This is a genomic window from Parabacteroides sp. AF19-14 (assembly GCF_003635485.1).
Classification (GTDB): Bacteria; Bacteroidota; Bacteroidia; order Bacteroidales; family Tannerellaceae; genus Parabacteroides; species Parabacteroides distasonis.
This window is the reverse complement of the sequence record NZ_QTMJ01000012.1, coordinates 57,672-113,496: the sequence shown is the minus strand read 5'-3', so window position 1 is coordinate 113,496 and position 55,825 is coordinate 57,672. Positions and strand designations below refer to the sequence as shown.

Annotated in this window: 65 protein-coding genes (1 of these 65 running past the window's edge); 39 read left to right on the top strand and 26 right to left on the bottom strand. The window is 45.2% G+C overall.

Annotated features, from left to right (window positions below; all coding sequences use genetic code 11):
- Positions 1–530 carry the end of a hypothetical protein gene (locus DWX33_RS13410; RefSeq protein WP_057316572.1) on the top strand. 775 nt of this gene lie to the left of the window's left edge, so only the last 530 of its 1,305 coding nucleotides appear in the window; its start codon lies off the left edge, out of view; the stop codon is at positions 528–530.
- A 220-nt stretch (positions 531–750) separates the two neighbouring features.
- Here DWX33_RS13410 and DWX33_RS13405 read toward each other — a convergent pair whose 3' ends face one another.
- Entirely contained in the window at positions 751–1,572 is an 822-nt protein-coding gene (locus DWX33_RS13405; protein ID WP_057316570.1) for a BRO family protein, read from the bottom strand.
- A gap of 184 nt (positions 1,573–1,756) precedes the next feature.
- Positions 1,757–1,993, bottom strand: a complete 237-nt coding sequence (locus tag DWX33_RS13400) for a hypothetical protein (RefSeq protein ID WP_122369135.1) — start codon at positions 1,991–1,993, stop codon at positions 1,757–1,759.
- 281 nt (positions 1,994–2,274) lie between these two features.
- On the opposite strand from DWX33_RS13400, the gene DWX33_RS13395 reads away from it, so the two are divergent.
- The 11 genes from DWX33_RS13395 (at position 2,275) to DWX33_RS13345 (ending at position 8,084) form a co-directional block, all read left to right on the top strand.
- Positions 2,275–2,466, top strand: coding sequence for a DUF6722 family protein (locus DWX33_RS13395; RefSeq protein ID WP_008780357.1), 192 nt, complete (start codon positions 2,275–2,277; stop codon positions 2,464–2,466).
- A gap of 225 nt (positions 2,467–2,691) precedes the next feature.
- Entirely contained in the window at positions 2,692–3,378 is a 687-nt protein-coding gene (locus DWX33_RS13390; protein WP_122369182.1) for a hypothetical protein, read from the top strand.
- A gap of 20 nt (positions 3,379–3,398) precedes the next feature.
- Positions 3,399–4,007, top strand: coding sequence for a hypothetical protein (locus tag DWX33_RS13385; protein ID WP_122369134.1), 609 nt, complete (start codon positions 3,399–3,401; stop codon positions 4,005–4,007).
- Positions 4,008–4,025: 18 nt separating this feature from the next.
- Positions 4,026–5,210 carry a major capsid protein gene (locus DWX33_RS13380; RefSeq protein WP_122145146.1) on the top strand — a complete coding sequence of 395 codons (1,185 nt, stop codon included), beginning with the start codon at positions 4,026–4,028 and terminating at the stop codon, positions 5,208–5,210.
- Positions 5,211–5,215: 5 nt separating this feature from the next.
- Positions 5,216–5,554, top strand: coding sequence for a hypothetical protein (locus tag DWX33_RS13375; protein WP_008780361.1), 339 nt, complete (start codon positions 5,216–5,218; stop codon positions 5,552–5,554).
- On the top strand, positions 5,548–5,847 hold the full coding sequence (locus DWX33_RS13370) for a hypothetical protein (protein WP_122369133.1): 300 nt from the start codon (positions 5,548–5,550) through the stop codon (positions 5,845–5,847). Before DWX33_RS13375 ends, DWX33_RS13370 begins: the two co-directional genes overlap by 7 nt.
- Positions 5,848–5,850: 3 nt before the next feature.
- The gene (locus DWX33_RS13365) at positions 5,851–6,330 is read left to right on the top strand and encodes an HK97 gp10 family phage protein (RefSeq protein WP_122369132.1); all 480 of its coding nucleotides are present in this window, start codon (positions 5,851–5,853) and stop codon (positions 6,328–6,330) included.
- A 2-nt stretch (positions 6,331–6,332) separates the two neighbouring features.
- Positions 6,333–6,719, top strand: coding sequence for a hypothetical protein (locus DWX33_RS13360; protein ID WP_057316560.1), 387 nt, complete (start codon positions 6,333–6,335; stop codon positions 6,717–6,719).
- Positions 6,720–6,723: 4 nt separating this feature from the next.
- Positions 6,724–7,251, top strand: coding sequence for a hypothetical protein (locus DWX33_RS13355; RefSeq protein WP_057316558.1), 528 nt, complete (start codon positions 6,724–6,726; stop codon positions 7,249–7,251).
- 66 nt (positions 7,252–7,317) lie between these two features.
- Positions 7,318–7,836, top strand: coding sequence for a hypothetical protein (locus DWX33_RS13350; RefSeq protein ID WP_057316556.1), 519 nt, complete (start codon positions 7,318–7,320; stop codon positions 7,834–7,836).
- Positions 7,815–8,084 carry a hypothetical protein gene (locus DWX33_RS13345; protein ID WP_121963011.1) on the top strand — a complete coding sequence of 90 codons (270 nt, stop codon included), beginning with the start codon at positions 7,815–7,817 and terminating at the stop codon, positions 8,082–8,084. The genes DWX33_RS13350 and DWX33_RS13345 overlap by 22 nt, the downstream gene beginning before the upstream one ends.
- 144 nt (positions 8,085–8,228) lie before the next feature.
- On the opposite strand, the gene DWX33_RS13340 is transcribed toward DWX33_RS13345, so the two are convergent.
- The 3 genes from DWX33_RS13340 to DWX33_RS13330 are packed head-to-tail and all read right to left on the bottom strand — an operon-like array spanning position 8,229 to position 9,101.
- The gene (locus DWX33_RS13340) at positions 8,229–8,471 is read right to left on the bottom strand and encodes a DUF2442 domain-containing protein (protein ID WP_121963012.1); all 243 of its coding nucleotides are present in this window, start codon (positions 8,469–8,471) and stop codon (positions 8,229–8,231) included.
- Between the two features lie 7 nt (positions 8,472–8,478).
- Entirely contained in the window at positions 8,479–8,775 is a 297-nt protein-coding gene (locus DWX33_RS13335) for a helix-turn-helix transcriptional regulator (RefSeq protein WP_057316554.1), read from the bottom strand.
- Between the two features lie 2 nt (positions 8,776–8,777).
- Positions 8,778–9,101, bottom strand: a complete 324-nt coding sequence (locus tag DWX33_RS13330) for a hypothetical protein (protein ID WP_057316552.1) — start codon at positions 9,099–9,101, stop codon at positions 8,778–8,780.
- Between the two features lie 307 nt (positions 9,102–9,408).
- Here DWX33_RS13330 and DWX33_RS13325 point away from each other — a divergent pair, with 307 nt between their 5' ends.
- The 14 genes from DWX33_RS13325 to DWX33_RS13265 all read left to right on the top strand — a co-directional run bounded on the left by DWX33_RS13325 (position 9,409) and on the right by DWX33_RS13265 (position 27,157).
- Complete coding sequence (locus DWX33_RS13325) at positions 9,409–13,884, top strand: phage tail tape measure protein (protein ID WP_158593842.1); 4,476 nt, start codon at positions 9,409–9,411, stop codon at positions 13,882–13,884.
- Entirely contained in the window at positions 13,884–14,306 is a 423-nt protein-coding gene (locus DWX33_RS13320; protein ID WP_011966226.1) for a hypothetical protein, read from the top strand. The genes DWX33_RS13325 and DWX33_RS13320 overlap by 1 nt, the downstream gene beginning before the upstream one ends.
- The gene (locus DWX33_RS13315; protein WP_122369130.1) at positions 14,303–15,229 is read left to right on the top strand and encodes a hypothetical protein; all 927 of its coding nucleotides are present in this window, start codon (positions 14,303–14,305) and stop codon (positions 15,227–15,229) included. The genes DWX33_RS13320 and DWX33_RS13315 overlap by 4 nt, the downstream gene beginning before the upstream one ends.
- Positions 15,222–15,959 carry a hypothetical protein gene (locus tag DWX33_RS13310; RefSeq protein ID WP_122369129.1) on the top strand — a complete coding sequence of 246 codons (738 nt, stop codon included), beginning with the start codon at positions 15,222–15,224 and terminating at the stop codon, positions 15,957–15,959. The genes DWX33_RS13315 and DWX33_RS13310 overlap by 8 nt, the downstream gene beginning before the upstream one ends.
- A 26-nt stretch (positions 15,960–15,985) precedes the next feature.
- On the top strand, positions 15,986–16,747 hold the full coding sequence (locus DWX33_RS13305) for a hypothetical protein (protein ID WP_022192586.1): 762 nt from the start codon (positions 15,986–15,988) through the stop codon (positions 16,745–16,747).
- A gap of 27 nt (positions 16,748–16,774) precedes the next feature.
- A complete protein-coding gene (locus DWX33_RS13300) occupies positions 16,775–18,247 on the top strand; it encodes a hypothetical protein (RefSeq protein WP_233570183.1) in 1,473 nt (490 codons plus the stop codon).
- Between the two features lie 187 nt (positions 18,248–18,434).
- On the top strand, positions 18,435–18,671 hold the full coding sequence (locus DWX33_RS22310) for a hypothetical protein (protein WP_128617008.1): 237 nt from the start codon (positions 18,435–18,437) through the stop codon (positions 18,669–18,671).
- Positions 18,672–18,737: 66 nt separating this feature from the next.
- Positions 18,738–20,252, top strand: a complete 1,515-nt coding sequence (locus DWX33_RS13295) for a hypothetical protein (RefSeq protein WP_122369127.1) — start codon at positions 18,738–18,740, stop codon at positions 20,250–20,252.
- Positions 20,253–20,309: 57 nt separating this feature from the next.
- Complete coding sequence (locus tag DWX33_RS13290; protein ID WP_121963019.1) at positions 20,310–20,723, top strand: hypothetical protein; 414 nt, start codon at positions 20,310–20,312, stop codon at positions 20,721–20,723.
- 12 nt (positions 20,724–20,735) lie between these two features.
- Positions 20,736–24,590: a tail fiber domain-containing protein gene (locus tag DWX33_RS13285; RefSeq protein WP_122380535.1), complete on the top strand. Its 3,855-nt coding sequence runs from the start codon at positions 20,736–20,738 to the stop codon at positions 24,588–24,590.
- Positions 24,591–24,658: 68 nt separating this feature from the next.
- Complete coding sequence (locus tag DWX33_RS13280; protein ID WP_122369125.1) at positions 24,659–25,006, top strand: hypothetical protein; 348 nt, start codon at positions 24,659–24,661, stop codon at positions 25,004–25,006.
- Between the two features lie 16 nt (positions 25,007–25,022).
- Positions 25,023–25,430 (top strand): structural protein P5, encoded by a 408-nt coding sequence (locus DWX33_RS13275; protein WP_122369124.1) that lies wholly within the window; start codon positions 25,023–25,025, stop codon positions 25,428–25,430.
- Between the two features lie 97 nt (positions 25,431–25,527).
- Complete coding sequence (gene rhuM, locus DWX33_RS13270; protein ID WP_022192591.1) at positions 25,528–26,556, top strand: RhuM family protein; 1,029 nt, start codon at positions 25,528–25,530, stop codon at positions 26,554–26,556.
- Positions 26,557–26,671: 115 nt separating this feature from the next.
- Positions 26,672–27,157 (top strand): hypothetical protein, encoded by a 486-nt coding sequence (locus tag DWX33_RS13265; protein ID WP_122369123.1) that lies wholly within the window; start codon positions 26,672–26,674, stop codon positions 27,155–27,157.
- A gap of 33 nt (positions 27,158–27,190) precedes the next feature.
- Here DWX33_RS13265 and DWX33_RS13260 read toward each other — a convergent pair whose 3' ends face one another.
- From DWX33_RS13260 to DWX33_RS13190, 16 genes are all read right to left on the bottom strand, one after another.
- Entirely contained in the window at positions 27,191–28,390 is a 1,200-nt protein-coding gene (locus DWX33_RS13260) for a pentapeptide repeat-containing protein (protein ID WP_122369122.1), read from the bottom strand.
- A 144-nt stretch (positions 28,391–28,534) separates the two neighbouring features.
- The gene (locus tag DWX33_RS22590; protein WP_172718864.1) at positions 28,535–29,098 is read right to left on the bottom strand and encodes a hypothetical protein; all 564 of its coding nucleotides are present in this window, start codon (positions 29,096–29,098) and stop codon (positions 28,535–28,537) included.
- A 115-nt stretch (positions 29,099–29,213) separates the two neighbouring features.
- Positions 29,214–29,459: a hypothetical protein gene (locus DWX33_RS13250; RefSeq protein ID WP_229040517.1), complete on the bottom strand. Its 246-nt coding sequence runs from the start codon at positions 29,457–29,459 to the stop codon at positions 29,214–29,216.
- A gap of 22 nt (positions 29,460–29,481) precedes the next feature.
- Complete coding sequence (locus DWX33_RS13245) at positions 29,482–29,706, bottom strand: hypothetical protein (RefSeq protein ID WP_057316523.1); 225 nt, start codon at positions 29,704–29,706, stop codon at positions 29,482–29,484.
- A gap of 2 nt (positions 29,707–29,708) precedes the next feature.
- The gene (locus DWX33_RS22585) at positions 29,709–31,406 is read right to left on the bottom strand and encodes an SNF2-related protein (RefSeq protein ID WP_334311982.1); all 1,698 of its coding nucleotides are present in this window, start codon (positions 31,404–31,406) and stop codon (positions 29,709–29,711) included.
- Positions 31,407–32,471: 1,065 nt separating this feature from the next.
- Positions 32,472–33,119: a hypothetical protein gene (locus tag DWX33_RS13230; RefSeq protein WP_008780389.1), complete on the bottom strand. Its 648-nt coding sequence runs from the start codon at positions 33,117–33,119 to the stop codon at positions 32,472–32,474.
- A 6-nt stretch (positions 33,120–33,125) separates the two neighbouring features.
- Positions 33,126–33,545: a hypothetical protein gene (locus DWX33_RS13225; RefSeq protein ID WP_122369180.1), complete on the bottom strand. Its 420-nt coding sequence runs from the start codon at positions 33,543–33,545 to the stop codon at positions 33,126–33,128.
- Between the two features lie 5 nt (positions 33,546–33,550).
- Positions 33,551–33,718 carry a hypothetical protein gene (locus tag DWX33_RS22395; protein WP_154395621.1) on the bottom strand — a complete coding sequence of 56 codons (168 nt, stop codon included), beginning with the start codon at positions 33,716–33,718 and terminating at the stop codon, positions 33,551–33,553.
- A 4-nt stretch (positions 33,719–33,722) separates the two neighbouring features.
- On the bottom strand, positions 33,723–34,373 hold the full coding sequence (locus DWX33_RS13220) for a PD-(D/E)XK nuclease-like domain-containing protein (protein WP_122369121.1): 651 nt from the start codon (positions 34,371–34,373) through the stop codon (positions 33,723–33,725).
- Entirely contained in the window at positions 34,345–34,554 is a 210-nt protein-coding gene (locus tag DWX33_RS13215) for a hypothetical protein (protein ID WP_057328718.1), read from the bottom strand. The genes DWX33_RS13220 and DWX33_RS13215 overlap by 29 nt, the downstream gene beginning before the upstream one ends.
- 1 nt (position 34,555) lies before the next feature.
- Positions 34,556–35,773, bottom strand: coding sequence for a hypothetical protein (locus DWX33_RS13210; protein ID WP_057316520.1), 1,218 nt, complete (start codon positions 35,771–35,773; stop codon positions 34,556–34,558).
- A 33-nt stretch (positions 35,774–35,806) separates the two neighbouring features.
- The gene (locus DWX33_RS13205) at positions 35,807–36,808 is read right to left on the bottom strand and encodes a recombinase RecT (RefSeq protein WP_057328716.1); all 1,002 of its coding nucleotides are present in this window, start codon (positions 36,806–36,808) and stop codon (positions 35,807–35,809) included.
- A 23-nt stretch (positions 36,809–36,831) separates the two neighbouring features.
- Entirely contained in the window at positions 36,832–37,002 is a 171-nt protein-coding gene (locus tag DWX33_RS22390; RefSeq protein ID WP_008780394.1) for a hypothetical protein, read from the bottom strand.
- A 117-nt stretch (positions 37,003–37,119) separates the two neighbouring features.
- A complete protein-coding gene (locus tag DWX33_RS13200) occupies positions 37,120–37,377 on the bottom strand; it encodes a hypothetical protein (RefSeq protein ID WP_057316518.1) in 258 nt (85 codons plus the stop codon).
- Positions 37,378–37,379: 2 nt separating this feature from the next.
- A complete protein-coding gene (locus DWX33_RS13195) occupies positions 37,380–37,937 on the bottom strand; it encodes a helix-turn-helix transcriptional regulator (protein WP_057316516.1) in 558 nt (185 codons plus the stop codon).
- Positions 37,925–38,185, bottom strand: coding sequence for a hypothetical protein (locus tag DWX33_RS13190; RefSeq protein ID WP_008780397.1), 261 nt, complete (start codon positions 38,183–38,185; stop codon positions 37,925–37,927). Before DWX33_RS13190 ends, DWX33_RS13195 begins: the two co-directional genes overlap by 13 nt.
- Positions 38,186–38,377: 192 nt before the next feature.
- Between DWX33_RS13190 and DWX33_RS13185 the strand changes: the two genes are divergently transcribed.
- The 6 genes from DWX33_RS13185 (at position 38,378) to DWX33_RS13160 (ending at position 41,668) form a co-directional block, all read left to right on the top strand.
- Entirely contained in the window at positions 38,378–38,725 is a 348-nt protein-coding gene (locus tag DWX33_RS13185) for a helix-turn-helix transcriptional regulator (RefSeq protein ID WP_122369120.1), read from the top strand.
- Positions 38,726–38,735: 10 nt separating this feature from the next.
- A complete protein-coding gene (locus DWX33_RS13180) occupies positions 38,736–39,437 on the top strand; it encodes a hypothetical protein (protein WP_122369119.1) in 702 nt (233 codons plus the stop codon).
- Between the two features lie 61 nt (positions 39,438–39,498).
- Positions 39,499–39,891 carry a hypothetical protein gene (locus DWX33_RS13175; RefSeq protein WP_122369118.1) on the top strand — a complete coding sequence of 131 codons (393 nt, stop codon included), beginning with the start codon at positions 39,499–39,501 and terminating at the stop codon, positions 39,889–39,891.
- Positions 39,892–40,182: 291 nt separating this feature from the next.
- Positions 40,183–40,683 (top strand): hypothetical protein, encoded by a 501-nt coding sequence (locus DWX33_RS13170; protein ID WP_122369117.1) that lies wholly within the window; start codon positions 40,183–40,185, stop codon positions 40,681–40,683.
- Between the two features lie 128 nt (positions 40,684–40,811).
- Entirely contained in the window at positions 40,812–41,093 is a 282-nt protein-coding gene (locus DWX33_RS13165) for a hypothetical protein (protein ID WP_122369116.1), read from the top strand.
- 299 nt (positions 41,094–41,392) lie between these two features.
- Positions 41,393–41,668: a hypothetical protein gene (locus DWX33_RS13160; RefSeq protein ID WP_122369115.1), complete on the top strand. Its 276-nt coding sequence runs from the start codon at positions 41,393–41,395 to the stop codon at positions 41,666–41,668.
- 131 nt (positions 41,669–41,799) lie between these two features.
- Here the strand turns inward: DWX33_RS13160 and DWX33_RS13155 are convergent, their stop codons facing one another.
- Together DWX33_RS13155 and DWX33_RS13150 are read right to left on the bottom strand one after the other, a co-directional pair.
- Positions 41,800–42,321 (bottom strand): GNAT family N-acetyltransferase, encoded by a 522-nt coding sequence (locus DWX33_RS13155; RefSeq protein ID WP_122380534.1) that lies wholly within the window; start codon positions 42,319–42,321, stop codon positions 41,800–41,802.
- A gap of 41 nt (positions 42,322–42,362) precedes the next feature.
- Positions 42,363–44,561 carry a tetratricopeptide repeat protein gene (locus tag DWX33_RS13150; protein ID WP_122267973.1) on the bottom strand — a complete coding sequence of 733 codons (2,199 nt, stop codon included), beginning with the start codon at positions 44,559–44,561 and terminating at the stop codon, positions 42,363–42,365.
- Between the two features lie 86 nt (positions 44,562–44,647).
- Between DWX33_RS13150 and lepA the strand changes: the two genes are divergently transcribed.
- Positions 44,648–46,435 (top strand): translation elongation factor 4, encoded by a 1,788-nt coding sequence (gene lepA / locus DWX33_RS13145; RefSeq protein WP_122380533.1) that lies wholly within the window; start codon positions 44,648–44,650, stop codon positions 46,433–46,435.
- Between the two features lie 96 nt (positions 46,436–46,531).
- On the opposite strand, the gene DWX33_RS13140 is transcribed toward lepA, so the two are convergent.
- A complete protein-coding gene (locus DWX33_RS13140) occupies positions 46,532–47,371 on the bottom strand; it encodes a S1 RNA-binding domain-containing protein (protein ID WP_005856099.1) in 840 nt (279 codons plus the stop codon).
- A gap of 196 nt (positions 47,372–47,567) precedes the next feature.
- On the opposite strand from DWX33_RS13140, the gene DWX33_RS13135 reads away from it, so the two are divergent.
- From DWX33_RS13135 to DWX33_RS13110, 6 genes are all read left to right on the top strand, one after another.
- Positions 47,568–48,371: a polysaccharide biosynthesis/export family protein gene (locus DWX33_RS13135; RefSeq protein ID WP_122369094.1), complete on the top strand. Its 804-nt coding sequence runs from the start codon at positions 47,568–47,570 to the stop codon at positions 48,369–48,371.
- Between the two features lie 7 nt (positions 48,372–48,378).
- Entirely contained in the window at positions 48,379–49,980 is a 1,602-nt protein-coding gene (locus tag DWX33_RS13130; RefSeq protein WP_122369093.1) for a GNVR domain-containing protein, read from the top strand.
- Positions 49,981–50,078: 98 nt separating this feature from the next.
- Entirely contained in the window at positions 50,079–50,588 is a 510-nt protein-coding gene (locus tag DWX33_RS13125) for a DapH/DapD/GlmU-related protein (protein ID WP_158593840.1), read from the top strand.
- Positions 50,585–51,637 (top strand): glycosyltransferase family 4 protein, encoded by a 1,053-nt coding sequence (locus DWX33_RS13120; protein ID WP_122369091.1) that lies wholly within the window; start codon positions 50,585–50,587, stop codon positions 51,635–51,637. Before DWX33_RS13125 ends, DWX33_RS13120 begins: the two co-directional genes overlap by 4 nt.
- Positions 51,638–52,885, top strand: coding sequence for a glycosyltransferase family 4 protein (locus tag DWX33_RS13115; protein WP_122369090.1), 1,248 nt, complete (start codon positions 51,638–51,640; stop codon positions 52,883–52,885). It abuts the gene before it with no gap.
- A complete protein-coding gene (locus DWX33_RS13110) occupies positions 52,875–53,615 on the top strand; it encodes a WecB/TagA/CpsF family glycosyltransferase (RefSeq protein ID WP_122369089.1) in 741 nt (246 codons plus the stop codon). Before DWX33_RS13115 ends, DWX33_RS13110 begins: the two co-directional genes overlap by 11 nt.
- On the opposite strand, the gene DWX33_RS13105 is transcribed toward DWX33_RS13110, so the two are convergent.
- Positions 53,610–54,488 (bottom strand): phosphorylcholine transferase LicD, encoded by an 879-nt coding sequence (locus DWX33_RS13105; protein WP_230328091.1) that lies wholly within the window; start codon positions 54,486–54,488, stop codon positions 53,610–53,612. The two genes, DWX33_RS13110 and DWX33_RS13105, sit on opposite strands and share 6 nt — an antisense overlap.
- A 5-nt stretch (positions 54,489–54,493) precedes the next feature.
- A complete protein-coding gene (locus tag DWX33_RS13100) occupies positions 54,494–55,483 on the bottom strand; it encodes an O-antigen ligase (protein ID WP_230328090.1) in 990 nt (329 codons plus the stop codon).
- Positions 55,484–55,825: the final 342 nt, after the last annotated feature.

Sequence of the window (55,825 nt, the reverse complement as noted above, 5' to 3'; positions counted from 1 at the left end):
AGGCTGGCCAATACCCGAAGGATTTCAAGTTTACAGGATGGCACCCGTTTTGTATTTGCATATCTACGCCGATTATGATGGATCATGAGGAGTTCGCTGAATGGTTACTGGGTGATGGAAAGCCAAAGGATTCGATTAATGTAGCGTCCGATAAAGTGAGATTTAAGGAGATCAAGGAAAAGGCTTCTTTATTAAAACAAACTGTTATTCGGAATAAAGATTTTCGGAAAGATATACAGATTACCGGTCGTGGTATAAAAGAGTGGTTGAACCAGCCACATAAATATTACGAGAAAAAGAATGAAATGCTTTTGGATATAGCTTCTGTGATAAAGGATGCGGAATATATTGGTTGCGGAAATGATAAGCATGGATATAATGCTATTGTTCATTTGTTTGAGACAAAAGTGGAAAACGAAAAGTCTTGGATTCTTGTGAAAGAGCAGGCGGATGGTAGCACATCGTTATATAGTATCTCTGATAGCATAAATATATTGAGATTATTGGAAAAGAAGAAAGGCGATTCATAAGTAGCCCCGTGGAACTACAATCCACGACTTGCTTATAAACCGCCTTCTTTTTGCAAAAATATAAATAATCTCCTAATTGTTTAGCGATTTAGGAATTTTAATCGTAAAATCAACTGTTGGCGCCAGCATAATAGTTGAACAACTGCGGTGCTGAACACCGTGGTTGAACTGGGGTGCTGATGACCCCAGTTGTTACGCTCGGCATAATGGTTGGAATTAATCAAATTACTTCTGCTTCCTCCTTAGGTTGCTCTACCACCTTAAAGAGGTTGGCGAGAAATTCCAGCCCTTTCTGAGTAACGAGCACTTTTAAGACCATGAATCCATCGTGATTGTTCCGGTCAATCCATTTCTCTTTTAGGACGAAATAACCACGCTTCACATATTCCTGCTTCGGTTCGTTCTTGTTCTTGAAGAATACACCCATATCACGAAGTTTTTGGAACAAGGTATTTCTGCCGAATGGGAGATTCAGGATTTTTGCGGACTGGCCGATGTCGATACGTTCGTCCGCATCCATTATTTTATCCATAAAGTCTGCCTTGGGACGTAGTTTGTTGTTTTCTTTTACTACGGTTTCAACTTTTTTCTCCAGCTGCCGGATTCGTTCTTCTTTGCGCTTCATGGTGTCTTTGGCAACCAATAAGGCACGAGCCATGATCTCCTCCGGTGTCTCGTCTTCTTTGGCAATCATGTAACCGCCGGTTTTGCGGATGGCGGGGAGGATCTCTTCGCATACCCAGTCTTGGAACTTTTCTGCCTCGGGTAATTTGGAGCGCATAACTAAGCGGTAAACATCGGATTCTGGGATGAAAGAGATTTCTACTTTCTGTTCTGTACTTTTACCATATTGGTTTGTTGTGATTGAGACCCCCTCGTGTTTCACGACCCCCTTACAATGTCTATTGATAGCATCATATCGATTACTATACCCTAACATCGCTGCCACATCATTGGCCACAAACATTGGTTTATCATCTATAACCGTAACTCTGATTTGTCCGAATACCGGACTTTGGAAATATTGTATCTTCGCTTCCATAATGAGTCGTATTTAAAAGTGAAAGGGCAAAGACCGGAATTGCCTATTGTGGCTGTTTGCAATTCCAATCAATGCCCTTTATTAATATCTTTCTCTGGAGAACAGCCACGAGCTCCGGATTAGAACGTTCTGAAGTAATATATAAGTCAGATTTTCTTTTTCCGGAGGCAGATGGCGATACCTTCTATACTTTCGCTTTTTGTTCCTGTAGTTTCGAATTTAACTTCTCAGCCTCCTTTTGCATATTTTCGGAAGCATGTTTGATGTAGCATAGCATTCCCTCGGTTCTTCCGATTTCTCGACCGGTATTGAATGCGGCTTGCAGTTCTGGAGTGGAGTATTTACCCATTTCGGAGGGTTGGGCCGTTGGTTGTTGGGTACTATTATTTACCGACAAACAATTTTTTTCAGTGTACGACATTTACTGATATATTTGTTTGTTAAGCAGAAAAGACAACGGTTCTGCACTACCCGTTGTCGTACACCTGAAAGGCAGTGGACGCATTAACGTTCCACACGGGGTTACAGAACCGTTATATCTATATCCTCACTTATGGACAAAAATACCCTAAGCGATAAGATTTGGCGAGTTACCCACCTTTCAGTATGTACGACACCACAAAGATGAGCACTAATTCTGAATCCCACAAGAAAAAATAGAAATACCTTTGCGTTTTCATCTTGTTGTGCTATTTTTGCGTTATGTGGAAAGAGAAATTAGGAAACTATTTGATTGATGTCTCGAAATATATCTTTACAGGTGTAGTGGTAGCGTCTTTATTCAAGGATATGGAAGATAATAAGTGGCTGATTTATGGCCTAGGCTTTACGTCTTCTATTTTAGCCTTAATAGCAGGATTGGTATTAACGAATAAGAAAAAGGAGGATAAGTAATGGGAGCTATAATTGGATTCGCCGTGATAGGCATACCTTGTGCCGCATTTTTGATCTATTGCCTTACGCCTTCTGGCAAACAATGGCTTAGATCCAATCACATGATTTGACAAGATAGATTCTTATAGGAATAATTTAGAGATGAAAGCCTGCCGGTTGTCCGGTGGGCTTTTTTTATACCCGGAATTTTCTTCCCCTCCCTTATATTTTAAACAGAAAACTCTTATGACAATTTTAGATTTAATCAAGGCGGCATGTAAGACAAAAGGCGTGCCGGAGAAGTATGCGGAACGTATTCAAAAGACGTTCAAGATTGAGAAAGCCGAGGGGATGGAGGCTTTCGTGGACCTGTTCAAGGATAATATTCTTCCGGCAATCCAAGAAGCGGAGAATGAAGCTAAGACTACGGCTGAAACGGCCGCTGTCGCCGCTTATGAAGCCAAGCATGGGTTGAAGGATGGTAAACCGGTAGAAGATCCGGATAAGAACAAGAAAACGGAAGAAGAGCTGTTGAAGGATCTTAGCCCGGAACTGAAAGCTTATCTGGAAAGTATGAGGAAGAGCGTCGATGATATGGCTAAGAAGGTGGGCGATTCCATTACCAACTCGGCAAACGAGGCTAAGAAAGAAACAGTCCGTAAGCAGTTGAAGGATGCCGGTCTTCCGGATAGCTGGCTGGGACGTGTGGACTTGGCTTCGGAAACCTCTATCGAGGATCAAATCAAGGCGCTTTCCGAAGAGTTTACCGGAATCCAGCAAAAGGCGATCGATGATGCCGTGGCCCGTGGTGATTACGCTCCCGGTTCCGTGAATCTTCCGGAGCGTTCCGAGGCGGATTGGGCGAAGCTGATGGATCAGGATGCCGACAAGAGCACGAATAATCCCGGTGTGGTGAACCTGGGTATTGAATAATCCAAGAAAAGTGTAACGTTATGTACAGAAAAAGAGAAAGAGAATTCCAGTATCCTCCCGGAATTGAAAAGATTATTGAGGATGTGATCGGCGGTGGGACGATTGACCGCCGGGATTTGCGGAACGCTTTGTTCAATGGCAAGTCGTTGGACGAGCTTCCTCCGATCGTGATCGTGGTGAAAGATCCGGAAACGGGATTGTATCATGTGTTGAAAACAGCGTTGGTTTCAGAAGCGGCTGCTGCCGATGCGACAGCGTATAAGGTAACCAAGAATCATCTGTTTGGTGTGGGTGACTTCGTGACGATTGGTGGAGCTTTGACAGGTGCGTCCGATAAGATCACGGCTATTGATAAGAGTAATGCGGAGTTTGATACGATCACGTTGGAAGCGACTATCGGTGCTGCCGCAAAAGGTCAGGTATTGGTTCAGGCTAAAGACAAACAGGCTGCGAAAGCCGCCAAGTTGCCTTATGATGGCGAATTGGTTGTCACGATGAATAAAGTCGACTTGACTGTAGCCAACCAGCAGTCTGGGTTATTGGTAAGAGGTACGGTAAACGAATCCTGTATGCCGTTTCCGGTAGATAAGGACTTGAAGGCATTAATGTCGTTTATCCGTTTTGTGTAATCCATTAAAATCAGATATATGGAAAGAAGTTTAATTAAGCAAGTGAATAAAAAGAACATGGCGGCCCGTTTGAATACCCGTCATGTGAAACCGGTTGTCTTCCCGAACTTCTTCGGGGTGAAAAGAAAGACCTCGTTGAAGTGGGAGACTCTGACCGGAGAGAAAGGCGCTCCGGTAATGGCAGACGTGATCTCTTTCGACGCTTCCGCTCCGCAGAAGACCCGTGAGGTGATCAGCAAGCTGTCCGGCGATATCCCGAAGACAGCCGTCAAGCGTGGCATGAACGAGAGCGATTACAACGAGTACAAGCAATTGGAACGTGACGCGCAAGGTGACGCGGACCAGTTGGCATTGTTGAATCTGGGTTTCAAGGATCAGGATTTCGTGTATAACTCCGTCCGTGCCCGTTTCGAATGGTGGTGTATGCAGCTCATGAGCCGTGCGGGTTTCCATTTGTCGGCAAAGAACAATGGCGGTGTCGTTACGGCTGAGTTTGTCGGTTGCGGTATGCCGAAGAAGAACCAGCGTAAATCTACTACGGACTGGAGTAACGCTACAACGGCCAATGGATTGCAGGATATTGAGGATACGGTTGTGGCCGCTTCTGCCGAAGGGGTGACGATCCGTTACGTTGTAATGCACGTGGCTGATTTCTCTTTGCTGAAGAAACAGAAATCCACGTTCGACACGTTAAAGGCATGGGTTAATTCGTCCTCCAAGATATTGGTGACAAAGAATCTCATCAACGAGTATCTGGCCGAGCAGGAGATCCCGGTGAAGATCATTACCGTGAACCCGGCTGTCCGTATCGAGGATAGTGCCCATCGTCGTAAGACGATCAATCCTTGGGAGCGTAAGCGTGTATGCTTCTTGGAGGATTTGAAGGTGGGTGACATTCAGCATGGGCCGATCGCCGCCGAGTCTTCTGCTACCTTGCAGAAAATCGCTCTCATGGTTAAGCAGGATTGGATCTTGGTAACCAAATGGTCTGAGCTGGAACCGTTCAAGGAATGGACGAAAGCGGAAGCGAACGCTATTCCTGTCGTGAATGATCCGGATGCCATGTTCATCATGAAAGTGGATGGGAAGGATTGGAACGCTTCCGAGGATACCGAGGGTACGGATGATATCCCGGCGACATTCTTGGGTGAAACCATCGAACCGGAGGATCAAACGATTCAGGATACTGAAAACGGAGAATAACAATCATGGCTAAGACGATTCGAGATACGATACTCGCTTATCCCGGTCTGGCTGACTGTGAAGATTTTTTGGATAACGTCGTTTTGCCGGGACGCGGTTTTGAAGGTACAGAAGATAGTAAGACGATCGATATCCAAAAACAAAAGCTGGTGGCCGCCGACCTTTATTCCATGGTCGGCGGTCTGCCGGATTTCACGGAAAACAAGCTCTCCATCACGTATCCCCGTGCATGGTATGACGCTACGGCGAAACGACTATACCGGGAGGGAGGAGAACCGGAGAAAGCGGAATTGATAGGCAATAAGATCGAGGTACCCAAAGGAAGGGCGAGAAACAGATGGTAAAGCGATATTCACATACTGCGATAGTGACGATTCAATCCTGTCAATTGGTCAAAGGGGAATTGGTTGCCGGTAAACCGACGGAAATAGAGGTCACTGGGCAATATTACCCGTCCAATAGTGGACAGCAGTTGAAGCGGAACGTCGATGGAAGAGAGTTCATCGTGCATGGTGAGTTTTCGACCAAAGCCCGTCCTGTGGAAAACGCGAAGCATATCCGGATTGACAGTATCGCTCTCGATGTGGATATCATTAGCTGGGAACCGTTTCAGACTCACTCTGTAATCTATGTGTAGTTTATGGCAAGGAAAGGTGGTTTGACTCCAATGTGGAGTGATAGGGAAGTAGGGCGTTGGTTCGATTACTATGTGGATCGGGCGGAAGAGCGGATATACAAGTTATTGCAACGTGCCGGGGAAGAGTTCGTGAAGATCGCTCGAAAAAAAGGGAACTATCAGGATCATACCGGTAACCTCCGTAGCTCAATCGGTTATGTGATCGTTAAGGATGGCGATATATTGACCGAGAACTATGAGCAATCCACGGAAGGAACGGATAAACAGACCGGTATCAGGGAAGCGAAACGTTTGGTTTCCGAGCTGATCCCTCTTTATAAAAGGGGCTGGGTATTGATTGGTGTAGCCGCTATGCCTTATGCCAAGTATGTGGAAGCAATCGAAAATCTGGATGTTATCTCTGTCGCCACGGAACATGCCGAGGATTGGATCAAGAAACAGAGTCGAACGTTATTTGATAAACTCGCTGAGAAAGGATATTGAACATGGCAGATCAGTTTGATATAGTGGATATCGTATATAATGCGGTTGAGCCGGCGAGTACGGGCTTTATCCTGTATAAGGATCAATCCGGCGATGGCGAGAAAAGAAATCATATCACGATCCGCTCTCTGGCCTTGAATGGGAAAGATTATGTCAACAAGGGATCGATAAATATCAATATCTTCGTCAAGAGACCCTCGAAAGGCGTATCGGATCGACAGTTGATGATAGAGACCGTACGAGGCGTGAGGTTCGTGTTGCGGGATATCAAGCCGCCGTTGGGGATGTATTGGAAATCTCGGATCGTCTGGTCTGAGCCTATGGGCGAGGCCAAGGATGGCTTCGATTGTACGAATATTAGATTAGAGGTTATAACAGAATTAGATTAGTGATATGGAAAGAAGTTTAGCGCTGGATGTGGCGTATTTAGGAGTTGCGGAACCCGGGGATGGCGTGGCCGGTACCGAGTTCACCCAATGCGTTGACGTGGATACGGTGACGTTCAATTTCTCGGATGCCAAGGAGCTTAGTTTTACGTCCATGGGACATGAGGATCCTTGGGCGGTGGTGAGTCGGAAAGGAGATCCTTCCAGTATAGAGTTCACTATCCCTTCTCCCACGAGCGACGAGATGAAAATGTTTTGCGGGGGAACCGTTTCCGGTGATAAATGGGAGGCTCCCTTGTCTACGCCCTCGATATTGAAGACGATCAGGCTACAGAGCCTGCCGTACCAAGGTAAGTTCACGGAATATGTCTTTGTCAAGTGCTCTGTGTTCGGGAAGATCAGCCAAGCCCCGGATAAGGAGAATTGCGATCTCTTATTGGTAAAGGCCACGATCATGACACCGGTATCTGCGGCTGGCAAACAAGCGTCCCCGTATAGCAGGGCGGTGAAGGCCGTATCGGAAGACACGGAATGATGTTTTTTGTTTAGGTTGTCTAGAGCCTCGGTTTTTGCCGGGGCTCTTATATTTTAGAGGAAAATCATGAGCGTAAAGCGAGCACTACAGATTGAGAGCGACGTGGTGACAAGTCGGTCAGTCGTGATTCCTTTCGAGTTCAAGCCGGAGACGATCCCGGCGGGTAAGAACGTTGGTGATAGTATCGTTATCACCCCGATCACGGTAAGGACCGGGTTTAGGATACGGCCGTTACTCTTGCGGATTGACAAGGCGGACAAGGATGCTATCGTGGCTCATAAGGATGTTACGTTTGATAGTGTACTGTCGGAGTTGATGGCGAAATATGACGAGTTGATCTTTGAGATCGTATGTTTGGGTATCCATAACAAGAAAGGGGACATGCCCGCTTGGTTCCGGGAGGTACTGAAGGATAATTGTACATGGGAAGACCTGTATATCCTTTTGAACGCTATTCTCTTTCGTCTGGGTTGTAACCCTTTTTCTCGTACTATCATAGCTTTGGAAGCTGTGAGCCCGTTAAGCGAAGAGGAGATAATAGCCCTTCAAGAAAACAACGAGACTTGGGTAGGTCGGAGCCGGTGACGCAAAGTAGCTTCATGTTCCTTGTACTATGTAACGAGGCGTTCGGGTATACGCATGAGCGGACATTGGACAGCGATCTGGCGCTTGTCATGTCCATGCTACGGGAACATGGTTACTTGGTGAACGACCGGAACAAATCACTGCTCATGGACGATGATGAATCCGGGGATAATCATGGCGAGTGGGTCGAGGTAATCGATTTCGATACGGGAAAAAAGAAAAGGGTTCGAAGAATGAGCCCGGTATGATATATATTACTTTGCGTAGAGAACGTTTGTCATAGTGATTTTGGTTGTAAAAAAACCGACGAACCGTGAGGCTGGTCGGTTTTTGTTCTCTGTAAATGTGTCAAGATCTTCAGAGTGTCTGCTCGATAACCAGAGCGGTGTCTTCTAGCGAAAAGTAATTGGGTAACGCTCCGGATGGATTATGCTGTCAATCTCAAGATCCACATCAATTGCGTCCCAACGCAACGAATCCTCGTCCGGCATGGTCACGTCCAATACATCCGATACTTTTGCATTTCTGAACCAAGGGTATCTGTCATACGATAGATAATATTCCTTCCCTCCTACGAAAAGGAGGATACCGCGTGCATTAATCATTGTTACTCCCACAGGGGGTGTTCCATTCATTTTTTTATTATATCGAGGCCGGACAAGCTGCATGAGAATATTCGTTGATATCTATAAGATGGATATTCAAAACATCTTCAATATCAAAAAGAGTGCTGGTTGTAAAGTTGTGGTCACCTCTTAACCATTTGGATATCTCAGAGGGACGTTTACTCATTTTTTCGGCAAATTCCTTTTGGGATAGACCTTTCCTTTTGATACCTTCTGCTATTTTTACGGCAAGCATCATACGTCTTTCCATGTTCTTGGCTCTTTTCGTGTCTATATTGCCAAGTACTGTATCCAAAATAGATGTATTGTTCATATTTATTCCTCCTTCAATTTTAAATTACCTAAGAAAAAACCGTTATCATCGAGATGTATATCCTTGTTTTTGATGGCTTCTGATATGATTCTGGATATTCGAACCACTGTTTCAGCTTCTTTTTTTAAGGAAGAACTTTCTTGATAAGCTCTAATGTTTTTGGGTTTGTATCCTCCACCTCCAACAACGATAGCAACGTTAGCAAATCGAATACAATAGATTCTTAATTTTTTATCAGGACTATCAAATAGGGCGCAGACACCATCACCGGGTTTCCCTTCGTTTAGCTTGAAAAAATGTTCGGCTGCCCCAGTTTTTGTAGCCATAATTTTCAATTTAGATACGATATCTTCTATTTCGGTTGGGTATTCAGAATAGTTGTTCTGAAGAAATTATTCAAAAACGCTCTGATCCTCTTGATTGAGAATGACAGAATATATTTGAGTCTTCTTTCCTGACAGTTGCTTTATTTTGACAATCTCAAGTTCCACGATGAATTTTTTCTTTTTACAAAAAAACGAAGAAAAAGCGACAAGGCAAAAGAAAATGTCGAAAAAGATAACTTATAAGTGAATTTTTAACGGTTGACAGTCTCACATGAAAGGCTATCCTATATTTTACCATAAACGCATTATGGGAATAAGGAATAGGGATGGAGCGCTGTATATTGCGACTGGTCTTGATAACTCCGGCATGTACGAGGGAACACGCGAGGCTATGGGAATTATCAAGACCTTGGCCGGTGAGATCACGTCTTTTGACGTATTCGGAGGTATCGGTATCAGTGCGGCGACGGCGTTCGCCAAGGCCGCGAAGAGCTCATACGACTTCGAGAAGGAGTTCCGGAAAAACATGCTGGAAGTAGCGACCATTTCCACGCAGGTAACGGATGATATGACCGGTTTCATGAATCAGGTCATATCCATAACCCAAGAGATACCGATCAAGGCTCCGGAGGCCGCCAAGGCGTTATATAGCATTGTCTCCGCCGGACATGACGGGGCGGATGGCATGAAGATCCTAGAAGTTTCGGCTAAAGCTGCCGTGGGAGGGCTTACGGAAACCGAGACGGCAGCCGATGCTATTACAACGATCCTGAATGCTTATAAGATGTCTGCGGAGGAAGCCGGTACGGTCTCGGACCAGCTTTTTACAACCGTCCGGTTGGGTAAGACTACATTTGGCGAATTGGGAGCCTCCATAGCCCAAGTTGCTCCTATTGCGGCCGCATATGGGATTAGTATCGACCAAGTGTTGGGTGCTGTCGCTTCATTGACCAAGCAAGGAACGCCAACGGCGCAGGCTATGACACAGATCCGTGCCGCTATCCAAGGAACCGCTGGAGAACTTGGAGACGCCGCTTTCCAAGGTCGTACTTTCCAAGAGGCATTACAATTGATTTATGAGAAGGCTGGTGGTTCCGCTTCCAAGATGAAGGAAATGCTTGGCACGGATGAAGGCTTGGCCGCTACACTGGCTTTGACTGGAAAGAATGCAAAGGCGGCAGCAAATGACCTTGGCGAGTTGCAAAGCTCTTTAGGAGCTACGGAAGCAGCGTTTGAGAAGATGGCGGATGAAGCCGGCAATCAAATGACGCTTCTGTCGAATAATATCCAAGCGGCTTTGCGACCGATGGGAGAGGTGATATTAAAAAATATATCAGAAGCAGCTAAAATTATTAATCAGGGATTTGAGACAGGAAATATCAAAGGCAATATTGAAAATTTGGAAAAGTTGCTTTTAGGGGTTTCAGGTGCGTACGTAGCCTATAAATCTTCAGCTATAGGAGCGACTGCTGCAGAAATGGCATTATCCGCAAAAATTGCTATATCTAATAGTTTAAGGTCAATTCAAAATAAACTGACAGGAGAGTCGGTTCTTGCTAAAGAAAAAGAGCGTACATATCAGGATGCCTATAATTTGTCATTGCAAAAAACGATCACAGAAGAACAACGGGCGAAACTATCTAAATTGAACTTAGTTGCAGGCTCAGAAGAATATGTAAAGGCTATTGCGGCACAAGCTATTCAAGAAAAGAATACAGCTGATAGACTTGTGGAATCTTTGACTAAGCAGGTAAAAGCAAATAGAGAAAAATTAGCTTCTGCACAAGAGGGTTTGGAGATATCTAGAAAAGCAGTGCAAGTTGCAAAAGAAGAATTTAACGCTGCGTTTGAAGCGAATGATTTGGCTGCTTTAGAAGTATCCCAGACCAAACTGAATTCGGCGGCGAAACGTGAGGAAGCGGCAGCTACGAATGTTAGTACAACTGCGAAAAAACTAAGGTCTGTAGAATCGAAGTTGGCAGTTGCAACAACAAATCAGGAAATCGCTGCAACTCGTTTGAATACTGCAACAACGGCTGCAGATACGGCTGTGGCCAATGTGGCTACTTCGGCAAAAAACAGATTAAAGTTGGCTACAATTGCTTTATGGAAGGTAATGAAAGCAAATCCTTTGGGTACGATATTGACGGCTGTTGGTTTGGCAACAACTGCTTATGCCATGCTTGCTGATAAAATCAGAGAGACAGAAACTGCACAGGATCGATTGAATAAGCTACAAAAAGCTACTGTCAATTATATGGCTGACGAGAAAGCCGAATTAGAAGTCCTTTTGGCAGTAGCAAAAGATGAAACTATTATTAAGGATAAAAGGATAAAAGCTATAGAACGATTGAATGATATTTCTCCTGAATATTTAGGTAATTTATCGTTGGAGAATATTCAAACAAAAGAAGTTACAGATTCGATAGAGGCTTATACGAAAGCATTGGAAAAAAGTGCTAAAATGAAAGCTTCTCAAGATATGGTTTCTGATAGATATAAAAAGATAAATGAATTGAATATAGCTATCGATGAGATGCAAAAACGTTACGATGAGGCTATATCTGGGTCAGAATCAAAACATTTGTTTGAAAGAAAATTATTTGATTTAAAAAATGAAAAAGCGAATATTGAAGAAGAAATAAAAGAGATTTTATCATTTGCTAAAGAACAAGTTGAAAATAATCCGGTTACTATTCCAATTAAAAAGGAATCTGTATTATCGGGCATTACGGAAAAAGATAAAAAAGAACTTGAAAAGCAAAAAAAATTACAAGAGAAGCTCCGAAGCGAACTCCTATCCCTTCGCCGTCAAAACCAGCAATCCGAGATCGACCTGATGAAAGAAGGCTCCGCAAAGAAGATCGCCCAGATAAACCTAGACTATGACAATGAGATCGCCGCCATACTTACAAAGGAAAAAGAGTGGAAAGACGCTCAAGGCGGCAAACTGACTAAGGAACAGACCGTGGAGATTCATACAGCCTTGGTGAACTCATATGTCAAACGGGAGCGATCGACCTCTAATGTGAATAAGGAACAACTGGAGGAAGAGAAACGTGCCATGAACGAGTATCTGAAAGAATATGGCTCATATTTTGAAAAGCGTCAGGCTATCACGGAACTTTATAACGAGAAGATGGACAAGGCCACTACCGAGGGCGAGAAGCTGTCCCTTGGTGAAGAGATGAAGAAAGAGCTGGCTGCCGTCGATGACGAGGCCCAGAAGAAAACGTCCATCATCACGAAGCTATTCTCCGACATGAGCAAGAGGACGGTGCTCGATATACGGTCTATCTCCAAGGAGGCGCAGGCCATGCTTGATTATATCAATGAGGGCGAGTTCAAGACCGGTTCCGACGGAAAAGGCTTGTTCGGCCTGACCAAGGAGCAATTTGATATCCTTTCCAAGTCCCCGGAGAAGTTACAGGCCATAAAGGACGAGATCGCCAACGTCAATAAGGAGGCCGATCAGATGGACACGTCTTTCAACAAGGTATCGAACGGCCTTAAAAAGGTGTTCTCAGCTGGGGATGATACAAAGAGACTAAAAGAAGGCTTAGCTGAGATAGATGCCGGTATGAGTGATATCATGCAAGCCGGACAGTTCCTCTCCGACACGTTCTCCAAGTTAGGTGACGCTTTCGGTAGTGACCTTATGTCCGGTATTGCCGAAGGCTTGAATGTGGCCATGGACGCGGTCAATTCCGCCATGGACGGGGCGAAAGCCGGCGCGATGTTCGGGCCGATCGGTGCTTCCGCCGGTGCCGCTATCGGGGTGGTCACATCCCTTGCCTCCTCTATCGCCAAGATCCATGACAAGAAGAACGAGAGTCGTATCCAGCGTTTGCAGGATCAGATCGACACGTTGGACAAGTCGTACGACAAGCTGGGCAGGTCCATCGAGAAAGCCTATTCCAAGGATGCCTCCAAGCTTATCGACCAGCAGAATAAGCTATTGGAACAGCAAAAAGTGCTTATCCAAAACCAGATCAAGGAGGAGGAGGACAAGAAGAAAACCGACAATGACCGTATCAAGGAGTGGCGGGACCAGATAGACGAGATCAATAATACCATAGCGGATAACAAGGAGGCCGGCAAGGACGCCATTTTCGGTAGTGACATAAAATCCGCTATCGACGATTTCGCCAACGCTTACGCCGAGGCATGGTCAGCTGGGGAAGACAAGGCCCAATCAGCTAAGGATCTCATGAGGAAGATGATAAGGAACATGGTCACGGAGTCGATCAAGGCCGCCGCTTCCGATCCCATGAAAGCCATACGAGAGAAGCTGCTTGAGTTCTGGTCTGATAATTACATCAGTGATTGGGAGCAAGACTACCTCGACCAAAAGGCGCAGGAGCTGGCCGACGACCTCAACCGTAAGTTCGGCTGGGCCGACAAGTACTTCAAGCCTGACGATCCCGAGGATGATAATACCCGTGTGGCCTCCTCGAAGGGCATCGCCTCCATCTCGCAGGACTCGGCTAACGTGATAGACGGTAAGATGTCAACGCAACTTATATTTTTAGATAGGACGTTGGTGCAAGTGACGGGTATAGCCGACCAGATGCGCTTCATATATGACCTCCAGACAAGGGGATGGAAGAACGTGGAGGCGATCAAGGATCTGTCTGGGAAGGTGTCGGAGAACACGGCCAAGGTAGCTGAGATCTCCGGGCGTATAGAGGCCCTATCCGAGAAGATAGAGGCGAATACCAAGTCGGCGGCCTCCGGTATAAAGACTATTAACGACAAGGGTATATTAATGAGATCAAGATAATGATGGAGACGGTTAACGACATAATCAAATCGGCCCTCTCGCTTGGGGCGTGCAGTGGTTCTAACGGGGTGACGGACTGGAGAAGCCTCGTGTGGCTGTTCTTCAGCCCGCAGGGGCGTGAGTTTTGCGCGGAGAATGATTTCCCGTCGTTAGACATGTTCCGTGGCATGGCCGGTCACGTGATGCCCTACGGGGTGTACGTTGACTCCGGCCACGTGGACGTAACCAATCCCGGCAATATCGCCGTGATAGGTGATACGGATGCGGTGATAACGATAGACGATAACGAGCGTGTTCACAAGGTGATCCTCATGCACGGCGGCAAGGCTAGGGTCGTGGCGAGCGACTACGCCGTGATCCTGCTGGTGAATATTGGGGGAGAGGTTGAGATAAACAAGGATAATACCGTGGTGATCTTATGAGGGGTGAGTTATACATAGACGGCAAGGACGCCTACACCGATTTCGGCGTATGGATCACGGAGGGAGGTTACGACGGCCTTCTCCCGTTCCCCGAGCTGGTGGAACCGGATAGGAACGACTGGCCGGACGAGGACGGCATAGAGCCGGACTTGGAAAAGCCCACCTTGAAACCACGGGAGCTCAACATCACGTTCGTCCGCAGCGTGGACGGAAGATCCACCGGCGCTCTCGTCGAGCACCTATCGAAGTCTGGGTATCACCTCTTCCGTATCCCCTCGCTGGGCAGGGAGTGGAGCTTGCGACTCATCCAGAGCCCGGCGTATGAGGATTGGGACACGTTGGAGGCCTTCACGTTACGGTTCGCCGAGGATCAGCCCGTAAGACCCTTGTCCGTGGCGATCCCGGAGGGTAGAGCGTATGTTCCTCCATCCGAGTACGAGCTGGACGGCGTACCCTTGGATCGATACGGCGTGATGGTGACGGTGGGCCGGGACGAGATCATGAGATCTCCGACCGTGAAGACTAACCTGTCCCGTACGGTACTGGACGTTGACGGTAGGATCTACGATGCTGGCAAGGTGGTGTATAATAGCAAGGAGGTCACTCTTAAATGCTGTCTCATCGCCGGCTCAATGACGACATTCTGGAGTTGTTACGACGCCCTGTTGGATGCCTTGATCCAGCCGGGCGAGCGTTCGCTGTACGTGGATTACAACGTGGAGGAATACCCCTGCTACTACAAGAGGACGTCCGGCTGGAAGCTTGAGAGCCTCCGGGGGCGTGTGGTGGTGACATTCAACCTCACGCTGGAGTTCACGGTGTTCCGGATGGATGGTATCGATTACCTGCTGGCTACCGAGGCCGGGGAACTGGTGGTCACGGAGGACGGGGAATATTACATAGACTTGAACACATATGCCTAAAAAGAAGAAGAAAATATCGGAGCTCGCGTTGGCCGACAGCCTCACCGGTCTGTACACGATCGGTTGCAAGATCATAGACGGTATACAAACCAGCGTGAAGGTGAGCCTCGGGACCATCCAGACGGCTTACGAGAACATGCTCACGGAGATCTCCAACGCCCGTGCCGCCACCAAGGCGGCCAATACGGCGGCCTCCAACGCCAACACCGCCAAGCTGAACGCCGAGGCGGCCACGTCAAAGGCCAATACGGCCACGGCGAACGCCATCACCGCGACGAACGAGGCGAAAGCGGCCACCACCAACGCTACCGCCGCCGCCACGAAGGCGAATACGGCGGCCACGAACGCCGATAACGCGCGTGTAGGCTTGGAGACCTTGAAAGCGAACACCGAGAAGGCGACGCGAGCCGCCAACACCGCGGCGAATCTCGCCAACGATAAGGCCGTTTACGCCAACACGCAGGGTAACTTCGCCAAGACACAGGGTGACCGCGCGCAAGAGCTGGCCGACCACCCGTGGAAGGTTGGCGATAACGGCAACTGGTGGAAATGGGATCTGGATGGGGACAGGTATGTCGATACGGGCATCCTCGCCAAGGGAGGCGTCTTGTACCCGACCTTCACGATCAACCCCGCCGACATGACGCTGGTGATGTCCTACGAGGACGAGGTGTCACCAAACCTTGTCAAGCTCAACCAAGAGACCGGTGAGCTGTATTTGAACGTATGACCAAAAAAAGGAAGGAGGAATATATAATGAGTCAGATAGTATTGGGGAAGGTGGCGTTCGTCGATAAGGGCGTTTATGCCACGGCGAGTACGTATAACACCTTCGATTTCGTCGTCACGGATGATAGCTGCTACCTCTGTGTCAAGGACGGAAACAAGAACCACCCCTTGACCGATACGGCTTGGTGGAAATGTATCGCCCGTGGTACGCAGGCAACGGAAGCGGCCAAGACCGCCCTTGCGGAGGCGAATAAGGCTATCGAGGCCACGAGGAACGCTATCTCTGCTGCGGGTTTGGCTAACGCTAAAGCGTTGGAGGCTGGGAAACAGGCTGATTTGGCCGGTCGAGCATCTGATGAGGCTTTGGCTGCCGCTGTCGAGGCTGAGGCGATGATTTCCGAGGGCAATGCGCAGATCGCTTCCATGAAAGCGGCCGAGCAATCGTTGATGAGTCAAGCGCTTCTTGCCCCTACCCGTATGGAGCTGAAATATGTCAAGAGGATAACGTTAGGGAATGCCGTCGCCCAGAAGATAGCCGTGAGTCTTTTTCCAGCTTATGTATTACCTAATGTGATATTTCAACAGGCGTTTTATTCCGGTGATGCGTTGTACGTGGACCCACGTGGAAACTTGACTGTCCGTAAGACCGGCACGGCCACGATCCACGTTATCCCGTCGCATAACACCTCGTTGTCCCAAACGATAGTCATTGAGGTTACTGCCCCGGTCATTCGTAAGGCCGGTAGCGTGATGAGATTTTTATCCGGTAGCCGGATACGAAAGGTATAATTGTCTAACATTTTAATATACAGAATCATGTCATTAACAACAGCAGAGGAGGAGAAGGTACGCGCTATCATCACGGCCTTCGATAACGGCAAGACAATCGACCAGCTGCCCTTGGCCGACACGAACCAGCCCTCCAAGTATTTGATCGAGGGAGTGTCCAAGGAAACGGGCGAGTCAGTGAGGATCCCTTTCGCCGATGCGGTATCGATCGTGAACAAGCACATCGCTATCCGTCGCTGGAAACGTGGTCAGGGCACGCCAGTCGGCGAGTCCTACGGTAATATCGATTTCCTGCGGGATCTTCCCTCCGTGATCGGTCTGGGCTGCTACCTCGTGTCCGTTGACCGTAGCCGGCGTAAGCTTGACCCGACGAACCACCATCGTTTCGCCGACGGCAGTCCCGCCGCCTTGGACGGCACGATGGGCGATTACCTGTGGTGCTGGAACGCCCACTACTACTCTTGGTGGGTAGACTCCACCTATTATTACGAGGCCGTGAGCCCGACCCCGATCGAGGGTCATTTGAACTATTATATCCCGGCCGGGGGTACGTCGGCCTTGGGAGCCGGCGTCATGGATCGTACGAGCGGCACGTTGGTCTCCGTCGTCAGCGACGATCCCCGTTATCGTGGCGGGAACAACGACGCGACGAGGGACGGGAAGCACAACACGCAGCTAGGCATGGTTGCCACGAACATGAACGCCGCGGCTTTCGGCACGGCCGCCCGCAAGAAGGGTGAGGGCTGGGAATCCGGCTGGTTCGTCGCGAACAGCGTCGTCGGTTATCTCTACCGCCTTATCATGGGTACCCGTGATTGTCAGTCCGCGTTGAACCCGGTAAAGGACTCCAATGGCCTATATCAGGGCGGTACCGGTAAAGGTGTTACCGAGTGGTCTTGGGATCCTTGGTCGAGCCATAACGGTGGTTATCCGATTATTCCGACGAGCGTAGGGATCGAGTTGGGGGACTCAGTCGGCGTGAGCGACTACGCCGTGAAGGGCTCGGACGGTGGTACCGTCCACCAAGCGCACGTCCCTTGCTTCCTAGGCTTGAAGAACTTCTACGGGCATATCGGTCTGATCGAGCGTGGCTCCTTGATAAACAAGCTGTCCGACGGTAGCGGAGATTATTATGTAGCCCCGTCCCTTTACTCGGCTTTCAACATCAACTCGATCGAGGGCCTGATAAAGGCGGCGAGGGTTCCTAAGAACGATCCCAGTGGCTGGAAATATATCACTGAGCTCAGTATGCAGAACCTATGCTCCGCCCCGACTGTCGCCTCCGGCAGCTCCAGCACCTATTATTGCGACGGTTGGTATAACGACAACGCTATTTCCGGCCTTCGCTGTCCGTTCCGTCGTGGTCATGCGAGCAACGGTGCTTATGCTGGCTTAGCGTGCCTCTATGGTGACAATGCGGTCTCGCACGCTAGCGTGTACTGGTCGTCGCCCCTCTGCTATTTTGCAGAGGACGTAAGCCCCGTGCCCGTGCAGTACTAGCGTTCATTGTGTTCGGGTGTCCATTGTGTCCATCAGGGTGCGAAGCGCCCGAGCACCCAAGGCACGTAAGTGCCGCATCTTAGTTCTTTGACATGTTGTTTCCGTTCCTGTTTTATTTTTCCCGCCGTAAGGCGGTCGCACTTGAAAAATTAAATATTACCTTTGTTCCGCCTATTGATTGGGCGGGTTGTCTTCTCTGACGTCCTGTTCCGGCCTTCGCTGTCCGTTCCGTCGTGGTCATGCGAACAACGGTGCTAATGCTGGCTTAGCGTACCTCAATGGTAACAATGCGGTCTCGAACGCTAACGTGAACTGGTCGTCGCCCCTAGGATACGCCGCTGATTTATTCAGTAAGAAGAAGTGGAGGAGAGACCCTGTCACTGGACAAAAAATCAAGGCTAAGGGTATAGTCCCGGTAGGTTGATAAACCGACGGCTCATGACCTGATGGCGATTGCAGACACTGGACACTAAAAGACACTTGGGACACCATGAGGAGAAAAGGTGACTTTTCCGGGGATATAGCCCGGAAAGAAAACTATTACAAGGCTTTTGATCATGCCAGCAAGAACAAGCATGGCAAAAAGGCCATAACAAAGTTCGAGGCGGACTTGGAAAAGAACCTTTCCGATCTCCTATACTCTTTTGAAAACGGGACGTTCGTAACCTCCCCGTATCGTTTCATGACCGTCCATGAGCCGAAAAAACGTCTTATCGGGATGCTCCCTTTTCCGGATCATGTCCAGCACTGGGCGATGCTCAATGAGGTGGAGGATTATTTTACGAGATCCTTCTCCGCGTATACCTACGGAGGGGTGAGAGGACGCGGTCCCCACGCCTACATGAGGATGATCCGGAAGGTCTTAAGAAAATATCCGGAACGTACCACCGACTATCTCCTGTGCGATATCCACCACTTCTATCCGACCGTCAATCACCCGGTACTGAAAAGCCAGCTCAGGACACGTATCAAGGATAATCATTTATTGCGAAGGCTTGATGAGATCATTGACAGCGTCGAGGGGGATACCGGTATGTTTCCCGGCACGAAGCTGGCGCAGTTCTTCTCGCTTGTCTATCTTTATCTTTTCGATCACGATTTGAAGCGGTGCTTCCATGTCGGGGAATGCCCGGCTTTGGTTGAGTACTACACGAAAAGGTATATCGAGGAAAGTATCGCAACGGCCAAAACAGAACATGATTATGAGGAGTTATCCAAAGGGATTCAATATCTCTCGGACAGGTTCAAGGGATATCTGAACCGTCTGGACTTCTGTTACCGTCTCGCCGATGATGTCTTGATACTGCATGAGGACACCGTATTTTTGCACCTTGTCATCGAGTGGATCGGTCTTTATTACGCTAACGAGCTTAGGATCGGTCTTAACCCGAGATGGAAGATCGGGCACGTGACGGACGGTGTCGATACGGGGGGATACGTGCATTTCCCGGATCACGTCCGTGTCCGGAAACGTAACAAGGTGGCTCTCTGCCGCCAGATAGCTAGATTGAGAAAGAAGGGTTTGCCGGACGAGGAGATAAGGAAGAGGGCCTCTTCCCGTATAGGCTTCATCCAACACGCTGATACGAGTAATCTATTAAATAAATTAGGAATGGAAACACCAAGGAAAAGACTGGGACAGGTGATAAGGAATAAAAAAAGTCCGTGGGAGGATCTCCCGGCCGACCGGAAAATGAGATTCGAGGATATACTTTATGATACCCGGATACCGGAGGATAAACGAGGGCTGGAGGATGATAAACTCATAGAGTTGATTGATTATAAAATCGAGGATAGCAAGATCGAGAAAAACGAGGACGGCACGCCAAAGAAGTGCCTCGCCATACGTTTCCGATGGAAAGGCGAGGAGCGTTACGCTTTCACCGGTTCCGCCGTCTTGATTGATCAGGCGCTCACGGACTTCTCTCACGAGGACTTGCCGGTGGATACCGTGATAAAGGTGCTCACCAACAAGTTCGGTAAGAAATTTTTCAGGTTCACTTGACCCGTAGGGATCGCTCTTGGCCGATCCTCCCGGGTCGGCTAAAAAACATTTAAATATATGGAGACAAGAGCGATTTACACGGAGAGAAAGACATTCGTAAAATACGATGACAACCATTACCTGCTATACCTGAACGAGGAGGTCTTGGAGAACCACGTTCCGGAGGGCCACGGGGGCGAACCGGAACCGGAGCCCCGCGTGGCTTACGCCTATACCGGCACGTGCGAGGATGGCGGCACGCTGATAGAGGCTGCGGATGCCACGTACGAGCGGTTCGTGTCCGGGCTCGTACGTGCGAGATATTCCGCTGACAGGGTGGAGGCGATCACCCTCAATAAATTAGGTTCGGATACGGCAAGGATGGCCGAGTTCGAGGCGGAGTTCGCGGAGCTGGAGCGTTACAGAAGCGATTGTAAGACGAGGGTACGTGCCTTGCTGGGTATGCCCGAAAGCGTCTCGAACACCCTTTAAATACCGTTCGAGATGCGTATCTACGACAAGACGGGCGAGGTATTGCTTGACATCCCGGTGGACGATGACAGCTATCGTTACCGGGCGATAGCGCAAGCGAAGAAGGTGGAGCTGCGTTACTCCCTAGTGGATCACGTGGAGCTGCCCACCGGGGCGTATATCGAGTACCAGGGGGAAAGGTACACGCTGTGGTACCCTTCGGATTTCAAGAAGGAGGGCACGAGGGTCCTCGACTATACCGTCACCTTCGGCGGTAACGAGGAGATCCTGAAAAAATATAAGTACAAGCTGTTGTCCGACAAGCCGTACAAGCTCAAGTTCGTCATGACGGCCACGCCGAGGATGTTCATGGAGCTGCTGGTGGACAACTTGAATCTTTATGATTCCGGCTGGACGGTCGGTACGGTGATCGAGGCCCCGGAGAAACTGCTGTCGTTCAACCACGAGAAATGCTGGGCTGTCCTTGGACGGCTCACGCAGGAGTTCGATACCGAGCTGGAGATCGCCGGAAAGACAGTTCACTTGCGCAAGGTGGAGTACTTCAAGGACGCACCGGTCGCTCTCAGCTATGGCAAGGGAAACGGTTTCCTTCCCGGTGTAGGTCGTGCGAACCAAGGCGACAACCTCCCCGTTGAGATCCTTTACGTGCAAGGCGGCGAGCGGAATATCGATTACTCGGCCTATGGAAGCCAGACATTGTTGTTACCCAAGTCACAGGAGCTGGAGTACCAAGGCCGACGGTACAAGACCGATCCGGATGGGATGTATGTCACTCGCGCGGACAGGCCCCTTGCCTCTTATAATGAGGACAGCTACGACGCCAGCGATATATATCCATCCCGGGTCGGCACGGTGAGCGAGACCGACACGGAGCCGGGCGAGGACACGGACGGGAACGATGTCACGTTCTACAACTTCTATGACTCATCGGTTCCCGCCAACCTCAATTTCGAGGATTGCCTGATCGCCGGCCAGACCATGACCGTGATCTTCCAGACAGGCCGTCTTGCGGGCCGTGAGTTCGACGTGAAGTACGTGCATGACGGTCGTAAATTCGAGATCGTCTCGTCCGAGCAGGATGGCATGACGCTGCCGAACGCCTCCCTGTATCCGGAGGTCGGCGACAAGTACGCCGTTTTCAACATATCCCTTCCCGCCGCCTACGTATGCGACAACGCCACCAAGACCGGGGCGAGCTGGGACATGTTCCGGGAGGCGGTACGCTACCTGTACGAGCGTGAGGAGCGGCAATTCGCGTTCAGCGGAGAACTGGACGGCATATGGGCCAAGAGGAATTGGTTGGCGATCGGCGCCAAGCTGGTACCCGGCGGTTATGTCGATTTCAGCGATCCCCAGTTCCAGCCGGACGGTATCCTGATCCGGATCACCGGGGTGAGGGATTACATCAATAGGCCCCACAGTCCGGAGCTTGAGCTATCCAACACACCAGTAGGCGGTTTCCTGTCCGATGAGCTGGGAAAGCTGGAGAGCGAGGAGGTGGCGAACGAGACACGGCACAAGCAGGCCGTATCGTTCACCCTTCGCCGTTGGCGTGACGCGGTGGAGATGCAGGGGATGCTTGAACGGGCCTTCAAGGATTACGGCAAGGGGCAGGCGATGTCATGGCTTCGCACCATGTCGGTATTGGTGGGGCATGAGTCGTTGCAGTTCCGTTTCGTCAACCGTATTCCCACTGCGGACGGGCAGACGGTCACCGAGGTGGATCACGCCTTCACGTATGACGGGCAGAGACGTACGCTTGCCACCCCCTCCGGGATCTTGCAGCACATGACGTTGGGTATAGACTCTCTCGCCCCCTCCCACAAGGTGACCGAGTATAAGTACTGGAACATGGCGGCCTATACGTCTCCCTATCTGGGGGATGACACGGAGGCCATGTACCTGTACGCCCGCTGCGCCAAGTCGGGATCGGCGGGCACGTTCTTGTTGAGCAAGGAGCCGAGGGACTTGGATGACGGCTCGTATTACAACCTCCTTTGCGGAGCCTTGAGTACAGAGGTGGATGGCCAGCGCAGTTTCTCCACTCTTTACGGCTTCAGCGAGATAGGCCCGGGATGGATGCGGCTGAACAAGATCATTAACATGGACGGCACGCAATATTGGGACATGCTCTCCAAGGCGTTCCGGATCGGCGATGACAACGCTTTCCTCTCATACGACCAGCGAGACGGTCTCGTGTTGAAAGGCAGTATCTACCAATCGCCCTCCGGCGAGATCGATTATCCGGAGGTGGATCGGGGCGCTTACTCCGATAAGTCCGTCTATTACCCCGGCGACAAGGTATCTTACGATGGTAACGTGTATAAGTGTATATCCCAAACCACGCCCGGAATAACCCCCGATGACACGAGGCACTGGAAAAAACTCGTGGCGAAAGGCTCGAACAGTTTCAAGAACACGGTGTTCATCCGCACGAACGCCACGCCCGCCGTCCCCGTTGGCGGCTCGTACGCCTCCCCGTTACCGACCACGGAGGGATGGAGCGACGGAATCCCGTCCGGTGAGGCTATCTTGTGGGCCTCCACCCGGATCTTCTCGTCAGACGGGAAGGATCCACAGCAAGCGGCGTGGACGACCCCGAGGCAAATGACGGACACGGCCGATTTCGACGTGGAGTTCTCATCCGTAGCGAACCCGTCGGCCCCAAACGGTCATCCTAATACCAATACCCAGTGGAGCGACACCCAAAGTACGGACACGATCTGGATGGCCACCAGCGCCAAGAGAAACGGGGTATGGAGCGCATGGAGCGTATCCAAGATCAAGGGAGAGGAAGGCAAACCGGGAAAGGACGGGATAGACGGCACGGATGGCGAGGACGGGAAAGACGGCGATCCCGGTCCCCGTGGCGATCGTGGCCCCCGCTGCACCTACCGTGGCGATTACGACTCAAGCGCTACCTATAACGCCAGCTCCAAGATTACCGATATCGTATCGATCAAGAATAGCGATGGCACCCGCTCGTATTATGTGGCTAAGGTGGATGATAACGAGCCTACCTTCAAGGGGAAACATCCGACCAATACCGCCTATTGGGACACCTTCGGGGCGAACTTCTCCAGCGTGGCGACCGATTTGCTGATGGCACGGAAGATAGCAGCCTCGGAGATTGACGTGGAGGAGATCTTTGCAAACTTGGCAAGGATCGGAAACTTCACCATCACGAACGGGAACCTGAACGTGGATACTTCCGTTGCGGATCGTACCCAGATAACGTTCCCGAGAATGCTGACCATCGGGAAGACCACGCAGTTCGCCGGGAAGTTCGGAAACCGTAGCTCGTGGGGCGGTGTGTTCTTCGAGGGATTCGGTCCCTATTTTTACGACATGGGGGTAGAGAAAGTGTTGTACAGGGAGGGCACGGGGGTCGTGTTTAACGCCCCGGGCGGGAGATACCCGTTCTTGGGGGTACGGATCGATAACGGCAACGGTATCTATGGCTGGAACAGTCCCGGGAATATAGCCAACCTGTATATCAACAAGGACGCCGCGAGCACGGCCCATGTGTATATCACCAATTACCAAGGCTTGACCTCGTCCGATATCCGCCTGAAGAGCGTCTTCTTCGATATCCCGGACGTGCTGGATAAGCTGGAGGGTATCTCCGCGTTCTACTACACGATGAAGGAGGACGAGGACAAGCTCCTTCGCATCGGCGTGTCGGCGCAAGCCGTCCGAGAGGTTCTTCCGGAGGCGGTACAACTCATAACACCGGATAACGGGGATTCCTATTACGGAGTCGATTATATCCAGATGCTGACCGCCTTCGGGATCAACGGGATCAAGGAGCTTTACGCCAAGGTCAAGGCACTTGAGAAGAGGGTGGAAGAGTTGGAGAATAGATAGAAAATATTATAGGCCTTATCGGGGGCGGGCAAATAAAAGCCCCCGTATATATTAAAAGAAAACGAGTTATGGGAGTTGATTTGAATACGATATTGGCGATAATCGGCGCGATGGGCGGGGTTGAGGGGATAAAATGGGGCATCCGTGCGTGGGCGAACCGTAAGACGAACGCACGTATAGCGGATGCTCAAGCTGACGTGGAGGAGTTCAAGGCCCTGCGTGAGTATAACGAGTTCTTGCAAAAGCAGTTGTCTGAGAAGGAGGAACGGTTCGTTGAGCAGACCGGACGGCTCCGGCAGGTGCAGGACGAGCTTTTCACCTTGAAGGAGAGTTATTCGGACGTGAAGCTAGAACTGGCTTTAAAGAGGTGCGAGAAAAAGAAATGCGGCGATCGTGAGCCGCAGAACGGTTATTAATGAGGGAGGATAAGGAATGAGAAATAACAATTTACCTCGGGGATTACGTAACAACAACCCCGGGAACATCAGAAGGAATAGCGATGTCTTCCAAGGCGAGAAGACAAGCTCAGACAAAGAGTTCAAGCAATTTAAATCGATGGCATACGGGTATAGGGCGATCTTCAAGATCCTGTCTAACTATTACCGGAACTATAAGCTGGATACGATCCGCAAGATAATAGGAAGATGGGCGCCGGAAAACGAGAATAATACGAACGCTTACATTAAGGCCGTATCTGATTATGCCGGTATCCCTGCCGATGATCCGATCAACATCAACGATCGTGAGCAAATGATCCGGATTGTGGCCGGGATGAGCAAGGTGGAGAATGGGAGAGAGGCTGATATGTCGGATGTGATAACGGGGTGGAGCTTGTTATGATATCCGATGAATTAGGGTTTTAACAATGGGTTCTTTGACAGGATGGGATAGCCAATAACAAATAATTTTTACATTTGTGATGTGAAAGTTATATGTTATGGAAGAAAATAAAAACTTAGGTGAAATAGTCATCTTTAATACAGATAGTGGTGATGTGAAAGTGCAAATAGATGCCATTAACGAAACTATTTGGATGACTCAAAAAGGAATGTCCGAATTGTTTGATGTTAGTGTATCGACAATAAGCAGGCATATTAAAAATATCTTTGAAGATGGTGAGCTTGAAGAAAAAGTGGTTGTTGCAAAAAATGCAATAACCACTGAGCATGGAGCTATTGACGGGAAAACTCAAACGAAGGAAGTGACGTTCTACAATCTTGATATGGTCATAGCCGTCGGTTACAGAGTTAACAGTAAACGTGCGACCCAGTTTCGTATTTGGGCTACAAAAACACTTCGTGAATACTTGGTAAAAGGTTATGTTCTTGATGATAATAGATTCATAAAAGGCCAGTCGTTGACTTATTTCAAGGAACTGTTAGATCGAATTCGGTCGATACGTATATCCGAAAGAGTGTTTTACCAGCAAATCAAGGATATCTATATGTTAAGTATAGATTACGATAAAAATGACCAGACAACACTTGATTTCTTTGCGTCCGTACAAAACAAGCTTCTTTGGGCGGTAAGTGGAAAAACAGCAGCGGAATTGATTTATTATAGGGCGAACGCAAAGTTACCGATGATGGGACTTACCTCTACGGAGAAAGAAGGTATTGTTAAGTCTTCAGATATTAATATCGGTAAGAACTACTTAACGAAAGATGAGCTTGACAACTTGAAATTAATAGTCGAGCAATACCTATCTTTCGCAGAGGCCCAAGCTATCAACCATATACCGATGAGGATGAAAGATTGGGAAGACAACCTTAATATTATCTTAACGATGAACCGTAAGAGCATCTTGACTGATTTAGGTAAAATATCAAAAGAACTGGCTAAGAAAAAGGCAAAGAACGAGTATGCTTTATATAAAGAGGCTCAAAAGGAGCAAGAATATTTGAATAGTATAAAAGAATTGGATAAGGATTTAAGGAGTCTAAGAAAAAAGAACCCTCCTAAATAGCATATAACTTTACATTTTATTGGAGAGTTTGGCGGCTATCCCATCATCATGGTTTAGTCGCCTTTTTCGTATCCGGGCGGCATCCAAATACGGGTACAATCAAATTTTTATAATAATGAAACCTAGATGCATTGTATTAATAATGGTAGGTATCCTCTCCCTGTTTGGGTGTCGAACCAAGATTCAACCTGTCGCTATCGAGAATCGTATAGACTCGATCTACATAGATAAGTTGGTACCTTACCCAATGCCAGCCGATAGCGCCTCTATCCGTGCGTTGATGGAATGCGATGAGAACGGTAAGGTAGTCCTTCGTTGGCTGGACATGGCTAACACGAAGAACGTGGAACTCATGTTCAAGCTGGATAGTCTCGGTAACGTGATCGCCAATATGAGAGTTCCTAGAGATACGTTATATCTGCCTTCGAAAGAAATCTACGTGGATCGTAAGGTGGAGGTTCCGGTCTTTGTGGAAAAAGAGCTATCTCGTTGGGAGAAAATAAAGATTGAGGTAGGAGGGTGGGCGATAGGGATCTTATATGGATTCTTGATAGTTAGTATTGGTTATGTGATTGTTTGGTTGATAAAGAAACGTAGATGAACTTTAGGGTTAAAGATCTGTTGGAAGGGGGATTTACAGAATAGCTTGTTCTCTATTTGTAACGGATAGATCTACGTTTTTTAGATCAACATTCCGTAAATTTGTATTGAGTAAGACCGTTTTTTTAAGATTTGAATAATCAAGCTTTGAATATTGCAAGTTAGCATAACTAAGGTTTGCGAATGTAAGGTCTGATTGTGATAGATCTGATTGGTACATGTTGGCTTTGATTAATTTTGCTTTGGATAAGTTAGCCTTAAACAAGTCTGCTTTTGTTAGGTTTGCATTGGTTAGGTCTGCTTGACAGAAGATAGTCTCGATTAAATTTGCCTCAGATATATTCGCATTTTCCAACGTCGCTTTTAATAGATTTGCTTCAAACATTTCCGCCTTAAACAGTATGACCTTATATAAGTCAGCTTCTATCAATTTTGCCTGACTTAGTACTGCTCTAGATATGTCTGTGTAGTGTAAGTTCGCTCTAGACATATCTGTATTTATTAATAATGCGTTAGAAAGATTTGCCCTAGACAAATCTGCTTCTGACATATTTACTTCGGATAGATCTGCTTTAATTAGATTGGTATACGACAAATTTGCTCTGAATAAGTTTGCTCCAGTTAGTTTTATACCAGCTAGATATGCATTAGATAAGTCACCTTCTAAATCAGAAAAAAAATTATCGTCACTATTGAATAATAATAACATCAATGTTTGGATTTCATTTGATGGATTCAAATTAAATTCCTTTTTATAATCATTGATACTTGTAATTGATCTTATATGAGAACATAGAATGTTAAAAACAGTCTCTTTAAATTCATTGGGGTATTCTTTTGCTAGAAAAATAAGGTTGTATACTCCACCAGTTCTGGCAGATTCTTGGTTGCTTCCCAATAATTCTACACCTTTAGCAAATCTAGAATTACGCTCAGACTTGGCTTGTAGCTCTAGTTGCATATTTTGATATTCAATTTGTTTAGACTGTCCATCCAATTGTTTTTCTTGTTGTGAGATCCGTCTCTGATTTTGATATATATTATAAACGATGCCAAATACTCCAAAAATAGCAGTCCACATAGTGAAAAAGTCTTTTAAGCTAAGCCCAAAAGTATAAAGAGGAATGTTTGAACCAATAATGTCTCCGATTAGAATAAGGACAAAAGGTGCTAAAAACAATGAAAGGAGTATTGTTAGTGTTTGTTTTCTTATTTGAGATAATAATTGTGCCATGGTTGATATTCATATTGTTTGTGGACAAAAATACATAACGATTTTGGTGCTTCAAAAGTTTTGTACAACATTTTTGATAGTGTATTTAAATTGTATGCGTAATATCGTGGACTGATATAGTTCGATAATCAATCCACGATATGTTTATAATAGCAACCTCCCTTCCTTCTTATCCATCACCGCATTGAAAACACTTTTGTAGGTTTCGTACAACTCTTTCCGGCTTTCCGGCCCCGGCCAGTCGGCGAAAGACTCTCCGGCGAAGAATTTCCAAGCGAAGATCCGTTTGGCTTTTTCGGACAACTCTAACAGGTCGACCATATCCCGGATATCCTGCATACGTTCCCGGATATACTCGGTACGGTCAATACTATCATCGGGCTCATCAATAATGTTCAGTCTTCGCCAATCCACATTCTCATCTACCGGGATAGGCTTGTATTTATGCCGGTAGGGAGACGTGTCCGAGGTAACGTTCAGCTTTATCATTTGCAGGATATACCAGTCAAGTTCGGTATATTTACCTTGCTTGGCTTCCATAAGCCGGGAGAGGTGTTCCAGAGGCTTTTGAAGTAGCATACACATTACCTCGTTCAATACGTCAATAGCTTCACTACTCATTCCGGCAAGTGAGCAGTGATACTTAGCGTAATCCAGCCACCTGTCGTAACGTTTCTCAATATATTTATTCAATGCCTCACTTGCCATAGTTGTCTTTATTTGATATATTTGTCGCAGGTTGTAATGGGGTGGCGCTGTGAGGCGCTGCCTTTTTATTTATTCTCTTTGTTAGTCTTTATCTCTCGCTATAAAAATGTTATCTTTAGCCTTCTTTTTTATTCTTAGCCCAATCGATAATGTATTCAATACCAGCGTTGAATCCTTTACTGAAACCATCTTTAAACTCATGATTTGATATTCCATGATAGTAAGCCGAGCCGAAGCACAAGGCGAAACCAATGGCTATCAATACCATCCCTGTTCCAAAGTATGGATAAGCTAGGGATATATGGAATGGCTTGAACTGGATCGATATTCCAGACGTGAGAATGAATATTAGCGAGATCATTCCGATTATTAACAATGATATTTTAAGCATCTGAACCTCCTTTGTTTACATTGTGCGACATATTCTTTAATCTTGTTTGACTTTTATAATCCTTACATCCATAAGCGGCGAGATTAATGGCGTGCGTACCTATTCCTTGTCCGGAGAAGCATGGATAACGGATACATCTTACGCATTTCCTTCGTGGATATTTATTAGCGTCCTCCCGTTCTTTCAAGCGGTTGATTCCTATGTGTTCCTCTGCCATGGTTATTCCTCCTCCTCGGTCTCGTCGAATATCCGGGCCATCATATCGACGATGTTTGTTTGTATATTGTCCTCCGCGCCAAGCACGGCGTTGCTTATATGTTTTTTCTCCTCGATGATCCTGTAGAGCTTCTGGTCGATGGTCTTGCGGCCAAGCAGGTAATAGCAATTCACGGAGTCCTTTTGGCCGATACGATGTGCCCGGCTCTCGGCTTGGTCGCAATCTGCGTATGTCCACGGTAGCTCGATAAAAGCGACATTGCTTGACGCTGTCAACGTGATACCCGCCGCTGCGGCCTTGATGGAGCAGATGATGACGTCCGTCTTGGGATTCCGTTGGAAAGCGTCTATGGCCGCTTGCTTTTGTTGCATATCTTGCCGTCCGGTGACACACACCGCCGAGGGAAACGCCTGTAGGAGCCGGTCTACGATCTCATGCAGGTTACAGAAGAGGATGATCTTCTTTCCGTTCTCCCGAAAATCCTTCACGAAATCGATCACCTCTCTCAACTTACCCCGGGCCGTTATGTCCTTCAATATGCCTATTCGTACCATGACCTCGCCTTTCAGCGATTTTTGTACCTTCTCATCGTCGGCCTCCTTGTATCGTCTCAGATAATCCACCAAGTCACGCTCGGCGTCTTGGTATTCCTTGCGGTTGGTGATCTCGCAGGTCACGATCTGCCGTACCTTGTCGGGTAATTGAGTCAGCACCTTGGATTTTTCCCTCCGGAAGAAACAATGCTTCCAGAGCATGAAATTGAGCTCTTTCAAGTTCGAGGCCCCGTGCGGCCCAGAGCAATAGCGGCTCGTGAAATATTTCCAGCCTCCGAGATCGTTCATCCGGTCCATGATAGCGAGTTGGCATATAAGGTCGTTGGGCTTGTTTACGACAGGGGTACCGGTCAACAGGATGATCCACTCTTTCCCGGCGGTGATACCTTTGCAAAACTTGCTTTGTTGGGTAGCCGTTGATTTTACCTTATGGGATTCGTCAATGATCACGCTCTTGAACAACTTGATCGTATTATGGAACTCTACGTCTTTCAGCGTCCATTTCTCCGATTTGTTGATTCGGCGTACGAAATACTTCCGTAGGCTCTCGTAGTTCACGATGAACACATGGTTCATGCCCGTTTGCCAGAAGAATGGCCATGAGGTTCGTACCGAATCGGTCAATACCATGGCTTTCTTGTCCGTGAACTTGTGCCATTCACGTTGCCAGTTGATCTTGACCGTATTGGGGCAGATAACGAGACAGGGGAAAGCGCCGGCCTTGTTGATTGTGGCGATACTCTCAAGTGTATTGTGCGTTACAATATAATTATTTGTCAGATACAAATGATCCGGAGCGGTTACGCTTATACATACGGAATCTTCCTCTCTAATATATTCGATAGACGAGATATACCGTGAACAATAGTTTGTTTTTTTGATGTCCCATTCGGCGGCTTTCCGTTCAAGATAGAATGGGCAAACCTTGATCCTCACGTTTACTTGAAATTCCACGCCTTTACCCTCGTTTTGCCTATCGTATCTGCGTATGATCGCCTGTCCTCCAAGGGAACGTACCAAAAGGGCAATGTCACGCGCCATGCCATAGGAAAGGGTGCTGTAGGTGATCCTGTTTCTCTTTCCTGATCCATCCGTATCCATCAAACCGCGTAAGAGGTTGATGCGTTGCTCTACCGATCCGTGCATGTATTCGTATGGTATGAATTTCTCTACACTTGGTTTGTCAGCTTTGAGTCGTTTGATCTCTTGGTAAAATCGATTTTCGTGGACTGTCGGATTCTTTGTGATGTTGTATCGCGGGCATGTGGCGTAATCGTCCCGTACCAACAGCATATCGCTAGGTAAGAGTTTTCTTACCCTGTCGGCAATAGCCGTATCCATGTCCGGTGTAGAGAAAGACAGGCGCCCATTGCCATTGCAAAGGTGGCCGTCTCCCAAAAGTACCCCCATGATGTAAGGATGAATGATGTATAATCTCTCCTTGTACTTCACAGGTTCACACATTGGGATTTCCCATTTCCGTCTTGTATGGTTATGGCCAAAACCTTTTAGGTTGTAGGTCACGCCGGAATCCATGATCTCCTGTGTTGTCTTGGTGATCCATCCTTTCCCCTTTCTTCTACGGTTGGCATCCCGGACACACCATAGATGCTCTGGGCCGCATTCACAGGATACGCCATCAGAGAACGTCACTTTGAACACGCGGCGTTCTTTTTGCGGGTACACGCCACTTACGGTATATACATTTCCGTCCCTGCCGAATATCTCGTCCCCAATTTGTAATTCTCCAATCCTCCTAAAACTGTTTGGAGTAGCCACGTAACTACTGACCGGTTGTTGTTTGCCAAGTCCCATGTCGTCCCCATTGATAAACCGTTTTAGTTGTAAGCCTCGTGCGATTCCTTGCAGTTGATAGGGGTAAGGTTGTATCTTTAGGCCATGATCCTCGTCCAACTCGGGCATGTCCGGTATTTGATAGGCTATGTCCTCGTCGGTCTTAGACTCGTTCCCTCCCCAGTTGACGGGTTCGAAGTGCCTCACGTAATAGGTGAGCTGGTCTAGCTCCGCCTTGCACTTATTGTTGGCCGGGATCATCCACGCTCCGGTAGACTTGTCCCACCAGCGGACGCTGATGGCTGTCTTTAGCTTGTCAACGACCTGCTGGCGGTACCTGTCAAACCTTACCGCGTAGCATTGTCCCTTTTCCGTGTTTTGTAAAGTGATTTGCATAACGGTTGTTTTTATTATTGGTTAGGCGAACTCGTCGAAGGCTTTCACCTCCTCGGCGATCTCCTTGATCTGCTCTTTTTTCTTCCGTCCCCGTTTCTTAGGCTTCTCTTCCTTCTCGCCCGTGATATCCGATTCCTCCGGGGTATCGAAATCGAAGGATTCTTGCTTGATGCCATATTTACCTTCGAACAGGTAAGCGTCCACCTCGTAACTACATCTACCGATAGCCTCTTTCAACTCGGCTCCGTAAAGGTACCCGTCACCGGACTCGTCCTCATATTTGGTGAACGGGACGGAGAGGTTAAGGATCTGCCCGCTTTTCAGGAGCTTTTGCGCTTGGATTGATACGCCGGCTGATTCATCATTACCGCCTTTGCTGTATCCGGTGACGATGATATTCTTTAGCTTCTCGTTCAAGTCATCGTCGGAGGGATTGGCGACATTGACCAATGTAGCCTCGTGCATCTCACAGATTTTCACTACGTGTGGCTTAAGCCGGTTCAACGCGTACAGTAGATCGGGGTGGATAAACTGCTCCGATTCCTTTAGGATGTTGTTCTTGTAGTTCGCTTCCACGAACTTTTCCGTATACTCCGCCGTGAGCTGGTTGTTCTTGATCTTCACTTTCTGGATCTCGTACACGGGTTGCTCTTTTACTAATTCTTCCATGCTCTTTTAAAATTTAGGATTGTTATAACTCTGAGGCGCTAAGGCCATTTCAGTTTTCGCCTTGCTAATTATCGTGCGACACCATTCCAATTGGTGGGTCGCAGTCCGGTTCAATCTATCACACCAGTCGACTAGGTATTGCTCATCCTTGCACAGGCTGTCGATGATAGCGTTTACGGCCTTTGAGGTCGCTCCGGCCCGTGAAGCGGTTTCCCGTAATGTGTCGAATACTTCCGATTTCTTTTTCACGTTCAGGTGATATTTTGCGTCCGCTAACAGCTTCCCGGTTCGGGCGATATAGACGGCAAGGTCGTTTCCACGTAGGACAGCTTCTTGTACGTCTTCGCTCATTGTGATATTCAGGAAGGCATCTATGGCGGCTAGTTCCTTGGATATCTTGTCTGTCGGTGTGATATTGAGATTCATGATTTTTATTTTAAGATATAATCGTTGCCACAGTTGCCGCAATGATATACGTTGAATGTATTTCCCGTATGCGTCTGTAATTTCTTTACGAGTACGGAAGCTCCGCATATAGGGCATTTCTTTGCCAGCCTGCACTTTAGCCAGTCGATTAGGATTAAAACTAGACTCTTCATACTATTAGCTTATTAGCATCCACCACCGGAAGGCTAGTTCCTCGTATTTCTCTTTCCCTTTCCGGTAGCTCGGATCGTTCCGTCTGATGAAAGCCTTGAACACTTTTTGGTTCTTCTTGGAGATACCATAGATGAAATCTTGACGGCTTCCGGCGATATCCATATACCAGGCACGGGAACGATCCCAATCAAAAAAATCAATCGCCTCGTCAAACTGTTTCTGGGAACTGGCGAAGGTAGTTTTCAAGTCTCCGCCGAATCCGAATGTGGGAAGCCACCAGTCCCATTTGCAACGAGTGTCGAGCGTATATTCAAAGTTGCCGTATTGGAAACGTTGCCCCTTGTTTACCATGAACCGTTGCGTCTCCGCTTTAGCAAGCACTTGCGCCAATAAGGGATCGTGTCGGGCTTCCATACGGAGTGACTTGATCATGGCTTGTGCCAGTTCCCAATCTTCCCCGGAATACAATACGTCATCTACCGTATGTTTGTCATATCTTACCCGTTCGGGTTCTGTCAGCATCGCATCCACCAGACTCCCGAACTTGAACGCCTTCTCCTTATCCCCGTATTGCGTACGGGGATAGAGGAGGTTCTTTAGTTCTGTCAGGTCTGAGTTGCTGACCTCAGACCGTAGGTAATACGTATCTTGCATCTTCTTCCTTGAGTTTTAAGTATTCAATGACTGCGAAGTCAAATTCAAAATCGTAAGTGTTATCCATCAGCCACCGGAACCATTTGCGGCCCTCTTCCGTATCGAGGATCTTTTTTAGGTTACTCGGTGTACGCCTGTATTTCCCGAAGTTTATCCATGAGGACAGATATAGCTTTCTCATATCACTTGGCCGTTATATCATCGACATATTTCACGAATGCGGATTGGATTCGCTCACCGTCCTTATTGGCTGTTTTCTCGCAATAGGAGATCATCTTCTTATGGATCTTCTCAAGATCCTCCATGCTCATATTGATACCCTCACGCATGAACCACATCTGGTATACCTGCATGAATCCTTGTGGATTGGTGACTTGGATCTTTTTCTTTATCTTCGCCTTGGTAGGGGTAGGAGACATACTGGCGGCACTGAAATCGAAGGCCGCCTGTACTTCCGCGGTGGCTTTCTCTGCCTCCGCCTTGGCTCTCGCTTCCTCTTCCTTGCGCTTGCGTTCCAGTTCGGCCTTTTGACGTTCTTCCGCCTCTTTCCGTTTGCGCTCCTCCTCCAGCCGTGCCGCCTCGATTGCGTTGGTCTTGCGAATTTCCTCTTGCTCCTCCAGTTGTTTCCGGAGGGATGGGAGGCGGTCGACCAAGGATTGTTTCAGTCCCTCGATCTCGAAAGCGTATCGATCGGAATATTCTTTTTTCTTTAGGATGGCTATCTCGTTCTTGATCGCTTTGCGGGTCTCACCGTCCATATAGAATGTCTGTTTGTTATCCACGACGTTTTTCACGAAATCCGTCCATGAGAAACCGGTGCTTGTTTGCGTGATCTGCCGGCATACGTCCCCATACGTGGCTAGGGAGGCACGATTGAAAATCCCGTTCAAGGCGTTGATATGCTTCTCGACGTAGGCGGCGTACGTGGTATCAAGCAAGACCGTTATGTCGGCCCGGTATTGGGCTTTCTCGTTCTCCGCCAACTGTTTTTGCCGGGCCTCTTCCTCACGGCGTTTTTGCTCTTCCAGCTTCTTGGCGGCGTATTTGTTACGCTCCATCTGTAGCAGATAAGGGATGGTTCCCTTGGATTTGGCGTCTATGGAACCCTCTAGTGTCGTGAAACGTTTGGATATGGCCGTTAGCATTTGGGTTAACGGCTTCCGGCGGTTGTTCATGTTCTCTACGGTCTTCTTTGACTTCGCAAGGTATTCTTGTACCGCAGTGTCGATCTCGTCCGTGCCGATACCTCCATTTCCCTCAATCGTGTCCAAGAGGGTTTTCCCTGCGTTCGTGCAAGCTGAGACCGACGCCTCATTGCGGGCGAGAATATCCGGGGCTGTCTGTAAGATGCTAATGACCTCGTTAGCCTTGAAAGGTAAATTGTTATTCTGTGTATCCATGTCGATAAAATTTTGAATGTTGATATTGAACTCTTAAAATCCGGCTTCTTCATCTTCTTGTGATATTTGGGCTGTTATACCAGATACGGGAACCGGTTCCGCTTGCGGTTGCTCTCCGAATCCTTGTAAAGGATTTTCCGATTGGGGCTGGAGGGCTTGCGGTTGCTGTCCGGCTTGATTGGGCTGGATAACGGTTGTTTCTTCCAGTCCGTAGTCGATCTCTTGCGGTTCCTCCTGTGTCTCGAATGAGGAGAACTGTCCCGTGCGTACCTTGGGATATCCGTCGAAAGCGTGCTTGATAAGCTTGCTTTCCAAGAATCCCGGATCAATACCTCCTTCGCTAGAGGTATAAAGGGCATTGGCCTTCCCTTCTTTCTGCCGGGTTTGCGGGTTCCATTTCTGGTTGTTCTTAAAGCTGTACGCTTCCAATCGCTTGATATCGCCTTCCATCATCCAGTGCCAGTCCACGGTACCGTCGGAGCGTACGATACGTAAGAAACCACCTATCACCTTGTTGGACTTTCGGGGGCATGCCGCTTGGTAGGTCACGGTCTTTACGCCGTCGATCAACCCGGGGGAGAAGGTATCGCCCTCATAGCAAACCACGGGATTATCCACGTAACGGACTTGTCCGGCACGTTGCCGCATGACTAACTCGCCATATCCGGTGATGGAGAGATAAGCACGTAGTTCGTAGATATCGCTACCGTTGTTATCCTTATAACCGGTCTTCGTGCTACGGGGAAGAATATAACAGTGCGGCCGTCCTGTTGGGTCAAGTGACAGGCCGTTGACCGCTATATCCAAAAAGCATCCATAGAGGGATAACGGTGTGCATCTTTGCAGTTCCGGCTTGTCTTGTAATATCTTCCGGAAGTTGAATTTCTCTTTCTCGTAGATTTGCGCTCCTTGGGCGGTACCCCAGATCGCGTTATACATTTGGATGAACTTTTGTTCTACCCTGTTATCTTCCGCTATCATGAGCGGGTTTAGCTGATTCAACTCAGCTACTTTGATCTGAATTAGATTCGACATGATGTTATGTTTTTAAATGTTAGTTACCAATGTTTAGCTATCATGTAAGCCATTGCCGCACATCCGGACGTCGTGATGATATGCAGGAAATGTCCTAGGCAAATAGCCACGATTCCAAGTATGGCGAGCGTTCCGAAAAGGATGTAAAATCCCCACCTCACCGCTTGGGCGAGTTTCCAGTAATCTGTTTTCATACGTCAATGATTTATTAGCAATGCGGTTTACCGTCCGTGAAATAGCGAGTTGGATGGGTATCGTAAACTTCCTTTTGCAACGCCTTGCCAAGGTGCCTTGCTATGTTAATGATTCATTTAATAGTCGTATGGATCCAGGGCGCACTTATACAGGTTTTCCAGCCTGTACTCGATTTTGCCCGGTCGCTTGTAACGTTGTAGCCTACCTTCCGAGACCCATCTTTCCACGTTCTGCCTCCCGAAACGGAGGTGCGCTTCCTTTTGCCCGATAAATTCCCGGATACCCGCTTGCATCCTTGTGATTTGCCAAGCAAGGTATTCGATCTCGATCTTTCGTAAAGAAGGTATGCTTTGATAGGTGTTTTCGGTTGGCATGATTATTCGCCCTTAAATAGATTCTTTTCGTTCGCGTATCGCATGAACTCCGCCATGGAGTGTATTGAGAGTTTCCGGAAAACGTTCTTCCGGTGGTTCTTTACGGTGTGGGACGAGATGAAAAGCGTTTCTGCGATCTCTTCGTCTTTCTTGCCATAGTAGCAAAGCTCCATCACCCGAAGCTGGCTGTCTGATAATGTACTGTTGAACTTCGGTTCACAGATTTTCTTAAACCCGTCACATTCTCCTCGTAGAGGGCAGCCGACAAACTCGAATTTGAAATTCCAGTTCTCATCCACGTCTATCATGTTATCGTACAGCCCGAAGTTGCATTTGATAAACCTACGTACAGCCAAGAAATCCCGGTAGCATTTATTCCCGTCGTAGCGGGCGTAATACTTGCGGAGTGCCGCATAAGCCTCCGGATAGAACTCTTCCAAAATCTCAAGGAAACTTTGAATGAAATCCGTATCGGACTCTTTCAGTTGGCGTTCCGGCTGTCCCTGCTCTTTGATAGTTACTTCGCCGGAGGGGGTGGTATAGAATTCTATTGCGCGCATACCTTATCCTCCTTTGGGAATAACTCACTGGCAGGAATGCCAAGTTCTCTTTCTATCACTTCTTGGGCTAACGCATCCGGTTGGTAGACTCCCGCTACCCAACATCTGACGGCCGATTCAGATCGTTTGGTAATGGTAGCTATCTTTTGGATGAAAGCCTTCTTGGGCGGCGTGTTGTCCATGGAGAAGTAGATCTCTCTGAACGAACGAGCACCAGTCTCATGACCTTGTAGGTTTAATTTTTCCATTTTTGCCTCCTTACATTATTATATATGTGTTGTACTTTATATTTTTGCAACTACTATTAATTATTACAGGTGCAAATAAACAGATATATTTTGATATAACAAAGAAATTATGATAAAATATTAGGTGTATATCATATAAATTTTGATAACAAGATCCCTGTTTGCAAAATTAGAATATGTAACTTAGTATATATGAAGAATTTAGATATACATATAGGTGAGATCATTACAGATGTGATGAAAACTCAAAACATCACAAAAGCAGAACTTGCTAGAAGATTGGATGTTAAGCCTCAGAGTGTGGATTATCTTTTAGGTCGATCGAGTATTGATACAAACACTTTGTATAATGTTTCAGAGGCATTGGATTATGACTTTGCCAAATTGTATTCACTAAAACAAGATCAGACAGATTGTGATAAGGCAAATTTTGATTTTGTTCCTAAAAAGGCAAAAGTATTAGTTGAAGTGGAGCTTAATACCGAGGATGTAATTAAGTTGAATTTGAAAGAACGTATTGTACAAATATTGAACAAATAATTGCGAGGAGATGTATCGATACAAATTTGTCTTCTGGGTTTGTACAATATGTGGTATAGTTTCTATACCGCTATCTATAGCGGCTATAGCTATTTCTACAGCTAGAATTGGTACTACGGAATTTGATCCAAATGGTTTTTATGGTTGGATAGTTGCGATATTATCTCTTTTGGTAACGATTCTTATTGGATGGCAAATTTTTAATTGGATGGGGATAAAAGATGATGTAGTTATTGTAAAGAAACGGATGGAGGAGTTAGATGGGAAAATAGAGCAAGTAGATAAACAAATAACAAAGACTAAATCAATGGAATTAAATCAAATTATAAATCTGTCTTCTGGATATGAAAATACAATTTATTCTGGTACAAGAGTGTATTCTAATTCTGAAATTGAGGCTCTGATCTACAATCGATCCAGTTCTGATATTTTTGTAATTTCGTTTGAAGTGTATAATAATACTATTGATGAAAAACAATTATTAAGTCGCAAATTAATTAACACAACGATAAAAGGAAAAGGTTTTTTAGAGTCAGAAAGATATACAAAAGAGTCTATTTATTTCAAATTTAGTGCAGTTCCTGTAATAGTATGGACATTTGAATATGATAATTATACTTATGTAGTTTCGTGTTTGTGGAATGATTATGATAATATATCGTTAATCGCAAAGAAAAAGATGGATCATGATAACCCCGGCAATAAAGGATAAGTTTCTTGGTTAATGTTGACTTATGCTTTTACAAGGAAATAATGATTGAAAATTTTTAATTATGGAACTAAAGGATTTTGTTCGGGATACGCTACTTGACATTGTGCAAGGGGTGAAAGAGGCGCAAGATGTATGTGGTGTTAAAGGGGCGATTATAAGCCCAAGAAATGTTCAAATGATTACACCTAAGGCTAATATTGAAGGTAAAGTGCATTATGTTCAAATGGTTGAATTCCAAGTAGTACTGGGAGAGGAGCAAAATGAAAAATCGGATGTTTCCGGAAAAGGCTCTATATCCGCAGTGCTGGCTCATGTTGGCATAGACATAGGAATGTCCAAGAAAATAGAAGAAGGTAATAATAATCAGACTGTTATTAAATTCTCAGTACCTGTTATATTACCTTCGATAGATAACAAAGAATTTGAAATACGCAGGGTTGCTAATAGTCGCTAAGTATCAGATTCTTGTAAATTTCCATATCGATATTTGCCAGTCAAGATAAAGATTACAACGCTCTGTATAAATATGGCATCGTCGTCGAAGTCGGTATGTAAAGTATCTTTCAAAAACATCTTTACTAATTTGTATCGGATGTAAACGGAAATAATTTTTTTGATCATGGTGATAAGTATTAAATGTTTGTCATTCTAAAATATAAAAAGCTAGTTCTGTTTTCAATGGATTGTGAAGCTGCATGTGGTTGCGGATGTGATATTGTAAATAAGAAATATTAGATTGGATACAATGAACAAAAAAGAACGTTGGATAATATATCCATTCCTTATCATATTGATAATTGTTGCTTTTACTGCACTATGCCAAGAGCATCCTAGAATTGGAGGGTTTGATTATCTCGGTTTTATTATGGGAATTCTTTCATTCCTTTTGGCGATATTGGCTGTTATGTTCGGATATAATATTCTTGATATTAAAGGACGTATAAAAGAGAATGTAGAGAAAGAATTTGAAGGTGTAAAATTAGACATAGAAAAGTTGCAATCGGAAGTCTTGTTTTTAAGGAGTAAGGTTGTTGTGAGGAAGATATTTGTAAAAGGTAACATTGTTATAGAAACAAAAAAATTTAAATGTAAAGACTTAATTGCTTATGCAAAAGATGTCCACATGTTAAATGCCGAGATAATAGACGAAGATTTAATAATTAAAGATAGTTCTGATTTTGATCCGAATGCTGAATATTATGCTTCTTGTGATATAATATCGCATGTAGTATGTGATGATGAATAAGTCGGTAGAATTTTAGGACGATTTAAATAGGATAGGTATGGAAAATGAGCTTTCAATATTAATTTCTTGGTTAATGTTGGCTTATGCTTTCACAAGGTAGTAGTATTTGAATTATAAATTGTAGATTTATGAAAATAGTTAGTGTACTTCGTTTTGATAAAGAAGATAAAATTTACCGAGTGTATAATCCTTCTAAGAATACTCTTTGTATGGAACAGCTTCCAAGGATAGGGGAAAAGCTTGTTTTTGATATTGAAGGCGTTTCACATATAGCGGAAGTTATAGACGTTCATTATTCTATTTCAGATGGAAATGTCGATATAATAATAGGTCAAGAACGTCTATATACTGATTATAAAACAGAACTTGATGCTTTGGGAACTCTGGCTTTCAAAACGCAGTTGAAATAATATTCATCTGCGTATGGTTTGAGTTCTTCAAGCTGTTTCTTTGTGAGATACAGTCCTACGAAAGGAGGTTGTTTGCCTTCTTTCACTTGTCGCATTGCATTAGATACGGCTTTGCGAATTTTAATTTGTTGAATCTGTTTATCGAACATAGTTTTTAGTTTAAAATATAATTACATGGAAGATAAAGACAAAATAATAGCCTCACTCCGGAAACAGCTCAAAGATGCTACTAGCCGGTGTAATGCCTTGGAGCAGGAAAATGCTCTACTGTCATACCAACTAGAGAAGAGGGAAAAGGAATGTCCGGAATCACGTTAAGGATAGACAAAGGCAAGTCTCCCGTTTTTACCGAGATCATGAGTCTGCTTCAAGCTTTCCCCGGATTAAAGGAATGCAAGAGGCATTATTCGGTAAGGCTAACGGAAGAGGATGTTTTCAGGTTCCGGAATGAGCTGGAGCGGATCATGCAACTCTTGCCTCATTTGGGCGAAAAGGAATGGTTCGAAATTCCGAGGTATGGGACGGACGAATGGGCTAACTGGATGATAGACCTGCATCAAAAAAGACGACTATAAATGTCGTTTTTACTATGTATTTACAGTATCTGTTGTAACAAATTGATAATCAAATTGTATTATCCGCACTCGAAATGCGGTGAGCGGGTAACCGCTCCCTGGGTTCGAATCCCAGTCTTTCCGCTTGATAACTATGACTTATCCACGCAGAATACTAAATGAAGCATATCGATATTGCGATAATGTTTTATGAAATTTGCGATTTCCCTCATATCGTTTCTTAGTGCTACTTTTTGAGAGGGGATATTTGTGTCCCGTATGATGGAGTATACTTTGTCGAAGTTAAGGATATTGAAGGCGTATTCCTTACAAGCTATGGCGGCCTCGGTAGCATAACCTTTATGCCAGTATTCCGCCCTAAGCAAATAACCGATCTCCGGAACCTGTTGACCATTGAATTCTTGATAGGTGAGACCACATTGACCGATAAGCTCTCCGCTGTCTTTCTCTATCATCCCCCATAAGCCCAAACCATCGTTTTGATACCTCCTTAATTGCTTATCAAGCCATTCTTGTACCTCTTTTTTACTGAACGCTCCCTCGTAAGCGTACATTACAATCGGATCTTGTAAAAGCTTACAGATATCATCAAAATCATCTTGTTTTAATTCCCTTAATAGGAGTCGCTTTGTCTTTAGTATCATCTCTTTCATACGATATTTTTTCTTGTCTTCTCAAATTGTTGGATGACTAGTTAGAATATATCGCTCAAGGAATACCGGAGTTGATCCATCATCAACGGCACTTCCGCCTCCTCGATTCCCGCTACAAGAAGATCGGGAATATCTTGATTGAACTGCTCTTGGAACTTCGAGAAATCACCGGACTCTTTCTCCACGGCTTTTTTATAAAAAGCAAGCGCTCCCTTGATATTCTGTAATGCCCATTCCGTATGTCCCGCATTCAAGAAATCTTGGGTGTTGGGTTGATTATCCATGATCTTTTTGTAATAATTACGGGCCTGATCGTATTTACCGGTCAAGAAAGAACACCAAGCGATCGGACGCCAAGCCTTCGTGCTTTTATTGTCCAGATAATCTACCTTGAAATAATATTTCAGCGCCTCATTATAATTCTTGAGTTCAAGATGGCAGTGGCCGATACATATTTGGATCGATAAATCATTCGGATTGAAAGCCTCGTAACGATGATAGTATTTCAACGCTTCTTCCGGTTGCTTTAAGGTACGGTAACAACCGGCGATCCGGCGAATAACCCATTTACTGTCCGGATTGATAAGATCCGCATGTAAATAAGCCTCCAAAGCGCCTTGTATATCACCATTCATTTGTTTGCAATAACCGATTTTCTGGAATAAGATGTCGCTTTCTTGATTTGCGTCGGATAAGCGATTGTAGATCGTGAGCGCGTCAAGGAAGTAATTCTTCCGGAGATAATACTCCGCTATCGTTGTCAAACTTTCCTCATCACTGACGTAAGGCTGCAAAATTGGCAGGTTATGAAAGTCTAACGCAGATGTAAATATGTCATCAAAATCCAGATGTCCCGGATAAAGTTTGAAGAAACGATACAAGTCCTGTATGTACTGTCCGGATATGATTTCCAGTTTTCCCCGTTTACTGATCAATTCCTCCTTTGTTTGCTGAATCATCTCGGAGGCTTGACTACCAAACTGTCCCATCATCATTTGACGGGCTTGATCCGGCAATTGCATCATACTGAAATATAAGGAATATTTATCGGAATTACACATGAATGCCGCAAGAGTCATGGAATCTAGCATATCCTTTTCCGTTTGATTCTTGCTCAACTGATTGCCAAAAGCGGAATGCTCGGTCGTGAATGGCATGAACCAGTTACCCAATTCCCGGAAAAAGGGGAAATGCTTTAGGTGCACGAAAGTAGAGTGCATTACGTCCGCGCCTTCTTGTTGCAGTTCGCTGAACTCCTCCATTTTCTTCCCTAAGGAACTGTTCGATAACATATTCTGCCACTCCGGATTCATCTCGTTTCCGAGAAGTTCCGGATTGATATCCTTTAAGTTTATCTTTTGACTGATTTTAGGGCCTAGCTTGATCATCTCCGGAATGATCTCGTCTTGTAGCTTACGGGTGATCTTCTCTGTCTCACGGGCTAGGATAAAACGAAGGGTAATCGTTCGGATCGCTTTCGTGAAATTAGGAAATCCCTCGGATAAAGCCGCTAGTCGATCCGCTATCTGCGGATATAACGCCGTACGTTTCCTATAGGTATAGAGCGTCAAGAGAATCCCGATCAACGCGCGGTAACGAATCTCATCTTCTTGGAGATTGGCCGCATCGAATAATAATAGCAGTTTCTCCTTATCGAAAGCGGCTTGCAATCCCAACATTAATGCCGATACGATTTGGCTACCGATGATAAAAGGCAACTCTTGGTCATTCAATAGGTTCCTGATGGAGGCTATTTCTTCCTTATTGAGAGGATTCGAGGTCCAGATCTTATTGAATAATAGGATCGTGGCGGATTCGATTTGCTGCTGCTCCGTGATGGTTCCGGTCGGAGTCTCTATCTTCACCAGAGAGGCGTTTCTCAAGACCTTGTGGAGCTGGTCATAGTTGGTAAGCTCCTTTTGCATCATTCGCCTACGGCTATAATAGGAGAGAGGCGAATCTACCGATAAGGCCTTGTGCTTCACTATATCCGCGAACTCATAGCTGGATGCGATCAAGTTGTTGTATATTTGGTCTTGCATCGGATCTTTAGCCCCCTCGATCCGGTATCGCAACATATATTTATAAGTATCTTGTAGCTCGTTCAACCTGTCTTGGAATGAGTACTCACGTATTCCCGCTATTAAACCTTGGAGAAAATCGAACGCATTCTTTAGCTCCTTTTCGTCTAATGAACCGATAATTCGGTTGTATGCTTTATTTATTTCTTGTATTGTCATATACTATTAACAACAAATGGTATGCCAAAAGTATAGTATTTAGGCTAAATTTCCTATCTTCGCGTACCTAAAAATAAATTTAGCAGATGAAGAATATCCGCAATTTCTGTATTATTGCTCATATTGACCATGGGAAAAGTACCTTGGCAGACCGTTTGCTTGAGTATACCAAGACAGTAGAAGGTAAAGACATGCAAGCTCAAGTCCTTGACGACATGGATTTAGAGCGTGAGCGTGGTATTACGATCAAGAGCCATGCGATCCAGATGAAGTATAATTATAAGGGTGAAGAATATATACTGAACCTGATCGATACTCCGGGACACGTGGACTTCTCGTATGAGGTTTCCCGTTCTATCGCCGCCTGCGAGGGTGCGTTGCTGATCGTGGACGCGGCCCAAGGTATTCAGGCGCAAACCATCTCTAACCTATATATGGCGATAGAGAATGACTTAGAGATTATTCCGGTGATGAACAAGATCGACCTGCCTAGCGCCATGCCGGAGGAGGTAGAGGACCAGATCGTGGAACTGTTGGGCTGCCCTCGTGAGGATATCTTACGGGCGAGCGGAAAGACAGGCGAGGGAGTGACTGAGATCTTGAATACGATCGTGGAGAAGGTCCCGGCCCCGAAAGGTGATCCGGAGGCCCCGTTGCAGTGTTTGATTTTTGACTCCGTCTTTAATCCGTTCCGTGGTATTATCGCTTACTTCAAGGTGGTAAACGGCGTGATCCGTAAAGGTGACCATGTGAAGTTTATCGCTACAGGAAAAGAGTATGACGCCGACGAGGTAGGTATATTGAAATTAGATATGTGCCCCCGTGAGGAGATCCGGACGGGAGACGTAGGATATATCATTTCCGGTATCAAGACGTCCCGGGAGGTGCGTGTCGGTGATACGATCACTCATGTGTCTCGCCCGGCTAAAGACGCGATCGCCGGTTTTGAGGAGGTGAAGCCGATGGTCTTCGCCGGTGTCTATCCAATCGATAGCGAGGATTTCGAGAACCTTCGTGCGTCATTGGAGAAATTGCAGTTGAACGACGCTTCCTTGACTTTCCAGCCGGAGAGTTCCGCCGCGTTGGGTTTTGGGTTCCGTTGCGGTTTCTTGGGCTTGTTGCATATGGAGATTGTTCAGGAGCGTTTGGATCGTGAGTTCAATATGGATGTGATAACCACTGTACCGAACGTTTCTTATATCGTGCATACAAAGAAAGGGGAGGAGATCGAGGTACATAATCCGGGAGGCTTGCCGGACTCGACTTTGATCGATCATATAGACGAACCGTTTATCCGTGCTTCCGTGATCACGAACACTACCTATATCGGCCCGATCATGACACTCTGTCTGGGTAAGCGTGGCGTCCTGCTTAAGCAAGAATATATTTCTGGTGATCGTGTCGAGATTCATTATGACTTGCCGTTGGGCGAGATCGTAATCGACTTTTATGATAAGTTGAAGAGTATTTCAAAAGGGTACGCTTCTTTCGATTACCATTTACATGATTTCCGTCCCAGTAAGTTGGCTAAATTAGATATCCTGTTGAACGGTGAGCCGGTAGACGCTTTGTCTACATTGACGCACGTGGATAATAGCGTTACTTTCGGACGTCGTATGTGCGAGAAACTGAAAGAGTTGATCCCCCGCCAGCAATTCGATATCGCTATCCAAGCGGCGATAGGCGCTAAGATTATCGCTCGTGAGACAATTAAGGCTGTCCGTAAAGACGTGACGGCGAAATGTTATGGAGGCGATATCTCCCGTAAGCGTAAATTGCTGGAAAAACAGAAAGAGGGAAAGAAACGAATGAAGCAGATCGGTACGGTAGAAGTTCCGCAAAAAGCGTTCTTGGCCGTATTGAAGCTGGATTAGAAAGTCAATGGAATCCGTTCGCTAACTCAATGGATTTATAAAGAAAAGTCAATGGATTCTGTAACGGATTCCATTGACTTTTTTTATATAAATGGGTCACTTCTCGTTCACGAGCCGTATCCCGCCATCTTCCAGCGTGATAAGATGTTGCTTATAGAGTGCCCCGATCGCTTGTTTGAAAGCTTTCTTGCTACAGCGGAATAAGGAATAGATCACGTCCGGATCGCTCTTGTCGTGTACCGGGATGTATCCCCCTTGTGTTTTCATCGCTTCCAGAATGACGCCGGCGATCCCCTCTACCTTTTGGTAGCCTTGCGGCGTTAGGCTTACGTCTATCTTATCATCCTCACGCACCTCTTTTATATAGCCTTTCAGATGCTCACCTTTCTCAAGACGCTGGAATACCTCATTATAATAGATCAATCCCCAATGCTGGTTATTGATGATCACTTTATAGCCAAGATCCGTCTCGTCAGCTACCAATAACTGAACCTCTTGATTCTGTTCGTAATCGATAGGGGTATTGTTCAAGAACTTCTCGATACGTGCGGATGCCATGATACGTCCTGTCACATGATCCAGCCGGACATAGACCAAGTACCATTTCCCCTCTCTCATCGGCATTTTCTGCTCCTTGAAAGGAACGAGCAAATCTTTCATGATACCCCATTCCAGAAATGCGCCGGCATTATTCACGTCTTTTACTTCCATGAACTGGAACTCCCCGACCGTTGCCAGAGGACGTGCGGTAGTAGCGATCAACCTCCCTTCATTATCATGATAAATAAACACCTCGACCTCATCCCCGGGTTTCACGTTTTTAGGTACGTAACGAGTCGGCAACAAGATCTCCACCCCGTTACCGCCATCCAGATAAACCCCGAAGTCAAGGTCTTTCACTATTTTCAGCGTGTTGTATTTTCCTATCTCAACCATATGTTTTTGTTTTGTCACAAACTTACGCAATAATCATGAAAAAGCGGTAAAAACAACTATAATTTTGATTTAGCATGCAGCAATATCTAGACAATTGCATCGTTATAGAAGTATCTTTATACTTGTGGTCCTTTTGAGGCCTCATGTTCAAACTAAAAAACGTATATTTGCACCTTATTTGAAGAAAACAAAGATTATGAGAGTGAAATTAGTATCAGTAGTGGCATTGTTTGTCTTATTGTTAGGGGCTTGTTCTGTTCCTAAAGATGTGGTTTATTTCCAGGGAGTGGATGCCTTGACCCCCGAACAAGTGAGTAAGATGAATCAAGCTTATACCTCGAAGATTTGCCCTGATGACTTACTTACGATAACCGTTACGGCATGGGATCCGACAGTCGTTACTCCCTTTAATCCCCCTGTATATGCCTATGCGACTCAAGGTGAGACTACGACGGTTTCTTCTGGTCAATTAAGAACGTATTTGGTTGATCAGGAAGGTGACATAAATTTCCCTGTTTTGGGAAAGATCCATGTGGCGGGATTGACCAAGCAACAGTTAAGTGATAAAATGCAAGAAATGATCTCCCCTTATGTGAAAGATGCATTGGTTAATGTACAGATTGTTAATTATAAGGTCACGATGATGGGTGAGGTCGCTCGGCCGGGTGCGATTTCCGTGAAAAATGATCGTCTTTCAATTTTAGATGCTATCGGTCAAGTCGGTGATTTGACAATTAACGCAAACCGTAAGAACATCTTGGTTATACGAGATAATAATGGAGAGAAGGAGTTTGCTCGTTTGGATATTACCGAGCCGGATATATTTACTTCCCCCTATTATTATCTTCAACAAAATGATGTTGTTTATGTGGAACCGAATAACGCGAAGAAGAGAAACGCCCGTTACAGTCAAGCCCAACAATATAGTATAACCGTGTTCTCCTCAATTTTGAGCGCTGTATCTGTGATAACGACTGTTATATTGGCTATTACTAAATAATAATTAGATGATGGAAGTGAAAGACAACGAAACAATCGGACTTAAAAGTATTATCGTAAGATATCTGTTGCACTGGAAATTATTTTTAGGGGTATTCCTGTTTTCTATAATCCCTGCGGTTTTATATCTGATTTATTACCCTCGTACTTATGAGATGATGGCTCGTATCCAGATTCAAGAGGATAAAGACCTTGGAGGGAGTAGCTTTGGATTAGGAGAGGCTGCCGGGTTGATGAAATCTTTTGGGCTGGGGGGGAATTCTGGCGGAATGATAAATATTGAAGATGAATTGATGACCTTGACATCCAATAAGCTTTTGCGGGATATGGTTCTAGAGTTAGGTGTAAATGTTGAATATTCAAGACCTTATGCGTGGGGATACCGTCTTTATGAGGAGACTCCTTTCAAGATGACGACCGATTCTTTGACAAATACTCGCTTGGAAGAAGAAGTTGAGTTCTTTGTTGCCATGAAGTCAGGAAAAATCGATGTGACAGTGGAATCAGGGAGTATGGAAAAGAAAAAGTTTAGTTTCTCCTCTTTACCGGCATCTATAGAGTTGCCTATGGGAGTTTTTGTTTTGGCTTTTGCGCCTGGACAAGAACAAATTTCTTCCGCAAAGTTGAATATAACATATCGTCCGGCTGGTTGGGTTGCGGAAGATTTGGAAAAGGAATTTTCTATAGAGGAAAGTTCAAAGTCTTCAAATATCATTGAGTTATCCTGTACAGAATATGAGAAAAAGCGTGGAACAGATATGTTGAATACGTTGATTGCTCTTTATAATACCCAATCTGATACGTATAAAAAGACTGAGGCCACAAAGACGATTACATTCCTAGATGGTCGCATCCAAAATATTGTTGCGGAATTAGCTGATGTTGAGAATAAAATCGAGGAATATAAAAGCAAGAATAAACTAATGGATATTGAGCATGATGTCCAATTCTATGTTGAGCAGATGAAAGAGCTCCAGACGAAATTAATAGAATTAGAAGCTCAAGCTAATATCATTGATATGATGGATGCATTTGTGAAAGATCCGTCGAATAAATATAATTTGGTGCCAGTTTTATTGTCAGCCCAAGAAGGAGAGAAAGGTGGTCCTTTGACTTCCTATAATGAGATTTTATTAGAGCGTGCACGTGTTATTCAGAACTCAAGTATAAATAATCCATTGGTCGGGACACTTACGGAGCAAGCGGATAAGCTACGTAAGAGTGTTGTGGAGACTATTGGTAATGCACGGAAAGGACTTCAAATATCTGTACGCGACGTGAAAGAGAAAGAGAAGCAGATTTATGAGAAGATGAATAGTTATCCCGTTGCGGAACGTCAATATGTAGAAATGAAACGTCAGCAAGAGATCATTCAAGGAGTCTATTTGATATTATTGCAAAAAAGGGAGGAGGCAGCTCTCATTTTGGGTCAAGCTAGAGATAAGGCAAGGATTGTGGATGCTGCCTATGTAAAAAGTAAGCCGGTTGGACCTCGTAAATTGTACGCTGCTATTGGTATGTTGCTATTGACACTTGTGTTACCTGTGGCTTATTTGTTTGTAAAAGAACAATTTTTGTCTTTGTATGATTTGTATAGAAGTATGAAATAGGAGAAATAATGAGGATTTTTGCTATATTGTGCTATTATGCTATTTTATGTGTCAAGGGAGGGGCTAATCGCTTGCTTTCGGGGATATATAAGAATTGGATGATATCTTGTGGTCACAATGTTCGTTTTTCTGCGATCACATCTGATTTTACATATCGGAATATCTCCATTGGTAATAATGTGTATATCGGCCCTCGTGCTTTATTTGTGGCGACAGAAAGCCGTATATATATAAAGAATAAAGTTTTATTCGGCCCGGGAGTGACTATCATAGGAGGAGATCATCGAATGTCGGATGTTGGATCTTTTATGTATGACATAAAAGTAAAGAAGCCAGGAGACGACTTGGATGTGCATATAGAAGATGATGTATGGATCGCGGCGAATGTAACGATATTGAAAGGTGTGACGGTGGGACGTGGGGCCGTGGTTGCTGCGTCTTCTCTGGTCATACATGATGTGCCTCCATATGCGATTGTTGGTGGAGTTCCTGCTAAAGTCTTGAAATATCGTTTTCCTACCGATGATATAAAGAAACATGAGGAGATCTTATATGAACCGCATGAGCGATTGACTATTGAGCAAATAAATACAATAAGGAAAGAATGAGTTCGAAGAGAGTTTTAGTGGTTGCGACATCTCGAGGTACGAGGGGAGGGATCACCGCTGTTGTTAGTGCTCATGAAAAGGGTAAGCAATGGCGTAAATATCATACGAGATGGATTGGAGCATATATTGATAGAAGTAATATAATGAAAATCTATTATTTTATAACTTCGTTAATTCAATATCTGCTTCTTTTGCCATTTTATGATTTAGTTCATATCCATGTATCGACGCATACATCTGTATTTCGAAAATCGTTTTATTTGTATCCAGCAAAACTCCTAAGGAAGAAAGTTATAACTCATTTGCATTGTTCCACCCCCTCTATCATTTATGAGAAACGAAATCGCATCCTTTATCGGACAGCGTTTCTTGCGAGTGATGTCGTTTTCGTGTTATCCTCACAATGGAAAAAGTATGTAGAGGAAGCCTTGGATGTTAAATATAATGTACGTATATTGTATAATCCAATCATATCTTTGCCTCTCGTAGGAACGAATTATGAGAGAAAAAAATATATCTTGTTTGCTGGTACTATTGATAAAAGGAAAGGATATAACGATTTGATAAAAGCGTTTTCCGGTTTGGTCACCCAGTATCCGGAATGGAAATTGATGTTAGCAGGAAATGGAGAGATTGAGGAAGGAAAAATGTTGGCAGAGTCTTTAGGGATTTCTTCTAATGTGGAATTTTGTGGTTGGGTATCCGGAAAAGAGAAAGACCGGCTGTTTGGTGAGGCCTCCATTTTTTGTCTACCGAGTTATGCGGAAGGTTTTCCAATGTCGGTATTGGATGCTTGGGCTTTTGCTCTTCCTGTCGTTTGTACTCCTGTTGGTGGTATTATGGATGTTGCGAAAGATGGTGAGAATATTTTATTATTTGATCCGGGGGATATAAAGAAATTGCAAATCCAGCTAGAGGCATTGGTCAAAGATGAGAATTTGCGAAACCATATAGCTGAGGAATCGCATAAATTGTCTGAATCGGTGTTTAATTTAGATTTTATAAATAATCAACTAGGCGAGGTCTATAAAGAATTATTAGGGGAATAAATGATATCTGTCTTAGTAAATGCATATGCGTGTAGTCCGCATTGGGGCTCTGAACCCGGTATGGGTTGGAATTGGATTTTAGCATTATCCAAGTATTGCGAACTATACATCATAACAGAAGGTGAGTGGCGAGATAAAATAGAAGAGGCCTTGAGTAGTTTACCCCAAAAGGATACTATTCACTTTTTTTATCTGCCGGTAGAGCCTTGGGTCCGTGAGATTTGTTGGAATCAAGGTGATTGGCGTTTTTATTATTATTATCGAAAATGGCAGGAGAGAGCGTTGGAGCAAGCGCATCAGATTATGCGGCAATATCCGATTGATCTTGTTCACCAATTGAATATGATAGGTTTTAGAGAGCCCGGTTATTTGTGGAGAATAGAGGGTTTACCTTTTGTTTGGGGGCCTGTTGGTGGAATGAATCTTTTTCCTGAATGTTATTTGGCGGGCGCTGGCTTTAAATATGCTTTTAGACTGAGATTGAAGAATGTGCTGAATAAGTTGCAAATGCGATATTATCCGAGAGTGAGAAATGCGGTACGGAGGGCGGATGCATTATTGGCTGCTACCCCGGAGACGCAAAAAGTCTTTCAAGGTTATTATCAGCGAGATTCTTTCCTGATCAGCGAGACGGGTTGTGCACTTGGTGAATATAACTTGAATGTGGATCGCTACTCCTCGAAAGGTCGGTTGGACTTGCTTTGGGTGGGACGTTTTTTCTATGCTAAACAATTGAATATAGCCTTGGAGACGATTGCGAATTTAAGGGATCTTGATGTTCGTTTGCATATCGTAGGGGAAGGGAGTGTTGAAGAGACTGCTTATTATAAAAATTTAGCGTCTTCATTGTCTGTTGATGATAAATGTGAGTGGTATGGGAAAGTCCCTCATGAAGATGTTTTTAAATTAATGCAAGATGCGCATATCTTCTTTTTTACCAGCGTATCGGAAGCTACTTCCACGGTTGTTTTAGAAGCTTTACAATGTAATTTGCCTGTGATTTGCTTTGATACTTGTGGCTTCGGAGCGGTTGTGAATGAAAAAATAGGGCGTAAGATAAAGTTGTCCGATCCTCATGCTTCTGCTCGTGCTTTTGCCTCCGTGATAAGAGAGTTGTCAAAGAACCGGGGTATGTTGCGGGAACTATCAGCAAATTGTATGAATGAGATTCAAAAACTATCATGGGATTATAAAGCAAAGCAAGTATTATCTATATATAGTCAAGTGTTAAAAAAGTATGGTGGATAAAAAAATATTAGTTGGCGATTTTGAGATAGCTTCCTGTTTTCAGTTGGATAAGCTTCCGGAACGGCGTTGTGTAATAAATACGATTAATGCTTATTCTTGGGTCATGACTAACTCTGATTTTGTTTTTAAGAAGGCTTTACAAACGAGTGATGTCCTATTGCCGGATGGAGTGGGAGTCGTGTGGGCTACTCGTTTGCTAACAGGGATAAAGATAAAAAAGATAGCAGGTGCGGATCTGCATCGTATGCTGTTAGAACTTTTAGAGAAAAAACAGGGATCTTGTTTTTATCTAGGGGCTTCTGATAAGACATTAGAAAAAATAAAGTTACGTTTAAGCAAAGAGTATCCTTCCATAAAGGTAGGAATGTATAGCCCGCCTTATAAAGCTCAATTCTTGGAAGAGGATAATCGGTTAATGATAGAGGCAATCCAACGATTTGAGCCTGATGTTGTTTTTGTTGGCATGACAGCTCCAAAGCAAGAGTCTTGGATCTTTCAGAATCATAAGTTTATCGATACCTCTGTTATTTGTGGAATTGGAGCGGTTTTTGATTTTTACTCTGGAACAAAGAGTAGGCCACCTCAGTGGATGATCGACTGGAACTTGGAATGGTTTGGACGCTTGATTAGCGAACCTAGGCGTATGTGGAAAAGATATCTCGTATATAACTGCGTTTTCTTATACGATATATTTAAAGTGTATATGAAAAGGGGAAGAAAGAAATCATAAGATTTCTTTCTTTTTTTTTAATATAGGCTCTAAGCGGAGCGCATGTTTCTGTATCCGATCTTTCATTGGAGGAGGAGTCATATAGTTTTCTCCATACAATTGAGTTAAGTAAGCATTCGCATTGTGTGGAACTTTAACGATAGCATCTTCGAATTTCATATCCTCTAAAGGAAATATTTCATCATACTTAAAGTATCTCCTCCAAGGTGTATCCATTCCATGACCGATAAGACACTCGTCATTAGAAAGTTGTAAATTCTTATTAATATGTTTTTGTATCATTTTCTTATAGATGATAGTCAAATATTTGAAAATGGGTTCAAACGAGGATATTAGTTTATTCTTTAAAGAGCGATCTTTCCCCAGCTTTGCGTCTAGGCATTTAGTGATAAATCTGAAATAGCTCTTCATACATTTCTCCATGGCGAAAGATAATCCTCCTGTGTGATAACGATCTGTCGGGAAAATATCAATAAAAAGACCTTGCTGATACTTTTGATTTTCCATACCTTCAGATATAATTAGGCTGTTTTTATCTCTGACTTTACACGGTAGTGGTAGATAATCGTAAGAGGGATCGGTCTCTTGTGTCTGTAGGAATATGTCTGTCGGAAATTCTAAAGGGGCGATTTGTATAAATCGGTTGTAATCCTCGCGTAACATACAAATATCAAGATCATCATCCCAAGGAATGAACCCTTGATGACGTACTGCACCTAGAAGGGTACCGGAGCATAACCAATAACGTAGGTCATGTTTCCGGCAAATGTAGTCTATAATTTTTAGCATACGTAACATTACAAGTTGCGCTTGTCTTAAAGGGGTTTCTCCTGTTTCTCGGATGTCAGGAAATATAGATTGGAAGTCTGTCATATATATTATTCTTTTGTTTCTTTAATTTCATCATCTATCTCGGCTATATCATGTGCTCTAATTCGCTGTTTCATATTTGCATAGATGATACCCATAAACATCATGAAATAAAGACCTCTATTGCTGGTAAATGTTGCGTCTGCGATATTTTCTACAGCAAAAAAAGCTATCAAGATCATGGCAATGTTAGTAAGTTGCATATCAGAAGTAACTTTGAGGTAATGAAGCGCCTTTTTAAGCAGATATATCCAAAATAATATGAATAGAATAACTCCTAGGACACCGAATTGAGCTAATGAGGGATAGTAAGTGTCCGAGATGAAACTATGATAACTCTTACTGATACCCCATACTCCGTCTATCTCATACTTCTTGTAGATAGGTGAGTAATAGGCCCCGGATGCGAATGTTGCGAAGCTTCCTAATCCGCAGCCAAAAGGAAAGTAATCTATAAATATTAAGAAAGATGTTGCGTATAAAGCGAAACGAGCTACATAATCTTTCTCCGCACCTTCTGATATACCTTGCAAAAAATAGAGTTCGATTTTTTCTTTGGCTACGAATGCGATGAAAACAGTGATACAAAGAAACAAGATGATATTTTTCAGATTGACTTTGATACGGTCCGTATGGTTGAAATAGAGTACGATAAAAGCAGCCAAGATAAAGAAACCATAAAATTTTGATCTGCCGGATGCCAATCCGATCGCTAACATAATAATAAAAAGTATTCTGTTTTTCCGTGAGTTTTCGCTTGTATAAAAGAATACTAAAGCTAGCGCTGTAATAGCTGCCGCATAGTTGGATGCATGTGCCATAGTAACCGTGAAGATTTTAGGATTAACCATGCCTGCTATACCAATGGGAATTAGCAATCCCCAACATAAAACACTACTTTGGCGTAATATAGTCTTCTGCTTTTCACTAAATGTGGGCATGAGTTGATATACGCAGAAGAATGCCAAGTAAGGCTTTAGCTGGATAATGAAATCCATTAGAATACCTTTGGTACTATTACTATGAATGTAAAATGAATAACATAAATAGAATAGAAATACGGATAGGACAATCATGAAAAACTTATTGATCTCCCAGTCCTTGGTATTGAACATATGAAATAGGAACATGAGAAATAACAAGGCTCCACATAATTCGTCAATCGACTGAAAACCGATTAGCCCATATAATACGACACCAAAAAAAAGAGTAATGAGAAAAAGATGATAGAAATGTCGGTCGATAAATTCTTGTATCATGTTGAATGTTTACCTAATGTCAATTTGTACTCACTATATACTTAATATATAACTTTGCAAAAATAGGCATTATTTTCTTCA

What these genes read in the sequence shown, in the direction of transcription:
- DWX33_RS13130 (WP_122369093.1), top strand. Translation starts at nt 48,379, where the DNA reads ATGATGGAAGTGAAAGACAACGAAACAATCGGACTTAAAAGTATTATC.
- DWX33_RS22390 (WP_008780394.1), bottom strand. Translation starts at nt 37,002, where the DNA reads ATGAAAACAGATTACTGGAAACTCGCCCAAGCGGTGAGGTGGGGATTT.
- DWX33_RS13260 (WP_122369122.1), bottom strand. Translation starts at nt 28,390, where the DNA reads ATGGCACAATTATTATCTCAAATAAGAAAACAAACACTAACAATACTC.
- DWX33_RS13100 (WP_230328090.1), bottom strand. Translation starts at nt 55,483, where the DNA reads ATGGATTTCATTATCCAGCTAAAGCCTTACTTGGCATTCTTCTGCGTA.
- DWX33_RS13315 (WP_122369130.1), top strand. Translation starts at nt 14,303, where the DNA reads ATGAGGGGTGAGTTATACATAGACGGCAAGGACGCCTACACCGATTTC.
- DWX33_RS13335 (WP_057316554.1), bottom strand. Translation starts at nt 8,775, where the DNA reads ATGAACAATACATCTATTTTGGATACAGTACTTGGCAATATAGACACG.
- DWX33_RS13275 (WP_122369124.1), top strand. Translation starts at nt 25,023, where the DNA reads ATGAGAAATAACAATTTACCTCGGGGATTACGTAACAACAACCCCGGG.
- DWX33_RS13105 (WP_230328091.1), bottom strand. Translation starts at nt 54,488, where the DNA reads ATGACAGACTTCCAATCTATATTTCCTGACATCCGAGAAACAGGAGAA.
- DWX33_RS13310 (WP_122369129.1), top strand. Translation starts at nt 15,222, where the DNA reads ATGCCTAAAAAGAAGAAGAAAATATCGGAGCTCGCGTTGGCCGACAGC.
- DWX33_RS22585 (WP_334311982.1), bottom strand. Translation starts at nt 31,406, where the DNA reads ATGCACGGATCGGTAGAGCAACGCATCAACCTCTTACGCGGTTTGATG.
- DWX33_RS13190 (WP_008780397.1), bottom strand. Translation starts at nt 38,185, where the DNA reads ATGGAAAAATTAAACCTACAAGGTCATGAGACTGGTGCTCGTTCGTTC.
- DWX33_RS13205 (WP_057328716.1), bottom strand. Translation starts at nt 36,808, where the DNA reads ATGTCGAATCTAATTCAGATCAAAGTAGCTGAGTTGAATCAGCTAAAC.
- DWX33_RS13350 (WP_057316556.1), top strand. Translation starts at nt 7,318, where the DNA reads ATGAGCGTAAAGCGAGCACTACAGATTGAGAGCGACGTGGTGACAAGT.
- DWX33_RS13180 (WP_122369119.1), top strand. Translation starts at nt 38,736, where the DNA reads ATGTATCGATACAAATTTGTCTTCTGGGTTTGTACAATATGTGGTATA.
- DWX33_RS13200 (WP_057316518.1), bottom strand. Translation starts at nt 37,377, where the DNA reads ATGCCAACCGAAAACACCTATCAAAGCATACCTTCTTTACGAAAGATC.
- DWX33_RS13170 (WP_122369117.1), top strand. Translation starts at nt 40,183, where the DNA reads ATGAACAAAAAAGAACGTTGGATAATATATCCATTCCTTATCATATTG.
- DWX33_RS13150 (WP_122267973.1), bottom strand. Translation starts at nt 44,561, where the DNA reads ATGACAATACAAGAAATAAATAAAGCATACAACCGAATTATCGGTTCA.
- DWX33_RS13220 (WP_122369121.1), bottom strand. Translation starts at nt 34,373, where the DNA reads ATGCAAGATACGTATTACCTACGGTCTGAGGTCAGCAACTCAGACCTG.
- DWX33_RS13225 (WP_122369180.1), bottom strand. Translation starts at nt 33,545, where the DNA reads ATGAATCTCAATATCACACCGACAGACAAGATATCCAAGGAACTAGCC.
- DWX33_RS13115 (WP_122369090.1), top strand. Translation starts at nt 51,638, where the DNA reads ATGATATCTGTCTTAGTAAATGCATATGCGTGTAGTCCGCATTGGGGC.
- DWX33_RS13250 (WP_229040517.1), bottom strand. Translation starts at nt 29,459, where the DNA reads ATGATCTCGCTAATATTCATTCTCACGTCTGGAATATCGATCCAGTTC.
- DWX33_RS13320 (WP_011966226.1), top strand. Translation starts at nt 13,884, where the DNA reads ATGATGGAGACGGTTAACGACATAATCAAATCGGCCCTCTCGCTTGGG.
- DWX33_RS13160 (WP_122369115.1), top strand. Translation starts at nt 41,393, where the DNA reads ATGTCCGGAATCACGTTAAGGATAGACAAAGGCAAGTCTCCCGTTTTT.
- DWX33_RS13375 (WP_008780361.1), top strand. Translation starts at nt 5,216, where the DNA reads ATGGCTAAGACGATTCGAGATACGATACTCGCTTATCCCGGTCTGGCT.
- DWX33_RS13165 (WP_122369116.1), top strand. Translation starts at nt 40,812, where the DNA reads ATGAAAATAGTTAGTGTACTTCGTTTTGATAAAGAAGATAAAATTTAC.
- DWX33_RS13360 (WP_057316560.1), top strand. Translation starts at nt 6,333, where the DNA reads ATGGCAGATCAGTTTGATATAGTGGATATCGTATATAATGCGGTTGAG.
- DWX33_RS13305 (WP_022192586.1), top strand. Translation starts at nt 15,986, where the DNA reads ATGAGTCAGATAGTATTGGGGAAGGTGGCGTTCGTCGATAAGGGCGTT.
- DWX33_RS13245 (WP_057316523.1), bottom strand. Translation starts at nt 29,706, where the DNA reads ATGGCAGAGGAACACATAGGAATCAACCGCTTGAAAGAACGGGAGGAC.
- DWX33_RS13355 (WP_057316558.1), top strand. Translation starts at nt 6,724, where the DNA reads ATGGAAAGAAGTTTAGCGCTGGATGTGGCGTATTTAGGAGTTGCGGAA.
- DWX33_RS13210 (WP_057316520.1), bottom strand. Translation starts at nt 35,773, where the DNA reads ATGGATACACAGAATAACAATTTACCTTTCAAGGCTAACGAGGTCATT.
- DWX33_RS22590 (WP_172718864.1), bottom strand. Translation starts at nt 29,098, where the DNA reads ATGGCAAGTGAGGCATTGAATAAATATATTGAGAAACGTTACGACAGG.
- DWX33_RS13120 (WP_122369091.1), top strand. Translation starts at nt 50,585, where the DNA reads ATGAGTTCGAAGAGAGTTTTAGTGGTTGCGACATCTCGAGGTACGAGG.
- DWX33_RS13110 (WP_122369089.1), top strand. Translation starts at nt 52,875, where the DNA reads ATGGTGGATAAAAAAATATTAGTTGGCGATTTTGAGATAGCTTCCTGT.
- DWX33_RS13395 (WP_008780357.1), top strand. Translation starts at nt 2,275, where the DNA reads ATGTGGAAAGAGAAATTAGGAAACTATTTGATTGATGTCTCGAAATAT.
- DWX33_RS13215 (WP_057328718.1), bottom strand. Translation starts at nt 34,554, where the DNA reads ATGAGAAAGCTATATCTGTCCTCATGGATAAACTTCGGGAAATACAGG.
- DWX33_RS13370 (WP_122369133.1), top strand. Translation starts at nt 5,548, where the DNA reads ATGGTAAAGCGATATTCACATACTGCGATAGTGACGATTCAATCCTGT.
- DWX33_RS13140 (WP_005856099.1), bottom strand. Translation starts at nt 47,371, where the DNA reads ATGGTTGAGATAGGAAAATACAACACGCTGAAAATAGTGAAAGACCTT.
- DWX33_RS13340 (WP_121963012.1), bottom strand. Translation starts at nt 8,471, where the DNA reads ATGAATGGAACACCCCCTGTGGGAGTAACAATGATTAATGCACGCGGT.
- DWX33_RS13405 (WP_057316570.1), bottom strand. Translation starts at nt 1,572, where the DNA reads ATGGAAGCGAAGATACAATATTTCCAAAGTCCGGTATTCGGACAAATC.
- lepA (WP_122380533.1), top strand. Translation starts at nt 44,648, where the DNA reads ATGAAGAATATCCGCAATTTCTGTATTATTGCTCATATTGACCATGGG.
- DWX33_RS13300 (WP_233570183.1), top strand. Translation starts at nt 16,775, where the DNA reads ATGTCATTAACAACAGCAGAGGAGGAGAAGGTACGCGCTATCATCACG.
- DWX33_RS13325 (WP_158593842.1), top strand. Translation starts at nt 9,409, where the DNA reads ATGGGAATAAGGAATAGGGATGGAGCGCTGTATATTGCGACTGGTCTT.
- DWX33_RS13365 (WP_122369132.1), top strand. Translation starts at nt 5,851, where the DNA reads ATGGCAAGGAAAGGTGGTTTGACTCCAATGTGGAGTGATAGGGAAGTA.
- DWX33_RS13125 (WP_158593840.1), top strand. Translation starts at nt 50,079, where the DNA reads ATGATATCTTGTGGTCACAATGTTCGTTTTTCTGCGATCACATCTGAT.
- DWX33_RS13185 (WP_122369120.1), top strand. Translation starts at nt 38,378, where the DNA reads ATGAAGAATTTAGATATACATATAGGTGAGATCATTACAGATGTGATG.
- DWX33_RS13330 (WP_057316552.1), bottom strand. Translation starts at nt 9,101, where the DNA reads ATGGCTACAAAAACTGGGGCAGCCGAACATTTTTTCAAGCTAAACGAA.
- DWX33_RS13380 (WP_122145146.1), top strand. Translation starts at nt 4,026, where the DNA reads ATGGAAAGAAGTTTAATTAAGCAAGTGAATAAAAAGAACATGGCGGCC.
- DWX33_RS13230 (WP_008780389.1), bottom strand. Translation starts at nt 33,119, where the DNA reads ATGGAAGAATTAGTAAAAGAGCAACCCGTGTACGAGATCCAGAAAGTG.
- DWX33_RS13175 (WP_122369118.1), top strand. Translation starts at nt 39,499, where the DNA reads ATGGAACTAAAGGATTTTGTTCGGGATACGCTACTTGACATTGTGCAA.
- DWX33_RS13195 (WP_057316516.1), bottom strand. Translation starts at nt 37,937, where the DNA reads ATGCGCGCAATAGAATTCTATACCACCCCCTCCGGCGAAGTAACTATC.
- DWX33_RS22395 (WP_154395621.1), bottom strand. Translation starts at nt 33,718, where the DNA reads ATGAAGAGTCTAGTTTTAATCCTAATCGACTGGCTAAAGTGCAGGCTG.
- DWX33_RS13285 (WP_122380535.1), top strand. Translation starts at nt 20,736, where the DNA reads ATGCGTATCTACGACAAGACGGGCGAGGTATTGCTTGACATCCCGGTG.
- DWX33_RS13280 (WP_122369125.1), top strand. Translation starts at nt 24,659, where the DNA reads ATGGGAGTTGATTTGAATACGATATTGGCGATAATCGGCGCGATGGGC.
- DWX33_RS13290 (WP_121963019.1), top strand. Translation starts at nt 20,310, where the DNA reads ATGGAGACAAGAGCGATTTACACGGAGAGAAAGACATTCGTAAAATAC.
- DWX33_RS13385 (WP_122369134.1), top strand. Translation starts at nt 3,399, where the DNA reads ATGTACAGAAAAAGAGAAAGAGAATTCCAGTATCCTCCCGGAATTGAA.
- DWX33_RS13295 (WP_122369127.1), top strand. Translation starts at nt 18,738, where the DNA reads ATGAGGAGAAAAGGTGACTTTTCCGGGGATATAGCCCGGAAAGAAAAC.
- DWX33_RS13155 (WP_122380534.1), bottom strand. Translation starts at nt 42,321, where the DNA reads ATGAAAGAGATGATACTAAAGACAAAGCGACTCCTATTAAGGGAATTA.
- rhuM (WP_022192591.1), top strand. Translation starts at nt 25,528, where the DNA reads ATGGAAGAAAATAAAAACTTAGGTGAAATAGTCATCTTTAATACAGAT.
- DWX33_RS13265 (WP_122369123.1), top strand. Translation starts at nt 26,672, where the DNA reads ATGAAACCTAGATGCATTGTATTAATAATGGTAGGTATCCTCTCCCTG.
- DWX33_RS13135 (WP_122369094.1), top strand. Translation starts at nt 47,568, where the DNA reads ATGAGAGTGAAATTAGTATCAGTAGTGGCATTGTTTGTCTTATTGTTA.
- DWX33_RS13400 (WP_122369135.1), bottom strand. Translation starts at nt 1,993, where the DNA reads ATGTCGTACACTGAAAAAAATTGTTTGTCGGTAAATAATAGTACCCAA.
- DWX33_RS13390 (WP_122369182.1), top strand. Translation starts at nt 2,692, where the DNA reads ATGACAATTTTAGATTTAATCAAGGCGGCATGTAAGACAAAAGGCGTG.